General features: G+C 55.3%; 43 protein-coding genes and 3 tRNA genes (1 of these 46 running past the window's edge). 24 read left to right on the top strand and 22 right to left on the bottom strand.

All coding sequences use genetic code 11. The features are described 5' to 3' along the window. From JT718_RS16905 to JT718_RS16880, 6 genes are all read right to left on the bottom strand, one after another. A protein-coding gene (locus JT718_RS16905) for an aminotransferase class I/II-fold pyridoxal phosphate-dependent enzyme (protein WP_205503968.1) crosses the window boundary here: on the bottom strand, positions 1–340 show its start. It extends 824 nt beyond the left edge of the window; only the first 340 of its 1,164 coding nucleotides appear in the window; its start codon is at positions 338–340; its stop codon lies beyond the left edge, outside the window. A gap of 9 nt (positions 341–349) precedes the next feature. Then, on the bottom strand, positions 350–1,387 hold the full coding sequence (gene bioB / locus JT718_RS16900; protein WP_205503967.1) for a biotin synthase BioB: 1,038 nt from the start codon (positions 1,385–1,387) through the stop codon (positions 350–352). A gap of 567 nt (positions 1,388–1,954) precedes the next feature. Beyond that, the gene (locus JT718_RS16895) at positions 1,955–3,283 is read right to left on the bottom strand and encodes a toxin-antitoxin system YwqK family antitoxin (RefSeq protein WP_205503966.1); all 1,329 of its coding nucleotides are present in this window, start codon (positions 3,281–3,283) and stop codon (positions 1,955–1,957) included. A gap of 69 nt (positions 3,284–3,352) precedes the next feature. After that, positions 3,353–4,537: an acetyl-CoA C-acyltransferase gene (locus JT718_RS16890; RefSeq protein WP_205503965.1), complete on the bottom strand. Its 1,185-nt coding sequence runs from the start codon at positions 4,535–4,537 to the stop codon at positions 3,353–3,355. A gap of 118 nt (positions 4,538–4,655) precedes the next feature. After that, on the bottom strand, positions 4,656–5,573 hold the full coding sequence (locus tag JT718_RS16885) for a tetratricopeptide repeat protein (protein ID WP_205503964.1): 918 nt from the start codon (positions 5,571–5,573) through the stop codon (positions 4,656–4,658). Then, positions 5,570–6,538 (bottom strand): VWA domain-containing protein, encoded by a 969-nt coding sequence (locus JT718_RS16880; RefSeq protein ID WP_205503963.1) that lies wholly within the window; start codon positions 6,536–6,538, stop codon positions 5,570–5,572. The genes JT718_RS16885 and JT718_RS16880 overlap by 4 nt, the downstream gene beginning before the upstream one ends. Positions 6,539–6,820: 282 nt before the next feature. Here JT718_RS16880 and JT718_RS16875 point away from each other — a divergent pair. The 5 genes from JT718_RS16875 to JT718_RS16855 all read left to right on the top strand — a co-directional run bounded on the left by JT718_RS16875 (position 6,821) and on the right by JT718_RS16855 (position 10,305). Then, positions 6,821–6,908, top strand: a tRNA-Ser gene (locus JT718_RS16875). 114 nt (positions 6,909–7,022) lie between these two features. Beyond that, positions 7,023–7,096, top strand: a tRNA-Pro gene (locus JT718_RS16870). Between the two features lie 65 nt (positions 7,097–7,161). Continuing rightward, positions 7,162–7,235 (top strand) — tRNA-Arg (locus JT718_RS16865). Between the two features lie 452 nt (positions 7,236–7,687). Further along, the gene (locus JT718_RS16860; protein ID WP_205503962.1) at positions 7,688–8,260 is read left to right on the top strand and encodes a heme NO-binding domain-containing protein; all 573 of its coding nucleotides are present in this window, start codon (positions 7,688–7,690) and stop codon (positions 8,258–8,260) included. A 386-nt stretch (positions 8,261–8,646) separates the two neighbouring features. After that, positions 8,647–10,305 (top strand): M1 family metallopeptidase, encoded by a 1,659-nt coding sequence (locus tag JT718_RS16855; protein WP_205503961.1) that lies wholly within the window; start codon positions 8,647–8,649, stop codon positions 10,303–10,305. 193 nt (positions 10,306–10,498) lie between these two features. Here the strand turns inward: JT718_RS16855 and JT718_RS16850 are convergent, their stop codons facing one another. Together JT718_RS16850 and JT718_RS16845 are read right to left on the bottom strand one after the other, a co-directional pair. After that, positions 10,499–12,088 (bottom strand): M20/M25/M40 family metallo-hydrolase, encoded by a 1,590-nt coding sequence (locus tag JT718_RS16850; RefSeq protein ID WP_205503960.1) that lies wholly within the window; start codon positions 12,086–12,088, stop codon positions 10,499–10,501. 105 nt (positions 12,089–12,193) lie between these two features. Further along, positions 12,194–12,625 (bottom strand): acyl-CoA thioesterase, encoded by a 432-nt coding sequence (locus tag JT718_RS16845; protein WP_205503959.1) that lies wholly within the window; start codon positions 12,623–12,625, stop codon positions 12,194–12,196. 873 nt (positions 12,626–13,498) lie between these two features. Here JT718_RS16845 and JT718_RS16840 point away from each other — a divergent pair. Then, entirely contained in the window at positions 13,499–15,295 is a 1,797-nt protein-coding gene (locus JT718_RS16840; protein WP_205503958.1) for a glycosyltransferase, read from the top strand. 128 nt (positions 15,296–15,423) lie between these two features. On the opposite strand, the gene JT718_RS16835 is transcribed toward JT718_RS16840, so the two are convergent. Further along, a complete protein-coding gene (locus JT718_RS16835; protein WP_240337144.1) occupies positions 15,424–17,847 on the bottom strand; it encodes a glycoside hydrolase family 31 protein in 2,424 nt (807 codons plus the stop codon). Between the two features lie 227 nt (positions 17,848–18,074). Between JT718_RS16835 and JT718_RS16830 the strand changes: the two genes are divergently transcribed. After that, positions 18,075–19,424, top strand: coding sequence for a glycosyltransferase (locus JT718_RS16830; RefSeq protein WP_205503957.1), 1,350 nt, complete (start codon positions 18,075–18,077; stop codon positions 19,422–19,424). 318 nt (positions 19,425–19,742) lie between these two features. On the opposite strand, the gene JT718_RS16825 is transcribed toward JT718_RS16830, so the two are convergent. Beyond that, positions 19,743–21,764, bottom strand: coding sequence for an alpha amylase C-terminal domain-containing protein (locus tag JT718_RS16825; RefSeq protein WP_205503956.1), 2,022 nt, complete (start codon positions 21,762–21,764; stop codon positions 19,743–19,745). Between the two features lie 195 nt (positions 21,765–21,959). Between JT718_RS16825 and JT718_RS16820 the strand changes: the two genes are divergently transcribed. Then, complete coding sequence (locus JT718_RS16820; protein ID WP_205503955.1) at positions 21,960–24,776, top strand: alpha-amylase family glycosyl hydrolase; 2,817 nt, start codon at positions 21,960–21,962, stop codon at positions 24,774–24,776. 559 nt (positions 24,777–25,335) lie between these two features. Here JT718_RS16820 and JT718_RS16815 read toward each other — a convergent pair. Both JT718_RS16815 and JT718_RS16810 read right to left on the bottom strand, forming a co-directional pair. Then, complete coding sequence (locus JT718_RS16815; RefSeq protein WP_205503954.1) at positions 25,336–26,076, bottom strand: ThuA domain-containing protein; 741 nt, start codon at positions 26,074–26,076, stop codon at positions 25,336–25,338. Between the two features lie 235 nt (positions 26,077–26,311). Further along, a complete protein-coding gene (locus JT718_RS16810) occupies positions 26,312–27,184 on the bottom strand; it encodes an arylamine N-acetyltransferase family protein (RefSeq protein WP_205503953.1) in 873 nt (290 codons plus the stop codon). A 624-nt stretch (positions 27,185–27,808) separates the two neighbouring features. Here JT718_RS16810 and JT718_RS16805 point away from each other — a divergent pair. From JT718_RS16805 to JT718_RS16795, 3 genes are all read left to right on the top strand, one after another. Further along, positions 27,809–28,408 carry a porin family protein gene (locus tag JT718_RS16805; protein ID WP_205503952.1) on the top strand — a complete coding sequence of 200 codons (600 nt, stop codon included), beginning with the start codon at positions 27,809–27,811 and terminating at the stop codon, positions 28,406–28,408. Between the two features lie 459 nt (positions 28,409–28,867). Next, the gene (locus tag JT718_RS16800) at positions 28,868–29,947 is read left to right on the top strand and encodes a tetratricopeptide repeat protein (RefSeq protein ID WP_205503951.1); all 1,080 of its coding nucleotides are present in this window, start codon (positions 28,868–28,870) and stop codon (positions 29,945–29,947) included. 31 nt (positions 29,948–29,978) lie between these two features. Then, the gene (locus tag JT718_RS16795) at positions 29,979–32,075 is read left to right on the top strand and encodes an OmpA family protein (RefSeq protein WP_205503950.1); all 2,097 of its coding nucleotides are present in this window, start codon (positions 29,979–29,981) and stop codon (positions 32,073–32,075) included. 500 nt (positions 32,076–32,575) lie between these two features. Here the strand turns inward: JT718_RS16795 and JT718_RS16790 are convergent, their stop codons facing one another. From JT718_RS16790 to JT718_RS16780, 3 genes are read right to left on the bottom strand one after another with little or no spacing between them, the layout of a single operon-like run. Further along, positions 32,576–33,046 (bottom strand): VOC family protein, encoded by a 471-nt coding sequence (locus tag JT718_RS16790; protein WP_205503949.1) that lies wholly within the window; start codon positions 33,044–33,046, stop codon positions 32,576–32,578. 13 nt (positions 33,047–33,059) lie between these two features. Then, positions 33,060–33,608, bottom strand: coding sequence for an SRPBCC family protein (locus tag JT718_RS16785; protein ID WP_205503948.1), 549 nt, complete (start codon positions 33,606–33,608; stop codon positions 33,060–33,062). A 12-nt stretch (positions 33,609–33,620) separates the two neighbouring features. Next, on the bottom strand, positions 33,621–34,076 hold the full coding sequence (locus JT718_RS16780; RefSeq protein ID WP_205503947.1) for an SRPBCC family protein: 456 nt from the start codon (positions 34,074–34,076) through the stop codon (positions 33,621–33,623). Between the two features lie 216 nt (positions 34,077–34,292). Between JT718_RS16780 and JT718_RS16775 the strand changes: the two genes are divergently transcribed. From JT718_RS16775 to JT718_RS20755, 3 genes are all read left to right on the top strand, one after another. Then, complete coding sequence (locus tag JT718_RS16775; protein ID WP_205503946.1) at positions 34,293–35,282, top strand: GlxA family transcriptional regulator; 990 nt, start codon at positions 34,293–34,295, stop codon at positions 35,280–35,282. 185 nt (positions 35,283–35,467) lie between these two features. Next, positions 35,468–36,151, top strand: coding sequence for a response regulator transcription factor (locus tag JT718_RS16770; RefSeq protein ID WP_205503945.1), 684 nt, complete (start codon positions 35,468–35,470; stop codon positions 36,149–36,151). Next, complete coding sequence (locus JT718_RS20755) at positions 36,148–37,512, top strand: sensor histidine kinase (RefSeq protein WP_205503944.1); 1,365 nt, start codon at positions 36,148–36,150, stop codon at positions 37,510–37,512. Before JT718_RS16770 ends, JT718_RS20755 begins: the two co-directional genes overlap by 4 nt. A 207-nt stretch (positions 37,513–37,719) precedes the next feature. On the opposite strand, the gene JT718_RS16760 is transcribed toward JT718_RS20755, so the two are convergent. From JT718_RS16760 to JT718_RS16740, 5 genes are all read right to left on the bottom strand, one after another. After that, a complete protein-coding gene (locus tag JT718_RS16760; RefSeq protein ID WP_205503943.1) occupies positions 37,720–38,409 on the bottom strand; it encodes a hypothetical protein in 690 nt (229 codons plus the stop codon). Between the two features lie 237 nt (positions 38,410–38,646). Then, the gene (locus tag JT718_RS16755; protein ID WP_205503942.1) at positions 38,647–41,787 is read right to left on the bottom strand and encodes an efflux RND transporter permease subunit; all 3,141 of its coding nucleotides are present in this window, start codon (positions 41,785–41,787) and stop codon (positions 38,647–38,649) included. A gap of 109 nt (positions 41,788–41,896) precedes the next feature. Then, positions 41,897–43,006 carry an efflux RND transporter periplasmic adaptor subunit gene (locus JT718_RS16750; RefSeq protein ID WP_205503941.1) on the bottom strand — a complete coding sequence of 370 codons (1,110 nt, stop codon included), beginning with the start codon at positions 43,004–43,006 and terminating at the stop codon, positions 41,897–41,899. A 24-nt stretch (positions 43,007–43,030) separates the two neighbouring features. Next, positions 43,031–44,341 (bottom strand): TolC family protein, encoded by a 1,311-nt coding sequence (locus JT718_RS16745; RefSeq protein ID WP_205503940.1) that lies wholly within the window; start codon positions 44,339–44,341, stop codon positions 43,031–43,033. A 572-nt stretch (positions 44,342–44,913) separates the two neighbouring features. Beyond that, entirely contained in the window at positions 44,914–45,255 is a 342-nt protein-coding gene (locus JT718_RS16740) for a tetratricopeptide repeat protein (RefSeq protein ID WP_205503939.1), read from the bottom strand. Between the two features lie 62 nt (positions 45,256–45,317). Between JT718_RS16740 and JT718_RS16735 the strand changes: the two genes are divergently transcribed. The 4 genes from JT718_RS16735 (at position 45,318) to JT718_RS16720 (ending at position 49,049) form a co-directional block, all read left to right on the top strand. Further along, positions 45,318–46,055, top strand: a complete 738-nt coding sequence (locus JT718_RS16735) for an electron transfer flavoprotein subunit beta/FixA family protein (protein ID WP_205503938.1) — start codon at positions 45,318–45,320, stop codon at positions 46,053–46,055. Positions 46,056–46,057: 2 nt separating this feature from the next. Beyond that, on the top strand, positions 46,058–47,032 hold the full coding sequence (locus JT718_RS16730) for an electron transfer flavoprotein subunit alpha/FixB family protein (RefSeq protein WP_205503937.1): 975 nt from the start codon (positions 46,058–46,060) through the stop codon (positions 47,030–47,032). 10 nt (positions 47,033–47,042) lie between these two features. Next, positions 47,043–47,651 carry a bifunctional nuclease family protein gene (locus JT718_RS16725; RefSeq protein ID WP_205503936.1) on the top strand — a complete coding sequence of 203 codons (609 nt, stop codon included), beginning with the start codon at positions 47,043–47,045 and terminating at the stop codon, positions 47,649–47,651. 96 nt (positions 47,652–47,747) lie between these two features. Beyond that, entirely contained in the window at positions 47,748–49,049 is a 1,302-nt protein-coding gene (locus tag JT718_RS16720; protein WP_205503935.1) for a NupC/NupG family nucleoside CNT transporter, read from the top strand. Positions 49,050–49,642: 593 nt separating this feature from the next. Here the strand turns inward: JT718_RS16720 and JT718_RS16715 are convergent. Next, entirely contained in the window at positions 49,643–50,443 is an 801-nt protein-coding gene (locus JT718_RS16715; protein WP_205503934.1) for an ABC transporter ATP-binding protein, read from the bottom strand. A 33-nt stretch (positions 50,444–50,476) separates the two neighbouring features. Then, a complete protein-coding gene (locus tag JT718_RS16710; protein ID WP_205503933.1) occupies positions 50,477–51,205 on the bottom strand; it encodes an MlaE family ABC transporter permease in 729 nt (242 codons plus the stop codon). Between the two features lie 107 nt (positions 51,206–51,312). Here JT718_RS16710 and JT718_RS16705 point away from each other — a divergent pair, with 107 nt between their 5' ends. The 6 genes from JT718_RS16705 (at position 51,313) to JT718_RS16680 (ending at position 57,504) form a co-directional block, all read left to right on the top strand. Beyond that, positions 51,313–52,020, top strand: coding sequence for an SDR family NAD(P)-dependent oxidoreductase (locus JT718_RS16705; RefSeq protein ID WP_205503932.1), 708 nt, complete (start codon positions 51,313–51,315; stop codon positions 52,018–52,020). Positions 52,021–52,519: 499 nt separating this feature from the next. Next, the gene (locus tag JT718_RS16700; RefSeq protein ID WP_205503931.1) at positions 52,520–53,233 is read left to right on the top strand and encodes an SDR family oxidoreductase; all 714 of its coding nucleotides are present in this window, start codon (positions 52,520–52,522) and stop codon (positions 53,231–53,233) included. A gap of 9 nt (positions 53,234–53,242) precedes the next feature. Then, positions 53,243–54,163: a gliding motility-associated ABC transporter ATP-binding subunit GldA gene (gene gldA / locus JT718_RS16695; protein ID WP_205503930.1), complete on the top strand. Its 921-nt coding sequence runs from the start codon at positions 53,243–53,245 to the stop codon at positions 54,161–54,163. Positions 54,164–54,654: 491 nt separating this feature from the next. Beyond that, the gene (gldF, locus tag JT718_RS16690; RefSeq protein WP_205503929.1) at positions 54,655–55,383 is read left to right on the top strand and encodes a gliding motility-associated ABC transporter permease subunit GldF; all 729 of its coding nucleotides are present in this window, start codon (positions 54,655–54,657) and stop codon (positions 55,381–55,383) included. Beyond that, the gene (gene gldG, locus JT718_RS16685; RefSeq protein ID WP_205503928.1) at positions 55,377–57,086 is read left to right on the top strand and encodes a gliding motility-associated ABC transporter substrate-binding protein GldG; all 1,710 of its coding nucleotides are present in this window, start codon (positions 55,377–55,379) and stop codon (positions 57,084–57,086) included. Before gldF ends, gldG begins: the two co-directional genes overlap by 7 nt. After that, positions 57,076–57,504 (top strand): GNAT family N-acetyltransferase, encoded by a 429-nt coding sequence (locus JT718_RS16680; protein WP_205503927.1) that lies wholly within the window; start codon positions 57,076–57,078, stop codon positions 57,502–57,504. The genes gldG and JT718_RS16680 overlap by 11 nt, the downstream gene beginning before the upstream one ends. Positions 57,505–57,671: the final 167 nt, after the last annotated feature.

The following is a 57,671-nucleotide window of genomic DNA, read 5'->3' as shown; positions in this document are numbered from 1 at the left end:
CTCCGCGCTGCGGAACGGCGGAGAAAAATCCGCAGTTGGCCGCGTACCCGGAGTTGAACAGCAAAGCAGCCTCAGCATGGTGGAAACGCGCGAGTTCTTCTTCCAGGGCTTGGGCGTAAGCGGTGTTGCCGCTCAGCAGCCGGGAGCCGGTGGCCCCGTGGGCCGGTTGATTTCCTAGTTCTTCGGCTATGTTTTGGGCCAGAACCTCTGATGCCGCCAACCCCAGGTAATCATTGGAACTGAAGTCTACCAACCCCGCGGGCGGGGTGAGGAGACTCCGGAGGGTTCCTTTCTGAACTCTGGATTCCAGCTGGCGCAGCAGACGTTCCGGCACCTTCATGGCAATAGGTTATTCGGCCGCTACAACGGCCTCGGCCGGAGCATCTACGGTTCCGCCGCAGGCTGTTTCGGCTTTGAACGATTTACGTGGGGTTAAGCCCAGCAGCTCAAACATGACTTTGTCATCGGCGAAGCCCGGGTTTGGCGTGGTCAGGAGCTTGTCACCCGAGAAGATAGAGTTGGCACCGGCCAAAAAGCACAGGGCCTGTTCGCTCACCGGCATTTCCTGTCTACCCGCTGATAAACGCACCATGGTTTTCGGCATCAGGATGCGGGCGGTGGCAATCATACGCACCATTTCCCACACGCTCACGCGCGGCTGCTCGGCCAATGGCGTACCTTCCACGGGAACCAGTGCGTTCACCGGCACACTTTCTGGATGCTGTGGCAAATTGCTGAGCACGTGCAACATGGCGATACGGTCAGCGTCAGTTTCGCCCAGGCCAATGATTCCGCCGCTGCATACGGAGATACCCGCTTTGCGCACGTTCTCAATGGTATTCAGGCGATCGCCGTAGGTACGGGTGGTGATGATGTTGCTGTAGTTCTCCTCAGAGGTGTCCAGGTTATGGTTGTAGGCGTAGAGACCGGCTTCTTTCAGGCGCTCGGCCTGGTACTCGTTCACCATGCCCAGGGTGCAGCACACCTCCAGGCCCATCTCGTTCACGCCTTCCACCATTTCCAGCACGCGGTCAAAGTCGCGGTTGTCGCGCACTTCGCGCCAGGCGGCGCCCATGCAGAAACGGGTAGAGCCGTTTTCCTTGGCTTGGCGGGCGGCATTCAACACCACCTCGTTGCTCAGCAGTTTGTGGGCTTTTACATCGGTGTGGTAGCGGGCTGCCTGTGGACAGTACGCGCAGTCCTCAGGGCAACCCCCGGTTTTCACGCTCAGCAAGGTGCAAACCTGCACTTCGCCGGTGGCCTGGTATTGTTTGTGTACCTGCGATGCCTCTACTATGAGTTCCAGCACAGGTTTATAGTAGATGGCGCGAATTTCATCCATGGACCAATCGGTGCGGATTGGGGAGGTGTTCAAGGCGTCCGTCATAGTCTGTTAAGTATAGTTTAGACGGCTAAAGTACGGCGGAAAAAGCAATAGGAGAAATTTTTTCGCTGCCGATGATGCGGGAAATTGCGGCTGTTTTAGGCTTGTTTTCTGAAAATCAGCATGAAAACGGAGGTTAGTTGTTAGTTGTTAGGAGGGAAGGATACCAGCCAAAATACTAGCGCGAGTCTCCAGACTCGTGCTGCAAGGTGGGGCGAGTCTCCAGACTCACCGAAAACCACTTGTTCATAAGGCACGGAAGTAACTTCCGCGCCATAGTAAGAGTCTCCAGGCTCGCCGAAAACCTGATAAGGGTTATCTGAAAATCAGACCTAAAACAGAGGTAGCGGCGTTACACCGTAACGCCGTGCTGCTATGCAACGCAACCGTTTTGTCTGGGGGAAGCGGTTCTTTTTGAAGAAGATTTTTATGGTTCCTGTGGTAAAGATGGTTCTACTTATGGCCATCTGTTCTGCTGCGTGGAGCCACGGCGTTACATTGTAACGCCGCTACATCTGTTTTGGGGCTTATTTCCTGAAAGCGGGCCAAAAGCTACAACCAACTGCCAGACTACTTCTTATCTGCCACCACTACCTGACCGTTGCGGTACTCCACTTTCTTGAGAGGTTTGCCGTTCTCGTCAAAGTAGGTCCAGGTGCCGGTTTCGCGGTTGTTGCGGAAGGTGCCGGCCATTTCGGTTTTGCCGTTCTCGTAGAGCTGTTTGAAAGTGCCGTACCGCAGACCGTCTTTGTAGAAGGTCTCTGATTTCACTTTGCCCGAGGGGAAGTAGGTGACCAACGTGCTGATGATCTTGCCGTTCACGTAGTTGGCTTTGGAAGACAATTGGCCGTTGTCATGGTAGGTGAGGCGCTCGCCGTTGATTTTCCCGTTCTTGTAGGGCTCAGTGGTTTTCAGCTGTTTGTTCTCGTAGAATTCCTGCCAGGTGCCCACGGGCTTGTTCTCTTTGAATTCCTGCTGGGCCGCAATAGCACCGGAAGGGTAGTAGCTGGTGATCTTGCGGTCTTTCTCAGAATTGCTGTAACGGATTTCCTGCTGCAGTTTGCCGTTCTCGTCAAAGGTCTGGGCCACGCCCACGCGTAAGCCTTTGCTGTAGGTGAGGGTGGCTTTGCGCTGGCCGTTCTCGTAATATGCCACCGAGGGTCCTTCGGGTTTGCCGGCCAGCACGCTGCCCTCGGTCATCAGTTTGCCCGAGCGATAGTAGGTTTTGAACTTGGCTAGTTTGTTAGGTCCCTGGCTGATGGTCTCGGTTTCCAGCTGTCCGTTGTCGTAGTAAGTCCGGAAATCGCCCTCAATCATGCCGTTGCGGTACGTGGCTTCCGATGCTTTCTCGCCGTTGGGATGGAAGGTGCGGGTAAGGCCGCTCTGCGCTTTTTTGGCGTAGGTGATCTCAGACTTCAATTTGCCATCGGGGAAGTATTCTTTCACCAAACCCTCGGGGAAGCCGTCTGCAAAGCTGGTTTCCTGTTTCAGTTGGCCGTTCTCATAGTACGTTTTGAAGGAACCCGTCTGCAGATCATTGGCGTACTGGCCTTCCTGCATTTTCTTGCCGTTGGGGTACACGGCCGTAAAAGGCCCGTTCTTTTTTCCGTCTTTGTAGGGAACCGTCAGCTTGGGTTTCCCATCGGGAAAGAATTCGGTGTAGAGGCTGTCGCGTTTGCCTTCCACCACTTTCACCAGGGCCTGCAGCTCGCCGGTAGGGTAGTACTTGCGGTAGTACCCGTGGATCACCGTGTCTGGATTGGCCTTGATGAAGTAGACTTCCTTTATAGCCGATTGCAGCGAATCATAGTAGGTGACCACGCGCGTCTGAGCCTGGGTTTCCTGCTGGAAAAGCAGAACGCCAAACAAAACCGCAATAGAAGACAGAATCCTTTTCATGGATACAAAACAATAAAAAAAGCCTTACATGTAACGTAAGGCTTTTTACACTTAGTATAGTTCAATGACTTACACGCGCTCCAGCACAATGGCCGAGGCCCCGCCACCGCCGTTGCAGATGCCGGTTACGCCAATTTTGGCGTTCTTCTTTTGCAGCACGTTGATGAGCGTAGTCACGATTCTGGCACCGGAAGCCCCCAGCGGATGTCCCAACGATACCGCGCCGCCGTACACGTTCACGTTGCCGCCTTCCAGGCCCAGTTTCTTGTTGTTGGCCAGAGAAACCACCGAGAAAGCTTCGTTGATTTCATAGAAATCTACTTCTGAAGGATCTACCCCGGCTACTTTCAAGGCTTTCGGAATAGCCAGGGCAGGCGTGGTGGTAAACCATTTCGGCTCCTGCTCGGCATCGGCGAAGCCGCGGATTTTGGCAATCGGGGTAACGCCCAGTTCCTCGGCTTTCTCTCTGCTCATGAGCAGCAGGGCCGCAGCCCCGTCGTTGAGGGTAGAGGCGTTGGCGGCCGTCACCGTTCCTTCTTTGTCAAACACCGGGCGCAGACCCGGAATTTTCTCAAACACCACTTTGCTGTATTCCTCGTCCTCAGTTACCAGAATAGGGTCTTTGCCGCGTTGCGGAATCTCCACCGGAATGATCTCGTCTTTCAGGAAACCAGCTTTGGCTGCCTCGGCGGCTTTGCGGTACGAGTTGATGGCGTATTCATCCTGCATCTCGCGGGTGATGCCCAGTTCACGGGCGGTGTTCTCGGCGGCGCTGCCCATGTGGTAGTCATTATAGACATCCCACAGGCCGTCTTTGATGAGCCCATCTATCATCTGGCCGTGGCCCATCTTCGCACCGAATCTTGCTTTGTCCAAGTAATACGGCACGTTGGACATGCTTTCCATGCCGCCCGCTACAATGATGTCTTTGTGGCCCAACATGATGGCTTGTGAAGCGAACATGATGGCTTTTGAGCCCGAGGCGCATACTTTATTGATGGTGGTACATTCCACCTCATAGCCCAGGCCCGCGCCGATGGCGGCCTGCCGGGCGGGTGCCTGCCCCACGTTAGCCGACAGCACGTTGCCCATGATCACTTCCTGTACCAGGCTTTTATCGATTCCGGCTTTCTCCACCGCGCCTTTGATGGCAATGGCGCCCAACTGGGGGGCAGTTAAGCTGGACAAGGCTCCGCCGAAGCTTCCAATGGGCGTGCGTACCGCGGAGATAACGTATACTTCTTTGATCTGCATATCAGTAGGTGTAACTAGGTTGATGGCTTCAAGTTATTGGTAATTCTGATAAATGCCAAACGCTTGTTAGGTTCTGAGGTTGGGCGCCCGCAGCAAAAAAGTAAAATTCCGCGCCCCTTTACCAATCGGGCAGGTTGCGGTCTTGCTTTTTAGCCCGGGTACGGGGCAGTTGCTGCAGGTACTGGGCTTCTTCCTGGCGCATGGCATCCAGGAGCTGGCGGGCTTTCTCGGGGCTCAGCTGCAGTTTCCGCAGGCGCTCAAAGCGGGTTTGCAGCAAGGGGTCGTTTTCCTGGCCCGCCTGGTTGCTCCGCTGGTTGCCGCCGGTGGCGTTGCTCGTCTGTCCGCCTTGGTTGCTTAGCCCCTGTTGTGGACCGCTGGTGTTGCCGAATGGCTGTCGCTGGTCGGTTCCGGTTGGCCCGGCCTGCGGGTTGGCCGCCCCGCCCCCGGGGGCCTGATTGCCCAGGCCCGTGCCGGCCACCGCGTTGGGGTTTCCCTGGGCCGAGGCCCCGGCCGGATTGGGTTGCCGGGTACCGCCGCTCGCGCCGTGCTGGGCCGGTTGCCGCTTTTGGGGCGGGGGCGGACCCTGCCGTTTCTCGGGGTGCAGCAGCAGGTATTTCTGCAACAGCTCGTAGTTGAAGCGGGCCGCCTCGTTTGTTTCATCGGCGGTAATGGCCTGTCTGCTCAGGGCAATGGCTTTGGTAAAGTTGCCTTCCTCGGCCTCAATCACCGAGAGCTGGGTAGCCACCACCGAAAGCACCCGAAAGTCCTTGGTGTTGAGCAAGCCCCGGTACAGGGGAGAGGCCCGGCTGTACTCCCGCAGGTGAAAGTAGGAGTGGGCCAGGTTCAGGTAAACCGAGGGTGGGGGCGTGCCCCCTTCGGTCTGGCGCACCCGCTCATAGAGGAAGGCGGCCTGCTGGTAATGCTGCTGCTGGTAGGCTGCCTCTGCCTGCTGGGCGTACTGGTTTCGCAGCGCAATGCGCTGGAACCCCTCTGAGGGGACAATCGCCAATAAAAGTACCCACCACCAAAGCTTCATATCCTAAGCACTTGTAAGGTCCACAGCACGTCCAGGGCAATAAGCAGGAGTGCGGCTAACAGGGGGTAAAGATACTTGTTGGCGGCTACTTCCACCACTTTGGTCTGGCGCAATTCGCTTTTCACGGCGTTCACTGCGCTCAGCAGCCGGGGCATCTCGCTGGTGTTCTGGTTAATTTCGTAGTAGTCGCCCTCGGTGCGCTGGGCAATGGTCTTCAGGGCCGCCGGTTCCAGTTTGGTGAGAACGGTCTGCCCGGCCGGGTCTTTCTTATAGCTGCGCCCTTCCGGAATCTTGCCGCCCGGGTAAGTGCCCACGCCCACGCAGAATACCCGCACACCCTGGTTCTGCAACTGGGCTATGGACGTCTGCAGGTTCTCCCCGAAGGTCTCGCCGTCTGAGAAAATCACCAGGATCTTGGAGCGTTCCTCCTCGCGGCCCGTTCTGGAGTCGGTGAACTTCTGGTGGGCCAGTTCCAGGACCGGCTTTAGTTGGGCGGCCTCGGGCGGGGCCAGCCGGGTACTCAGCGACTGCACAAACAGCTCCAGGGCGCTCTGGTCATACGTGAGCGGACTCAGCACAAACGCCTCTGAGGAAAACCCGATCAAGCCCACCCGGTCGGCGTTGGTGTTTCTGATGAAATCCTGCAGTTCCAGTTTGACTTTCTCCAGCCGCGAGGGGGGCACGTCTACGGCTTTCATGGACGAAGACAGGTCCACGGCCAGGAACACATCTTTGCCGTTGGTTCTGATTTCTTTGGTCATGGCCCCGAACGAGGGCCCCAGCAGGGCTATCACCAGCAAACCCAGGTACACGGTCCGAATGATGGCCTTGACCCAGAGCGTATTGGCCGACTGCCCAAACTGGAAGGCCAGCCGTTTTATTCGGTACAGGTAGCCGCCGTAGAACACCACAAACAGGAGCAGGAAAAAGAACTCCATGGAAGTGAAAGGCAAGTACCAGGTCATAGGCAGAGAAAGATTGGCTGAAAAATTTCAGGCAAGGTACAAAGAAAGCGGCAAACGCCGTTTTGGGGCGGGCCGCCGCCGCTTGCCCCGCATGCTTGGGGGAACACCCATGAAACGACGAGGGCCCCAAAAAATTTGAAAAAAATATGAGCTTCTAAGCAGTTGGGAAAGAAGAGGATGCTGGTTTTTGCGTCCGCAGGCAGAGATTTTTTTACAGGTGCCTTTGGTATTGTCATTTTTGTTAGGCTATATTTGCACACTCTTTAACCGAAAGAGCTGCCCGGAGAGATGGGTGAGTGGCTGAAACCAGCAGTTTGCTAAACTGCCGTACCTCTAAAGGGTACCGGGGGTTCGAATCCCCCTCTCTCCGCGAAATTTTTCTGAAAAATAAATTTTGACAGTAAAATTTCTTCTTTTATCTTTGCACCGCAATTCACCGGAAAGGTTAGGTTTGGTTAAGTTGGTTACCGGTAATTGCAGGACTCGGGGTGTAGCGTAGCCCGGTATCGCGCCACATTTGGGATGTGGAGGTCGTAGGTTCGAATCCTGCCACCCCGACGAAAAAAGATGAGTAATGTTGGATGACTACAAAGACATTCTCCATTACTCATTTTTGTTTCGATGGTCTCGTAGCTCAGCTGGATAGAGCAACTGCCTTCTAAGCAGTAGGTCTTTGGTTCGAATCCAAACGGGATCACTAAAAAGGAGTTACAGAGTAATCTGTGGCTCCTTTTTTTGTTTTCGGGCTGTTTTTCCTGAAACATGGCAAAATCCTGAACGGATGGTGCAACAGATTAAGAGCCAGGCTTTGGTTTTCAGAGGCGGCGGAACTTACCAGGAGTACCTTTCCCCCAGCGTATTCCAACCCGCAGCCCGGTAGTGCCAGGGCTGGTTTCACCGGTTTCTTTCTAAAATAGAGCGAAAACCCGTACATTAGATTTATTACAAATTCAATACAAGTACCCTTGGCTTGCCCACAGGCGCTAAGCCAAATCCACGTGTTTATTTCCCCCGTAAATACTGGTCCTTTGCCGCAGGTGTGCCAACGTTGCCACCCAACGGGCAAAGAAAGCAGAGTAGGGCACCACCGGTGCGCCTCTGTCCTAGAAAGATATACTGTACAAATTAGCTATTGAATCACAGAAGTATATGGAAAAGCAGAGCAGTGCTCAGGACTTTATGCATGGTTCCATTTTTGTGCTGTTGCACCGTTTTGTGGAGCACACGTACGGGACGGGCATTTGGGAAAAAGTGCTGGCCGGGGCTGGGGTGGAGAACACGGGCTACCAATTGCACGAGATGTACCCCACCGACGATCTTTTTGCCCTGGCGCACCAGATTTCTGAGTTCTCCGGCGATTCTGTGTATGACTTAATGGAACAATACGGGGAGTTTATGGTGCCAGATCTGCTGCAGATGTACAAAAAGTACTTTCTGCCGGAGTGGCGCACCTATGAGATGCTACTCTACACTGAGGAAAAGATGCACAAGGCCGTGCGCATGGAAGACGGCCGTACGGCTCCCCCCCGGTTAACTGTTACCAAACAGGACAAAAACCGGCTTGTCATTGACTATTACTCCAAGCGCCGCCTCTCAGGCGTGGCGGTGGGCATCATCAGGGGAATTGCCAGGTACTACCACGAAGAAGATAAAGTCACCGTAACCCGCCTTTCTAAACCAGAAGCCGAGCAGGTGCAGATTCTGGTAGATTTCAATTGGTAAGCCACTGCCTGCCTACAGACCTATTCAGCGGACGGAGGAAGCATTGCACACTCAGGTTTTCCTACCTCACCGCTGGGCACCTTTCTTGCTGACCTTCCTGAATTTGAACTTTTAAGCTTCCTCTTTCGCCTGAGATGGGCGTTTTTGGCCTGTTTTTCAGGAAATAAGCCTAAATGATTTTCTAAATACCAAGCTGGCTGGCTTTTCACGGAAGAAGGCGCTTGGGTCATTGGGGGTGATTTACCTAACAGGCCTCCCCCTGCTCTTTCTGATGGTGCTGTCCTCTTCCCAGTACACCAGGACTTATTTTCTCTTAGGAGAGGGCAGAGGTATCAAAGTTGTGCCGCTGGGCTTTATCTTTAGCCTGTTCACCTTTGAACCATTTTATGAATTACCGCAATTTTTGGAAAAAGGGCTGGTCAGGCTTGCTTTTCCTGCTCCTGGGGGCTGTCGCTGCGCAGGCCCAGCCGTCCCAAACCTTTACCCGGCAAGATACGCTGCGGGGCTCCATCACGCCCGAACGCGCCTGGTGGGACCTGGTGCACTATGACCTGCGCCTGCAGGTAATCCCTCAGGACAGCACCATGCGCGGGGTAAACCTGATCCGGTACAAAGTATTGGAGCCCAAACAGGTCATGCAGCTTGATCTGCAGGCACCTATGCGGGTGGAGCAGGTGGTGCAGAACGGCCAGAAGCTAAAGGTACGGCAAGACGGCAACGCCTGGCTGGTGGAGTTGGTGGAGCGGCAAACGCCGGGCTCGCTGCAAACCGTGGAGGTGCACTACGGCGGCAAGCCGAAGGTGAGCACAAACCCGCCCTGGAGCGGGGGCGTCACCTGGCAGAAAGACGCCAGGGGCAATCCCTTCATTGCCACTTCCTGCCAGGGCGACGGGGCCAGCCTGTGGTGGCCCTGCAAAGACCACATGTACGACGAGCCCGACAGCATGATGATCAGGGTGCGGGTGCCCGGAAATCTGACCAACGTGTCCAACGGGCGCCTGCGGCAGGTAGAGCCGCACGCAGACGGTACCAAAACCTTCCACTGGGCCGTCACCAACCCCATCAACAACTACGGAGTCAACGTGAACATTGGTGACTACGTGCACTTCTCAGAAACGTATGCGGGCGAGAAGGGCTCCCTGGACTGCTCTTACTACGTCCTGCGCGATAACCTGGAGAAAGCCCGGCAGCAGTTCAAGGAGGTGCCCCGCATGCTAAAGGCCTTTGAGCACTGGTTCGGGCCGTATCCGTTCTATGAAGACGGCTTTAAACTGGTGGAGGTGCCGTACCTGGGCATGGAGCACCAGAGTTCGGTCACGTACGGCAACCGGTACCAGAACGGCTACCTGGGCCGCGACCTGAGCGGCACCGGCTGGGGCCTCAAGTTCGACTTTATCATTGTGCACGAGAGCGGGCATGAGTGGTTCGCCAACAACATCACCTACAAAGACATTGCCGACATGTGGATCCACGAGAGCTTTACCGCTTACTCAGAGAACTTGTTCGTGGAGTACTACTTCGGCAAGCAGGCTGGCGCCGAGTACGTGCGGGGCACCCGGCAAAACATCCGGAACGACCGCCCCATCATTGGTCCGTACCACGTGAATGCCAGCGGCTCCGGTGACATGTACTACAAAGGCGCTAACATGCTGCACACCCTCCGGCAGGTGGTAAACGATGACGCCAGGTGGCGAAAACTGCTCCGGGGCCTAAACCAGGAATTCTACCACCAGACCGTGACTACCCAGCAGGTGGAAAAGTACATCAGCGCCCAAACCGGCCTGAAACTGACGCCGTTTTTTGACCAGTACCTCCGCACCGTGCAGATCCCGGAACTGGAGTACAAACTGGAGGGCAGGCAGGTGCTATACCGCTGGCGGAACTGCGTGCCCGGCTTCGACCTGTCGGTGAAGGTGACCATAGGCGGCAAAGAACAATGGCTGAAGCCCGTGGCCACCACCTGGAAGAAAGCGGCCCTTCCCGCAGGAGCCTCAGACGTGAAGGTTGACCCAAATTTTTACGTGACCGCCCGGCGCGTGCAGTAAGGAGTTAGATACTGCAATCAAACTGGGCTTTGCCCCTAAAACAGGACTGCCTGCCTCAGAGACATTACCGTCTGGAGGCAGGCAGTTTTTTGTTGGGTGATTTCCCAACCACCTGGTCTGTTTTGGGCCTTTTTTCACGAAACAGGCCCAAAATGGGTAGCGGAAGAGGCGATCAACCTAGAGGGCGCGAACCTTAGTCCAGGCCGCCCTGGCGGGTTGGGCTTCTAAGGGCCGGCCAGGTGGTAGGCTCACCCGTTCTGGGGTTCACGGGCAGCACAATGCGCTCGCGTGAGGTTTTGGCCGGGTCTTCGCTGGCCATGTACGCCAGGATCGCCGTCAGGATGGCGTTGTTGCGCACATCGTCAAACACAATCTTGTCATAGGTGTCACGGTTGGTGTGCCAGGTGTAGGTGCCGTACGACCAGCTCAGCGAGCTCAGCGAGAAGGCCGGTGCGCCCGCCGCCACGAAGGAAGCGAAGTCAGAGCCGCCCGCGCCCGGAGTGCCCGGGAAGTTGGTCTCAATGTGCTGCCGTATCTCCTGCGGCACCTGCGACAACCAGCGGTTGATGTAGTCATAGGAATGCAGGAAGCCCTGGCCAGAGATGTTCACCACCCGGCCGGTGCCGTTGTCCTGGTTGAACAGGGCCTGCAGGTTCTTCACAATCTCGGGGTGATCCTCCACAAAGGCGCGGGAGCCGTTCAGGCCTTGTTCCTCGCTGCCCCAGTGGCCCACCAGGATGGTACGCTTAGGGTTGGGGTAGAGCTTTTTAAGAATGCGCATGGCCTCCATCATCACCAGGGTGCCGGTTCCGTTGTCGGTGGCGCCGGTGCCCCCGTTCCAGGAGTCAAAGTGAGCCGACAGGATCACGTATTCGTCGGGTTTCTGGGTGCCTTTGATCTCCGCGATGGTGTTAAAGGTGGGTACCTTGCCTTTTTCCTGCGATTCGGCCCGCACGGTGATCTTCGGCTTCTGGCCAGACTCGCTCAGGCGGTACAGCAGGCCGTAATCTTCCAGCGACACATCTACGGTAGGGATTTTTTTGGTATAGGCGCTGAAGATCTTGTTCACGCCAAAGCCCGAAGACCAGTTAGACATGACCACCCCGGCCGCGCCGGCTTTCTCCAGGGCCACGGGCAGGGTGCGCGCGGTGTGCCCGGTTTTGCGCAGGCGCTCGCGCCAGGCCTCGGTGAGGGCGGTGCGCTCCTGCTTCATCTTCTCAAACGATTTCTTGGTGGCAAATTCCTGCCAGTTGTAGTCGGGCCGGCCGGTGGGCTGAGGCATGGAGATGAGCACAAACTTGCCTTTCACGGCGGGCAGCCACTTCTGGAAAGCAAGGGAATCGGTCACATCGGGCAGGAGGATGGTTTCGGCGGTCACGCCTTTGGCCTTGGTGCTGGGGCTCCAGGCCAGTTGCATGCCCTCCAGGGTTTTCACCCAGGGGTGTACCATGTCAATGTGGGTGACGCCGCGCTGCCAGCCGCGCCACTCGCCCCACTTCTCGTTGCGGGCGCTGATGCCCCAGCCTTTGTACTTGGCCACGGCCCAGTCATGGGCTTGCTGCATCTGGGGCGAGCCCACCAACCGCGGACCAATCACATCCATGAGTTCGTGCGCCAGGGGCTCCAGCTGGGAGTTCTCGTTGGCTTCTTTGACGATGCCTTGCACCACGGGGTCTTTGGACTGGGCGAAGCCCACCTGCGTGGCCACCAGCAAACTGAAGAAAAAGAGCTTGGGGGTACTGGGTTTGTACCGGGTGAGGGAAGTACGTACTAGGTTTTTCATGCCCCTAAATTATAAACGCCAGCCACATTAAAAAAAAGCCCGCGCTGTAAAGAGCCGGCTTTCTTTGGGCTTGTTTTGGTAAAAAGGGCTCCGAAACGGCAAGGGCTACTCCAGTACGAAGTCCTCGGTGCGGGGCAGCTCCATGAACTTTTGGGCCAGCTCCGGGGGCAGGGCACCTAGTTTGCGCCGGGCCAGGTCTATCCAGGCGCCGTCTACCTGGATCACGGCCGCCTTCACGCCATCGCCCCGGTGAAGTTCGTGGCGGATGGACCAGCGCGAACCATCGGGCCGAGCCTTGGTGAGCCAGGAATGGATCTGGATGGTGTTATTGAGGCCTACCTCGCGCAGGTACTGCAGCTCTTCCCGGAACAGGATGGGGCCCAGCTGCAGCTTCTGGAAAACCCTGAAATCAAGGCCCAGCCCCTCCAGCATGGAGATACGGGCCTGGGCGGCAAAATCGGCATAGGCAGAGTGGCGCAGGTGCATGTTGGCGTCTACTTGCGCCCAGATCACGTGTCCTTCATAAACAATGCTCATATAGAACTAGGTTTGGTTTAACTACTCTTAGTATAAAGGCACTTTCTTTTAGCTGGCTGCTGATTTGTGCCTTTTTGCAAAAGGTAAGGCAAAAACCCAGTTAAGTGGGTAAGAAATCAGCAGTAAACATGCTTATACTTCCGTTTGCCTACTTTTTGTTTCTGCGCTTTAGACCCCGGGTATTTTGTCTAACCTTAAAGAACTGAATTTGTGGCCCTAACCCGGTATGCTAAATCTGTAAGTTTAAGAGGATGAAAGAGCGAATTTGATTAAAAAACCAAACTTTCTTTAGAATTCTTACCGGTAACGTCTTATATTACGGCTGAAAAATACTATTTGTCAATTAGCTGAAGTGCACGTTATGAGAACACGGCTGAGAGATGGGCAAGTTATTTTGGTTATGCTGGGCCTGTTGTTGGCGGGTTTTGCTGCCGGCAGATTTTTAAGCCAGGACCCGGTATTAGGGGGCATCCTTACAGGATTACCATTGCTTTTCGCCATAACCATCATCCTCAAGAACAGATACCGAAGCAGAGGCTCCAGAGTTTGAAGCTGCTCAGGGAGCAACGGGTATATCTACGAGGCGCTGGCAGAAGTCTCCTCTGCGAATAGCTTCGCTTACCCGGTGTACTGGCATGAATGGTTTAGGAGTGAAACCTTGATTTCAGTCTGAAAACAGGGAGTGCTGCTGGTTTACTTCTGCTCAGGCAGGAGCAACGTACGTTATAAAAGTTGGTTTGTGCTTGAGTAATAGCTGATTAGAGAGGAGAGTGACAGGAGGGAGAAGATGGAAAAGGAAAAAGTTTAAATAAATAGCTTTTTCTATATCCGTTTTAGGCGAATTTGAGTAAAATAGCTGAAAAATGACCTCCCATGCAACAAACTACTTCTGCTTCTCCGCATCTTCTGGAAATAGCCTGGGAAGCGTGTAACCAAGTAGGTGGAATCTACACGGTAATCCGCTCCAAAGTGCCGGCCATGATTGAGTACTGGGGAGACCAATACTGCCTCATTGGTCCTTACTTCCCGCAGCAGGCGGCCAACGAGTTTGAGCCCTCCGAGGATTACTCAGACGCCTACGGGCAGGCCGTGCTGGAACTGCGGGCGCAAGGGGTAGAGTGTTATTACGGTACCTGGTTGGTGACGGGCAGGCCCCGCATCGTGCTCATAAACCCGTACAGCGCGTACAACCTGCTGGGCGAGATCAAGTACTTTCTGTGGGAGAACCACCAGATTCCTACCTCCAACGAGGAATTGCTGAACCAGGTGCTGGCCTTTGGGCAGCAGGTAAAGCGCTACGTCACCTTGCTGTCGCAGAAGACGCAGGTGGTGGCGCACTTCCACGAGTGGATGGTCGGGTCGCCCATTCCGGACTTGCGCCGCGAGCAGGTGCCCGTGAAGATCGTGTTCACCACGCACGCCACCCTGCTGGGCCGCTACCTGGCCATGAACGATCCCAACTTCTACGACCAGCTTACCTCGGTAGACTGGCAGCACGAGGCGCAGCATTTCAACATTGAGCCGGCGGTGTCCATTGAGCGGGCCGCGGCCCACGGGGCCCACGTGTTCACCACCGTGAGCGAGGTCACCGTGCGGGAGTGCATCTACCTGCTGGACCGGATTCCGGATACGGTGCTGCCCAACGGCTTGAACATCCGGCGGTTCACCGCCATGCACGAGTTTCAGAACCTGCACCTTACCTACAAGAAACGCATCCACCGGTTTGTGATGGGGCACTTCTTCCAGAGTTTCCCCTTTGACCTGGAGAAGACCGTGTACTTCTTCACCTCGGGTAGGTTTGAGTACCGCAACAAGGGCTTCGACCTTACCCTGGAGGCCCTGGCCCGCCTGAACCACCGCATGAAGCAGGCCAAGAGCGACATGACCGTGGTGATGTTCTTCGTGACCAAGCAGCCGTTCTACTCCATCAACCCCGGGGTACTGCACTCCAAAGCCCTGATGGAGGAGATTCAGGAAACCTGCGAGGCTATCAAAGACCAGGTAGGGGAGCGCCTGTTCTACGAGGCCGCCACCAGCAGCGAGCACAAGTTGCCGCAGCTCAACGACTTTGTAGAGGACTACTGGAAACTGCGCTACCGCCGTACCATCCAGTCGTGGAAGACGCACCAGTTGCCGCCGGTGGTTACCCACAACCTGGTCAACGACCAGTCTGACGAGATTCTGCATTTCCTGCGCAGCTCCAACCTGGTGAACAACGCCGATGACCGCGTGAAAGTAGTCTACCACCCCGATTTTATCTCGCCTACCAACCCGCTGTTCGGGATGGAGTACGGGCAGTTTGTGCGCGGCTGCCATTTGGGCGTGTTCCCCAGCTACTATGAGCCGTGGGGCTACACCCCGCTGGAGTGCGTGGCTAGCGGAATTCCGGCCGTGACCAGTGACCTTTCGGGTTTCGGGGACTACGTGAAGAAGAACATCAAGAAGCACACCGACAAGGGTATCTACGTAATTGACCGGCACGAGCGCAGCTTTGACTCCTCGGCTGAGCAACTGGCCCGCCACATGATGGACTACGTGGAGATGAGCCGCCGCGAGCGCATTACCCAGCGCAACAAAGTAGAGGGCTTGTCTGAAATGTTTGACTGGAAAAAACTGCTGGTGCACTATGAACGCGCCTACCAGTTGGCCCTGAGCGCCAACCCTGACTAAGCTTGCTGCCTGGGCAAAAGCGCGTGATTTAATCTAAAAAGTCGGGGCCTGTTTTAGGGGCGTTTTACAGAAAACGCCCCCAAAACAGGCCCCGACTTTTACAGTTCGGCCTTTCGCTTGGAGGAGGCCTATTTTGCGGAGATTACCTGTAGTTGGGCAAACCCGGCGGGCACGGTAAGCAAGAGTTGGTGGGTATCTGCCTTAACCTCAAAACTGATCTCAGCGCCATCCACCAAAATTTTCTGGGCGTTGGTTGGAACGCCGTGCAGCACCAGGTCATAGGTGGTATAAGCATCCTGGCCCGCGCCTTCGCGTTCCTGCGTCACCGTGAAGATTCCCTCTGGGTTGCTGGTCTGGAAGGTCTTGTGCAGGAAGTTGCCTTCGGCGTAGCCGTAGCCCTCGCCGCCGTCTTCATAGAGTTTGCTGGTGCAGGTTTCGGTGCCGTGGTACACATGCAGAGTAACGGGTGGGGTTGCCAGCTCGCCCACGTACTGCTGCACGGGGTAAAACGGAACCACCGCTCCGGCCTGCACAAACATCGGGATCTTGTCCAGCGGCGCCTCGGCCCAGACTTCCCGCTTGCCCTGTACCAGCTCATCGGTCCAGAAGTTGTACCACTGGCCCTGCGGCAGGTACAGGATGCGGCCTTTCACCCCTTGTTGCGTGATGGGGCACACCAACAGATGGTCGCCCACCGAGAACTCGGCCATGCGGTGGTAGCACTCGGGGTCCGTTTGGTCCAGGAACGCCAGGGGCCGCAGCATGGGTGTGCCCTGGTCTACGTACTGCCAGAAGGTGGTGTACAGGTAGGGCAGGAGTTGGTAGCGCAGCTCAATGAATTTACGGGCCAGGCCGGTGTACGGCTCCCCGAATGACCAGGGCTCCTGATCGCCGTGGTCGCCGGAGGAGTGGGTGCGGCAGAACGGGTGGAAAATGCCCAACTGCAGCCAACGCACGTACAGCTCGCCGTCTGGCGTTTCAATAAACCCGCCTATGTCTGACCCCACGAACGAAAGCCCCGAGATGCTGAGGCGCTGGCACTGGATGTTGGCCAGCCACAGGTGGTCCCAGGAGGCGATGTTGTCGCCGGTCCAGGCGGAGGCGTAGCGCTGCACGCCTGCGTAGCCCGAGCGGGTGATGGTGAAGGGCCTGTCTGGGTAAGAGAACTGCTTCACGCCCTCATAGGTGGCGCGAGCCATCTGCATGCCGTAGATGTTGTGGGCCTTGCGGTGGCTACCGGGCTCGCCGTCAAAGTGGTGGCGCACGTCGTTGGGGAAGGTGCCAATCTCAAACACGGCCGGTTCGTTCATGTCGTTCCAGACGCCTTTTACGCCTGTTTCTTCTATAAGTCCCTTAAACAGGCCAGACCACCAGGTGCGCACGTCTTCGCGGGTGAAATCCGGGAAATGGCAGAGGCCCGGCCATACCGTTCCCTTGTAGAGGGGACCATCGGCGCGGCGGCAGAAGTAATCGTTTTTGATACTTTCCTGGTACACCCAGTAGTCGCGGTCTACCTTAATGCCCGGGTCAATGATCACTACGGTCTTGAAACCGTCTTCCTTGAGTTCCTGCACCATGCGCTTGGGCTCGGGGAAGTAGTCTTTGCTCCAGGTGAAGCACCGGAAGCCTTCCATGTAGTCAATGTCCAGGTACAGGGCATCGCAGGGGATTTTGCGGTCGCGGAAGCCTTGGGCCAGGTCTTTCACCACCGCCTCTGGGTAGTAGCTCCACTTGCACTGGTGGTAGCCCAGGGCCCACAGGGGCGGCAGTTCGGGCGGGCCGGTGAGTTGGGTGTACCGCTCCACCACCTGGGTGAGGGAAGGGCCGTAGATGAAGTAATAGTCCATGGTGCCGCCCTGCGCCCAGAAGCTGGTCACCTCCTTGCGCTCGCTGCCGAAGTCAAAGAACGTGCGGAACGTGTTGTCAAAAAACACACCATACGCTTGGCGGTGGTGCAGCCCCATGTAGAAGTTGATGTTCTTGTACAAGGGGTCGGTGCCTTTCTTGTAGCCGTAGGTGTCTGAGCCCCAGTTCTCAAAGCGCTGGCCCCGCAGGTTCATGTTGGCGGCCTTGTCGCCCAGGCCGTAGTAGAACTCGTCTTTCTGCACGGCCTTGCTCATCTTCACAATCTCGCCGCCGTACTCTTTGTGGTCTTCCCAGTGGAAGCCTTTTTCGTCCTCGTTCAGCACGGTGCCAGATTTATCCAGAATTCGTGTAACCAAACCTACTTTGGAAACCGTACAGATCAACTCTTTGGTGGTAATCCGGATATGATCAGCGAGCGTTTTTACCTTGAGGCGGGTGTTGGCCCTGGGCCGCCCCGGCGCCAGGGCATAGGAAAACTCCCGGGCGAAGGTGCCGTCGGTGGTGAACTTAAAGCGCAGGATGTGGTTGGAGAGGGCCTCTACCCTCAGGCCTGCCTGGTTATCACACCAAAGGGTAACGGTATGGTCTAGGTGATCAACGTGGGTAAGGGTGCCGGCGAAGAACTCCTCGCGTTTTGCGCCCAGATCGTTGATCATGTAATTAGTGTCTTGAATAGAACTATCCATGAAAAAGTAAGAGCAGGAAAAGAAAATAGGGATTTGTACTTATCAAAAAAAGGTTTGTACTCAGTATTTATGCGTAAACCAAACCGCATAATTACGGAATGTTTTCGATAAAACGCCGAAAAGCGGCTCCTTATTGAAAAAAAATGCCGGTGGTGCCTTGTAGGAGAACAATGCTTCTCTATCTTTACATGATACCACTCCCCGCGTCTTTGAAGAATTGAGTAATAATGAGAAAATTGCGAGTACTAATGCTAGGCTGGGAAGATCAGCCTATTTTAAATGGAGGAGTAGGCAAAGCCTGTTTTCACCTAGCCGAGGCCCTGGCCAAACAAGTTGAACTTACCATGATTGTACCGCAGGCAGACCAGCTTGCCCTTGACCATCATGCCGAAGTTGTGGGCCTGAACAAGCTAGACCTGGAAGAAATCAAACAGGCGCCCGTTGCCCAAACCTTTGAGCGATTTGCCATCACCCACCGAGTTCCTGCCAATCTTTTCCCGTATGAAGGTTCTGCCGTACCCGCCGGAGGCACTCCGCCGGAGGAATCCGTGGAATCTGAGACCCAGGAAGTACAGGTGCCCGACACCGTAAAGACCACTCATTCAAGCTATAATGGCAAGCCCCAGATCAATGTGGCCAACGGGGCAAAGGGAACGCTCAACTTTGAGGTGATCCAGTTTGCGCGGTACGCCGCCCGGCTGGCTTCGCACAAGGAGATTGACGTGGTATACGCCCATGACTGGATGACCTTTCTGGCGGGCATGGAAATTAAAACCCAACGCAAGGTTCCGCTGGTAGTGCACGTGCACAGCCTGTCGTTCGACCGCCAGGTGGGCGAGCCCCTGGGCTGGGTGTATGAGCTGGAATCCAAAGCCATGCACGAGGCAGACCTGATCCTGGCCGTGAGCGACCGGACCGCCCGCATGATAACCAAGCGCTACGGCATACCGGCCAAGAAAGTGCAGGTGGTGTACAACGGGGTAGACAGGGTAGCCCCCTCTCCGGTGGCGCCGGTGAAACGCAAGCAGGTAACATTTTTGGGCCGTTTGGTGGCGCAGAAAGGTCCTCTGCAGTTCCTGAAAGTAGCCAAACAAGTCCTGAAGAAAGACCCTGAGGTAAACTTTGTGGTGGCCGGACACGGCCCGCAGTTTGAAGAGGCCCAGAACATGGTAAAACGACTGGGCATAGAGGAGGCCGTTACCTTTACCGGTTTCCTGCCGCCCGCCAAGGCTGATACCCTCCTGAAGAACTCCAGCGTGTTCTGCCTGCCGGCCCTGTCAGAGCCCTTCGGCCTGGCGGCCCTGGAGGCCACCCAGGCCGGACTGCCCGTGGTGATCACCCACCAGACAGGCGCCGCCGAGGTGCTGCCCGAGGCCAGCGTGGCCGACTGCAACGACACCGATGGCCTGGCAAGACACATCCTGCAACTGCTGGAAGACGAGGAGCTCCGCGCCAAGCAGGTGCAGGCCAACCAGGCGGCCCTGAAACAGCTCACCTGGGGCACCACCGCCGACCAGGTGCTGGAAAGCCTGCACTCCGCCCTGCAACTGCAAGGGCAGGAGCAACCCCTTGGCTAAAAAACTCGGCAGTTTTGCCCAGATTACGATAAAACACCCCATAAACAGCCTTTCTGTGAAACAGGAGGCAGGTTGCTACACAAACGGAAGGCCGCCGCAGTACTCTGCGGCGGCCTTCCGTTTTTTGATTTTCACACCAAAGCATCCCATTAGATGAAGAGTGCCGGCCCTCACCTCTGTACTTGCTGCCTACCATACTGAATCGGGCCTGTTTTCCAGAAAACAGGCCCGATTCAGTTTTGGCACTAATTAAAAGCATAAAACAATCCCCCATTTGAGCGGACGCTTTAAGCAGCAGGTCAGGGCTTTGGGCAAGCCTTATTCCTCCTTTTTCAGCACCAGGGCCGTGCGGTTGGGCAGGTAGATGCTTAGCCTTGGGCCGTACTGGGTGGGCTGAGTGAAGTATTTCACGGTGGGGTCTACGCGGTCATGGCCTCCGGTTTCGGGGGTGTCTGAGGACAGCACCATGGTGTAGGTGCCGGGCTCGGGCACGGGAAACAGATAGTCTGGGACAGAATGGTGCGTGTGGAAGTTGAACAGGAAGATCAGCCCCGCCCTTTCAAAGATGATGACCTGGTTATGGTTGTCCTGGTGCAGTTTGTGCGCCGGGCCGTGCTCCAGCACCTCAAACTCCTGGGCCAGGGCCAGCATGTCTTTCTCAAACTGCCACAGGTGGCGGTACCGCAGGTCGGGGTTGTCTACCAGGGACCATTGGCGGCGGGCGTATTGGTAACTCCAGTTGTTGCCCTGCCGGGGGAAATCTACCCACTCGGGGTGGCCGAACTCGTTGCCCATGAACGTGAGGTAGGCCTCGCCGCCCAACGACAGGGTCAGTAGCCTAATCAGCTTGTGCAGCGCCACACCCCGGTCAATGACCGGATGTTGGTCAATGACCCGCATGTGGAAGTACATTTCCTTGTCCATGAGCCAGAAGGCCAGGGTTTTATCGCCCACCAAGGATTGGTCATGGGACTCGGCGTACGCCACGGTTTTCTCGCCCACGCGCCGGTTGGTGAGCTCCCACCAGATGGCATCCAGGTTCCAGTCTTCGTCTTTGGTGTGCTTGAGCGTCTTGATCCAGTAGTCGGGGATGCCCATGGCCAGGCGGTAGTCAAACCCTATGCCCCCGTCCGGGATGGGGCGGCACAGGCCCGGCATGCCGCTCATGTCTTCGGCAATCAGGACCGCGCCCGGTTTAAAGGTGTGGCTCAACTCGGCGGCCAGTTGCAGGTACAGGATGGCGTCTTCGTCCACGCCCCGGTCAAAGTAGCGGTCATAATGGCCAAACGCCACGCCCTCGCCGTGGTGGTGGTACAGCATGGAGGTCACGCCATCGAACCGGAAACCGTCAAGGTGGAACTCCTCCAGCCAGTACCGCACATTAGACAGCAGGAACCGCCTCACCTCCGGAATGCCGTAGTTGAAAAGCTTGGAGTCCCAGCCGGGATGGTGCCCGCGCGGGCCCTGGTGGAAGTACTGGCCCCCGGAGCCGTCAAAATCGGCTAAGCCCTCGGCCATGTTCTTCACCGCGTGCGCATGGATCAGGTCCATGATCACGGCAATGCCCCGCCGGTGGGCCTCATTGATCAGGTACTTGAGGTCCTCGGGGGTACCGAACCGCGAAGTAGGGGCAAAGAAGTTGGAGACGTGGTAGCCAAACGAGCCGTAGTAGGGGTGCTCCATCAGGGCCATCAGCTGCAGGCAGTTGTACCCCGTTTCCGCAATGCGCGGCAAGATTAGGTCGGCAAACTCCCGGTAGGTGCCTACCCCGTGCTTTTCCTGGGCCATGCCCACGTGGCACTCATAGATGAGCGGCTGGGTAAGCTGGCTTACGTTGAAATCTTCATCGGTCCAGGTGAACTCTGTTTCCGGAGCCCAGTACTGGCCCGAGAAATCATACGTGTCCGGGTCCTGGATGGCCCGCAAGGTAAAGGGCGAGATGCGGTCGCGGCCTTCGCCGGTGGCGCCTACCACGTGCACCTTGTAGCGGTGCCCGTGCAGGACCTGTACCTGGTCTTCGGGCAGAAACACTTCCCAGATGCCGCCCTCCAGCCTTTTGAGCGGATGGGCACTACGGTCCCAGAAGTTGAAATCACCAATGAGCGAGAGCGCCTGCGCGGCGGGGGCCCATTCGCGGTAGCGCCACCCCTTGTTCTGGGGTTCATGGTGCAGCCCCATGCGGTGGTGCCAGGTTGCGTAGTGGGCAAGGGAGCCGCAGGCCTGGTCAATGTCTTGCTGGGTTTGTTCATAGCGCGCCAACCGTCTCTTCAGGTGCGGTGTGTAGGGGGCAAGCCAACTGTCTGATTGAATCAACGGGAGAATAGGGGTTACCTGGGGCATAGGAGCAGTTTTGGAGTTGGTTAAGTTACACTTCGCCGGGATAAGGTGCAACATTGAAACACCATTAGACAAGCAGCGTTGAAAGTTGGTAAATAGGGTATATGATTATAGGTTAATTTTGATAAATTCGCAAGGAAATCGATTTCGCTTGAGATTGGTTCGCTATCTCTCACTAAACTAATTATTGCCTATCGCATGAAAACTACGTTTCGTTTGCTTGGCTTGTTGCTGGTCTTGCTGCTGGCACAGGCAGTTCAGGCGCAGGTGGTGACCTGGTCGCCGGCTTTTCCTGTCCATGATGAACCGGTGACCATCACCTTTGACGCCACCAAGGGAACCGGCGGACTGGCCAACGTTGGGCCGCCGGTGTACGCCCACACCGGCGTGCTGACCAACCTGAGTACCTCAGATTCTGACTGGAAGTACGTGAAAGCGCCCTGGGGCAGCACCGCGCCCGAGATCCTGATGCAGTCTTTGGGGAACAACCGGTACCAGATCACCCTCACGCCCCGCACCTTCTACAACGTGCCCGCCGGTGAGGAGATCAAGGCGCTGATGTTTGTGTTCCGCAACGCCAACGGGAGCCGCGAAGGCAAAGATACCGGGGGCAAAGACATTAGGGTGAACATCTACTCAGCGGGTTCCGTGAACGTGTCGTTCGCGCAGCCCGTGGTAGGCATGAACGGCCTTTTCGTGGACCAGAACCAGACCATCCAGGTAAGGGGCAACGCCTCGGCCACGGCCAAACTCTCTTTGCTGGTGAACGGGGTGAAGGTGAAGGAAGAAGCCGCGGCCACCACCCTGGAGGCGCAGGTAACCGCCACTACTCCCGGGCCCAACAAGGTGAAACTGATGGCCGAAACGGGCACCGCCACCGCCGTGGACTCATTTATTTTTGTAGTGCGGTCGGCTACCCAGGTGCAGGCGCTGCCGGCCAACGCCAAAGACGGGGTTACCTACCTGAGCGCCACCAGCGTGCTGCTCAACCTGTACGCGCCCCACAAGCAGAACGTGTATGTGGTAGGTGATTTCAACAACTGGTCGGTGGGCGCCACGCCCATGAAGCGCACCCCAGACGGAACCCGCTACTGGGTGCAGCTAGACAACCTGACCCCGGGCCAGGAATACGCCTACCAGTACCTGGTGGACGAGACCCTGAGGGTGGGGGACCCTTACACCCAGAAAACCCTTGACCCCAACGAGGACCGCTTCATTGCCGCCGAGACCTACCCCAACCTGAAGCCATACCCCACCGGCAAGGCCACCGGCATGGTGTCTGTGCTGCAGACCAACCAGACGCCTTACCATTGGAAGGTGCCTAACTTCACCAAACCCAAGAAAACCGACCTGGTGATCTATGAGCTGCTGGTGCGCGACTTCCTGGAAAAACATGACTACAAAACCCTCACCGACACGCTGAATTACCTGAGCCGCCTGGGCGTGAACGCCATTCAGCTGATGCCCATCCATGAGTTTGAGGGCAACCTGAGCTGGGGCTATAATTCAGTGTACTACTTTGCGCCCGACAAGTACTACGGCACCAAGGAGATGCTGAAGCAGTTCATAGACGAGGCACACGCCCGCGGCATGGCCGTGATCCTGGACATCGCCCTGAACCACTCTTTCGGGCAGTCGCCCATGGTGCAGCTGTACTACAACGGCGCCACCGGCAAGACCACGCCGGAGAGTCCCTGGTTCAACCCAGACCCCAAACATGACTTCAACGTGGGGCATGACTTCAACCACGAAAGCGCGGCCACCAAGTATTTTGTGGACAGGGTGACGGAGTTCTGGCTGCAGGAATACAACGTAGACGGCTACCGGTTCGACCTTTCCAAGGGCTTCACCCAGAAACAGACGCTAGGCAACACCGGCGCCTGGGGCCAGTTTGACCAAAGCCGCATTGACCTGCTCAAGCGCATGGCCGACCACGTGTGGTCGGTGGAAAACGATGCCTACGTGATTCTGGAGCATTTTGCCGATAACAGCGAGGAAACGGTGCTGGCCAACTACGGCATGATGCTATGGGGCAACCTGCACTTCCAGTACAAGCAGGCTGCCATGGGCTACACCGCCAACTCTAACTTCAACTGGGTGTCCCACAAACAGCGCAACTGGAACAGCCCGCACGTGGTGGGCTACATGGAAAGCCATGACGAGGAGCGCCAGATGGTGGAACTGCTCAACCACGGCAACAGCGCGGGTACGTACAGCACCAAAAACCTGACTACTGCCCTGCAGCGCATGCAGCTGGCGGCCGCTTTCTTCTTCACCATCCCGGGGCCTAAGATGATCTGGCAGTTCGGGGAGCTGGGCTATGACATTCCTATTAACCAGAACGGCCGCACCGGCAACAAGCCTATCCTGTGGAATTACTACAATGAGCCGGAGCGCCGCAAACTGTACAACGTGTACGCTGCCCTCATCAAGCTGAAGGTCAACCAGCCGGCCTTTGAGACCAACAACTTCACCCTGAACCTGGACGGCGCTCTGAAAACCATCCACCTCCAGGACCCGGACATGAACGTGGCCGTGCTGGGGAACTTCGGGGTAACTGCCGGCACCATTGATCCTAAGTTCCAGCACGTGGGTACCTGGTACGACTACGTTACCGGCGAAGCCTACACCGTGACCAACGTCAACCAGGCCATCACGCTACAACCCGGTGAGTACCGCGTATACACCACCAAGCGCCTGTCTACCTCCAGCATCCTGCTTAAATCCAAGGACGAGGCAGACCTGGCCAAGAACGTGGTGGCGTACCCTAACCCCACCAGAACCGGCCAGGTAACCGTTCAGTACCAGCTGGCCGCCGCCGCCGACGTTTCCCTGCAGGTGTACGACCAGGTGGGCCGATTGCTCATCAGCAAGTCGTTGGGTAGACAAGCCGCCGGTAACCACACTGTCACCCAACCCCTGAAGACCAACGGTGGCCGTCTGGCACCGGGCATTTACCACTGCAAGCTTATCACGGGTACTACCAGCAAAGCCCTGCAAGTGGTAGTGCAGTAACAGATAAGCCGTGATGGAAGAGGCGCCTCCGCCGCTTCCCTTAAATAAAAGCCCCCGTCGTTTTAGCGCTGTTTCTGTAAAAACAACGCTAAAACGACGGGGGCTTTTTTTGGTTATAGCGCTTGTGAGAAATAGCTGCCATTGGTAGCTGTGGTGTTTTCCTTTGTGCCTAATGCAACAGGCTCTTTTCATGAAGGAAAATTAAGGAGGCGGTTTACCCCGGCGAGCAGCAATTGCAGTGCTTTTAGTAGAAGATTTAACTGCTGATTTCTTCAGACCGAAAGACTAATTGGGAATGGACCAGCAGATGTAAACACTCCTCTGCGCTCCCCTCAAGGGGAGAGTCACTTTTCAGTCATCTGCTGGTAGTTTCACTAATGTTCGGCTATAATTTCCTATGATTGAACCTGCAGAAGTAGCGCAAACGGAAAGGTAATGGCCAAAAAGAAAGCCGATGCTTTTGGCAATCGGCATAGGGTTGGGAACGAGTGCGGTTGGTAAGAACAAGCAAATACGGGAGTCTCTCCAGAGTTTCGGGCGGAAGTAGCTAGCACGGAGCTTACTCCCTTTGGAGGACATAGTTGATGCCACCCAGCAGGTGCTGGAGGAATAAAGGCTCTGCATAGCTTTCCTTGGTGTGTCCGCCGGCGGTGTAGAAGGCTCGTCCGCCGTCAAAAGTGTGGTACCAGGCAATGGGGTGGTTCGTGCCGTTCTTGCCGCCTTGGTAGGTAGCCTCGTCTAGCGTAGCCAGTACTTTCACGCTCGGGTTGATGCTTTTGAAGTTGTACCACTCGTCGGTGCGTTGCCAGTGGGTGGGCAGCATGCTGGTGGCGGGGTGGGCTTTGTCCACTACCTGGATGGTGGCTTGCTGCACCTCGGGGTGGCTCTCAAAGTAAGCGCCTACCAACTGGTTGTACCAGGGCCAGTCGTACTCGGTGTCGGTGGCAGAGTGGATGCCCACAAAGCCGCCGCCACCTTGTATGTACCGCTCAAAGACTTTTTGCTGTGCCGGGTTCAGCACATCCTGGGTGGTGCTCAGGAACACTACCGCCTGGTACTTCGCCAGCGAATCTGGGGTAAAGTGGGCCGCATTCCTGGTGGTGTCTACGGTAAAGTTGTTCTCTTTGCCAAGTCTTTGCAAGGCTGCCAACCCGGTGGGGATGGAGGTATGGTAATACCCGGCGGTTTTATAGAAGACCAGCAGGGCTGGGGTGGTTTTTTTACCGGCCAACCGGGCATTGGGAACGCAGCCGCTGTACAGGCAGAGCACCAGCAGCAGAGCTGAAAGGAATGGTTTCATACAGGCGAGGACACGTGGCGGGCAGCATGCGGCAAGGCCCGGTTTCTGTTCTAAGTCTAAGGGTTTTAGTGCGGTTTTACAAAAAAGAGGGCAAAAACAAGGCGTTCTTATGGGTTGCCCGTTTGGCATGCAGCGGTGCGCCAAGGCTTTTACAGAAGCTACCATTAGGCAATAGCTCACCTGTTGCCCCTTGTGGGTCAAGTTCCAGAAATTGAGAGGCGGTAAGAAGCGCTGGCTAATTCAGGGGCTGCAGAATGAAGCGCAGGGCCTGGTCCAGTTCTGGCGTGTAAGAAACCGGCAGGTCAAACCCTTCTTTCAGGATGGTGTATAGCTGGCCCGGCGTGGTGATGAACTGGCGTTTCGATTTGCCGTGCACGTAATGTACGCTGAGCTCATTGTTGCGCAGGCAGTAACGGGCCTCCGGAGTAACTTTGGCTACCAGCAGACCCGTCACAAAAGGTGATCTGGGATGGGTGGAGGTGAACCAGTTCGACACTTCGTAGTCGGCGGTGAATTGCTCTTGCAGCCCGAAGCGGTACAAAGGTTTCCAGGTGTCCTGGATTCTGGCCTGCAGCACGTACTCGTCTTCCAGCGGCACCAGGCGGAACGTCTCATGCGTGGTTCGCTGCTCGCTCAGGTCGTGCAGGCGCAGCGGGGCCGTGAGACTGAGGCCGCCAAACCCCACGTCGGCCAGGTATTCTTCACCTTCCACCTCCACCAGCAGCAGCATGTGGGCGCGGGCAGTGGTCACGCCCCCCGGTACGTTCCACAGCACCCTGGCCGCCAGGCCTTTCACCTTGTAGCCCAGGGCCTGCAAGGCATGGCTGAAAAGCTGATTCTGTTCAAAGCAGTAGCCGCCCCGCGCGTCTTCCACCATTTTGCGCTGCAGGGTTTCAATGTCAAGGGGCACCGGTTTCTTAAGGAAAGGGTTCAGGTTCTCAAACGGGAAGGTGAGGGCGTGCAGGTAGTGCAGTTGCCGGAGGGTTTCCAGGGTGGGCGCGGTGTCTCCGGTGTAACCAATGCGCGCCAGGTAGCGGCTTATGTTTAACCCCTCTTTGTTGATTTTGAAGAATGTCTTTACGGGCGCAACGGGAGCAATGGTGGTCATAACGTTCTGTAATAAAGGGTAGTAGGATTGATTAAGCTTTTCTTTTTAGGTATATAAGTTTCTTTTTACTGCTATAAACTTGATAGTATCTGGCTTTGTACCTCCATTTATGACTCAGAGCTACAGGAAGTCCACGGGGCGGTGCTACGCGTCGCCTAGTGGCTTTGTATAGTGTAAGTTTGGGGGTACTGTAAAGGATTGTAAGCGAAGCCAGTAGGGGTGCTTGGCCTTATAAAGGTCTAATATATACTTATTATTTTTATAAAACATAATGAGTGTGCATTATTTTTGGTTTAAATAGGCTTTAACCCTTTTGGTAGTGCTAAATGCCGGTTAAATGAACAGGCACGTTTGGATAAAAATGTAGTAAGCAGGCTTCGGTGAAATGACGTATCAGCGGGAATGGAGGAGGTTCCTTTGCCAACCACGTGTCTTAGCCAGCTTGTCTAAAAGAGGGCTCCAAGAGGGCTCCGGGAACCGGCAAGCACCGTAAAACCCGGTTTTAAATCCTGGGAGTAATCTCATATATCCAGAGAACGAGGTGGCGGGCAGGCGAAAGTTTGGATATGACCGGGACTTGTATTTCCTTAGCGTTGCTACAGAGTGCCTAACCAATCATCAACTATGAAAAAATGCTTTCTTTTAACGGCTGTACTGCTTTTTACCGGCGTTATGGCCCATGCCCAGCTCTTTACCTTAGGGTTGAAGGCGGGGATCAGTTCTTCCAACGTAGACCTGAAAAATGCCAATGCCAACTTCTCGCAATTAAAAGAGGAGGGAAGCATCACCGGGTTCCATGCCGGGGTGTTTACCCGCTTTAACGTAGCGGGCTTCCTGCTGCAACCAGAGGCGGTGCTTTCTTCTTCGGGCGGCAAATTTGAAGTGCCCGATGACATGGGCAACACCACCGTGCAGGAAATGGGATTCACCAACGTAGACGTTCCCCTCTTGGTAGGCTATAAACTCCTGTTTGCCCGCGCGTACGCCGGACCCGTTGCCTCATTCCTGATTGACAGCGAGTTTGGAACTATGGACATGAAGAAAGCCATGGATTCGGCGGACTGGGGCTACCAGATTGGGGCCGGCGTGGACATCTCCCGGCTGACCGCCGATGTGCGGTACGAACGCCTTAAGCGCTCCTACACAGATGCCAGCACCGGCAGCGTGGACTTCAGAAACCAACAGGTAATCTTCAGCCTGGGCTATAAACTCATTGGCAAGTAAGCGGTAACCGCCGTTTTGGTCTGAATGAATCAATTCCCCCGGTTTCGGGGCTGTTTTTACTGAAACAGCCCCGAAACCGGGGGATTTTTTGTCACCTTGCCATCAGAATGAGCCGGCGCTCGTGGGCACAATTCCCATAAACTATCCAATCACCCCACAAAACCACTACTTAAAAGTAGGTAAAATTGGCGTTGCCGGCTTTGGTATAAGCAAAATACCAACATTTCGTGAATTTTATACCTAATTTTGGGAAACTGTACAGATGGTGTTCGCCAAATGATTGGGCCCAGCGTAGCAATCCCCCGGCTAGCTGAGCAAGGCACCGCTTTTTGCCTGCTGTTCCCTGTTTTGGGGCCAAAGGCAGAGATTCAGGCCCGAAACGCACCTGCCCCCAAGGGAGTGGCCGTGCCAGGCAACCTGGTTTGTAACCGTATCTTTTATCTATAAAATGTAATGAGTATGAAGAAAGCTCTACTTTTCTCACTCTTCGGCTCTGTTTTCTGTTTGGGGGTGCACGCGCAGGAGGTACAGGATTCTGTGGCGGTAAAAGACACCGTAGCGGTAGCGGCCCTGGACCCAAATGCCATGGCCGACCGCTTGTACAAAAACGGGCTCCTGCTGATCAGCCAGAAGGAATACAAGCAGGCGCTGGTGAGCCTCGACTCGGCCATCACGCTGCGGCCCGACATGGACCAGGCCTGGTTTAGCCGGGGCAACGTGTACTATGAACTCAAAGACGTGAAAAACGCCATTGATGACTATAACCGCGCCCTGGCGCTGAACAGTGCCAATCCGCAGGCCTTCTTCAGCCGGGGCCGCGCCCGCCAGACCGAGGGCGACAAAGCCGGTGCCCTGGCCGATTACAACAAAGCCGCCGAACTGGACGCCAACCATCCCATGGTGTGGTACCTGCGCGCCGGCCTCCACTTTGAGAACCAGAACTTCAAGGAGGCCGTGGAAGACTATTCGGTGGCGCTCAAGTTCACCCCGCGCAACGCCAACATCTACCATGACCGGGGCAGCGCCAAGCGGCAACTGAAAGAACTGGACGGGGCCCTGACCGATTTCCGGAAGGCGGTGGAACTAGACCCCGACCTGGCCGTGGCCTACCACAACCTGGGCAGCATCAAGCAGGCCAAGGGCGACCTGAACGGGGCCATTGACGAGTTCAGCAAGGCCGTGGAGCGCAAAAAAGACTACCACCTGGCGTACAACAGCCGGGGCAAGGCCCGGTTTGAGGCCGGTGACTACGCCGGGGCCCTGGCCGATTTCACCAAGTGCATCCAGCTGAACCCGCAGTACGCCTTCGCCTATAACAACCGGGCGGCGGCTAAATTCAAGCTCAAAGACTACAAAGGGGCGCTGGAAGACTGCAACTTCGCCCTGCAGATCAATGACCAATACGGGTCTGCGTACCTCAACCGCGGCATCGCCAAGGAGATGCTGCGCGATGATTCTGCCTGCCAGGACTGGGCCAAAGCGCTCTCGCTGAACATTGCGGCCGCTAAAGCTTACCTCACCCATTGCAACGAGAAGTAACCTGTTCTCTTTTGCCTTTAATTCCAAGAACATGAAAAGACATTTACTTACAGTTGCCTGTTTGCTGGTGTTGGGCCAGGCCTACGCCCAGCAGAACGTAGAGTTTGAGAAAGACAACTTCAAGCAAAACAAAGACGGGTTCAGAGACGCCAAGAAGAAGTTGGACGACGGCGACGAGATCTTCCTCTCCAAGAAGGTAGACGAGGAGTACCGCCGCGTTCACTACAGAAACGCCATTGCCCCGTACAAAGCGGCCCATGCGTTCAACCCCCACAGCACCACCCTCAACTACAGGCTGGGGGTGTGTTACCTGTTCTCAGATGAAAAAGCCCAGGCCGCGCAGTACCTGGAGGCCGCCCGTAAACTTAACCCCGCGGTGCACCCAGACCTGGGCTTCTACCTGGGCCGCGCCTACCAGGTGAACCTGGACTGGAAAAAGGCCACCGCCGAGTACAAGAAGTACCTGGCCACCCTGCCCACCGACAAAAACAAGGAAAAGATTCAAGTGGTGAACCAGCACATCAGGGAGTGCTTGTCGGGCGAGCAATTACAGCAAAAGCCGATTTTGGTGCATTTTGACAAATTGGGCCCCGAAATAAACACCGACGCCCCCGAGTACAGCCCCGTAATCTCCGCCGACGAGACGGTGATGGTGTTCACTTCCCGCAGGGCCCCGGAAGCCACAGAAAACGACAAAAAGAAAAAAGAGGAAGAGAAAACCGAGAAAGCACCCGCCCTGCACGAAGACCTGTTCCTCAGCACCAAGGTAAACGGGCAGTGGACTCCGGCCAAAAACATGGGTCAGAACGTCAACTCAGACAAGTTTGAGTCGGCGGTGAGCCTTTCGCCGGACGGGCAGCGCCTGATCCTGTACCGCGAGGACGACAACGGCGACCTGTTCGAGAGCCGGCTCAAGGGCGGCGAGTGGTCCAAGCCCGAGGCCCTGAAGAACCTCAACTCCAACGCCCACGAAGGCTCGGCCGCCTATTCCTATGACGGCAAAACTGTGTACTTCGTGAGCAACCGGCCCAACGGCATCGGCAAGCACGATATCTACTACTCCGTGATGGACAGCAAGGGCGAGTGGGGAAAACCCGTGAACGCCGGCCCCGACCTGAACACGCCCTATGACGAAGGCTTCGTCTTCCTCCTGCCCGACGGCAAGACCCTGTACTTCAGCTCAGAGGGGCATTCTTCCATGGGCGGCTATGACATCTTCAAAAGCGTGTACGAGAACGGCAAGTGGTCCAAACCAGAGAACGTGGGCTACCCCGTGAACTCCCCCGATGATGACTATTTTCTGGCCGTGGGGGCCAGTGGCCGGTACGGGTACCTGGCCTCTAACCGGCTGGAAAAAGGGCAGAAGTCCACAGATATCTTCCGGGTAACGTTCCTGGGGCCCGAGAAGCCCATGGTCCTGAACGCCGAGGATGATCTGCTGGCCAGCATGGCCCTTCGAGTGCCGCAACCGGTGCAAGTACCGGTGCAGGACCTCAAGACGCCGCAGAGCCTGCTGCTGTACGGCACCATCAAAGACGCCAAAACCAACGGCCCCACCGAGGCCAAAATTGAGCTGATTGACAACCTGAAGAACGAGGTCATCGCCACGTACTCCTCCAACAGCCAAACCGGCAAGTACCTCCTTTCCTTGCCGGCCGGCAAGAACTACGGCGTGGCCATCAAGAAGGAAGGCAACCTGCTGCACTCAGAGAACTTTGACCTTACGGCCGCCCACGCATTCAGAAAGGTGCAGAAAGACATCCAGCTGAAGGCGGTGGCTACCGGCAGCGCCGTGGCCCTGCGCAACATCTTCTTTGAGCCCGAGCAGGCCAAGATCAAGCCCGAGTCCATGCCCGAACTGAACCAGCTGGTGGAGTTCCTGAAGGATGAGCGCAGCCAGAAAGTAGAGATCAGTGGCTTTACCGACAACAAAGGCGAGGCTGCCCAAAACCTGAAGCTTTCTGAAAGCCGGGCCAAAGCCGTGGTGGAATACCTGATCTCCAAAGGCGTGAACGCCAAGCGCCTGCAAGCCAAAGGATTTGGCGCCGACCAACCCGTGGCCAGCAACGACACCGAGGAAGGCCGTACCCAGAACCAGCGCATTGAGGTGAAACTGCTAGGCAAATAGGCCGGCTGGCACCTGGCAATTGCCAGAAAAGCCACTCCGCACTCTAAACTGCTCCGCATCAGCGCACCTCAAGTTAAAAGCCCCCTGTTTCAGGCCCTTTTTCACAAAAAAAGGCCGGAAACAGGGGGCTTCAGCTTTGTAAGAAATCCGCTTCAAGTCTGAACCTTAGTCTGAACCCTAAGGTGAGACATAACCCCAGTGAACGCAGCCGAGGAATTGCCCAGGGCTGCTTATACTTTACGTTTGGGCTTGTCAGGAAAAGGCGCAAACGGCGCTGGAAATAGGGCGAAAGCTTTAGTTCGCCCAGCGCGGCGAGAAGCGAAGGATTAGTTTTCTGCCGTCATCTTGGGCTGCAGGTTTTTGGTGCTCCGCGCCCGGATAGTTTGCGAGAGAAGAGAACTGGAGAAGAGAACTGGCTAAAAGGAAGAGAAGCCATGTTTCGGGCCTGATTTCTCTAAAACAGACCCAAAACATGGCAGGAGACAAGCAGGGGGCAGCCCTTACGCGGAAGCCTCCGCCGCCTTCTCGGGTTGGGCTTGGGGTTGCGCCTGCGGCATGGGGTAGCTGACCATCCATTGCACCCCAAATTTATCCGTCAGCATGCCGAAATAGTCTCCCCAGTTCATTTCCTGCATGGGAAGCGACACGGTTCCGCCCGGGGCCAGGCCCTGGAAAAGCTGATCGGCCTCTTCGCGCGTTTCGGTGGTAAGGCTCAGGTGGAAGTTGTTGCCCTGCGTGAGCCGGTGCCCCATAGATTCCAGGGCATCGGTGGCCATCAGCAACATGCCGTGGTCCGTGCGCAGGGCCATGTGCATGATCTTGTCCTGTTCGTGGGCCGCAACACGGCCGGCCTCGGGGGTGTCACCAAAACGGATCAATTCCAGGAACTCGCCCCCAAAAACAGATTGGTAAAAGGTAAGGGCCTCCTGGGTGGTGCCCGGGAAATTGAGGTAAACTTGCATGGTTGCCATAGGTGATAGTGGGTTAGTTGTGGGTGAAATGCGGTTTCTCAAGAATGGTCTTTAAGGTAGTAAGGCTGGTTTCCAGGTCCTGGCCCAGCATGTCGTCTACAAACAGGTGCATGAGGTTGAAAGGGTAGGGGTTGGCGCCCCTCATGCCCCAGGTTACTTTGGTTTGGGTAGGGCTTAGGGCTTCGGTGGTCATGGGCGTCTGGGCGGTACTCCTGAACGGCCGAATGAACCTGACCTCCACGTCTAGCCGCTGTCCCTCGGTGAGGTGGGTGATCTCCTGCTCGCCCTGGCCCGCCTGGTCGTTTCCGTCCCAGGCATAGACAAAGCCCACCGTGCCGTCGGTGCCCCGGTAGCTCTTTTTCATGGCGGGGTCGGTCATGATCCAGGTGCTGTAGTGGTCCTGGTTTTTGAGGTGCCGGATGTAGCCGAACACCTCGGCCTTGGGTTTGTTGATGATGATCTGGCGCTGCACCGTGTATTCCTTCTGCACGAACAGCGCTGCCACCAGCAGGAGCGCCACCAGGGTGCCGGCTCCTACCAAGATCCGTTTCATAAGCTTCATGGCTGGCCGGGTTTAGTTCTGGGATGGGGCTTCAGCCATTGCCTTAATCTTCGCCAGGGCCGCGTCCCAAGCAGTAGACATCATCTCAAAATACTCCGGGGTCATGTCGGTGGAAATGGACAGGTGCGTGTGGCCGGCTTTTTCCTGGAGCTGGTAGGTTTCGCGGCCGCCCTGCACCGCCCGGGCCTCTTCGCTGGTGGTGTCTTCCTGCCCGTTGGAGACCAGGCCCGCATACTCCACGTCCAGTAGCTCCAGCGGCCTGTTGGCCACCACCCGGGCTACCATTCCGTTGTTGGAGGGGTCTTTGAACAGGACCTTGCTGCCTTCCTGCCAGTCGGTCTCGGCGTAGGCACCCTCACTGAAGGAGGCGTACCACTGCCTTACGTAGTGGTCCTGGGTGAGCACCTCCCAGACCCTCTGGCGGGAAGCGTTGATGGCAATGTCTTTTTTGATCTGTACAGTTTCCATGGTGGTAGAGGTTAGCTAGACAAATGGGTTAACTCCTTGAGTACATGGCAAACATACAGGCAATTTCTGAATAAAGAAGGGGGTGTTCACGCCATTCTTGGGGTTGATTACGACAATCTGTTTGGGTAGCTTTGGGTACTGCCGCGGGAGAGGCAACCCAAGGGCCAAGCAGCCGGCGGGGCTCCCTTGCGGCACCACCTAGCACCTGTACCCACCATGAAACACATCACGCTATTAGTACCCAAAGGGGCCATTCTGGGCAGTGTGGAAGGCCCGCGCCAAGTGTTCACTGAGGTGAACAAACTCCTGAAAAGCGGGGGCAAACCCGCCCTGTTCCGGGTGCAGCTGGCCGGGCTTACCCCCGAGGTGCCCGTGGCCGGCGGCATTTACACCGTGTACCCCGATGTGCTGGCGAAGGACATTGCCGAGACCGATCTGATCATCATTCCGGCCCTGGACGGGGACATGCGCGCAGCCCTGGAGATGAACCAAGACTTTATGCCCTGGATTGTAGCGCAGCACCAGCGCGGGGCCGAGGTAGCCAGCCTTTGCGTGGGCGCTTTTCTGCTGGCCTCCACTGGCTTGGTGAACGGGCGCAAATGTGCCACGCACTGGATGGCCGCCCCAGATTTCCGGCGCATGTTCCCGCAGGTGGAGCTGGTGGAAGACCGCATCATCACCGATGAGCAGGGCATTTATTCCAGCGGCGGCGCCTTCTCTTACCTCAACCTGGTGCTGTACCTCATAGAAAAGTACGCGGGGCGTGAGATTGCCGTGCTCATGTCCAAGGCCTTCCAGATTGACATGGATCGCCGCAGCCAGTCGCCGTTTGTAATTTTCAACGGCCAGAAAGACCACGAAGACAGCCTGATCAGACAGGCCCAGGAGTTTATTGAGGCCAACTTCCAGGAGAAGATCACGGTAGATGAACTGGCATCCCGATTTTACCTGGGCCGCCGCAACCTGGAGCGCCGGTTCAAGAAGGCCACCAGCAACACCGTGATGGAGTACATTCAGCGGGTGAAGGTAGAGGCCGCCAAGACCCGCCTGGAGACTTCGCGCGAAAACGTGAACGAGGTCATGTACGCCGTGGGCTACTCAGACACCAAGGCGTTTCGGGCTACTTTTAAGAAAATCACTGGTATTTCCCCCCTGGAGTACCGCAACAAGTTCCACAAAGAAGCCGCGCGGGTAGCCGTTTCCTGATGCCGCAGTCGCGTATTGGGGAAAGAGGAACCGGCGTGGTTTCCGGCGGATACCCGGCTGAGGAGCAGTTCCCAGGGAGGCCGGTTGCATCATCAGTAGAATCTCCCTGCCCCGTTCGGTTTTTATTTAGGCCCCCAATCCTGTACCTTTAAACCTGGGCAGGTTTTTAGAATTTCTATTGGCAGATGAAAGTACTGGTGATTGAGGATGAACCCAACGTGGCGGCGTTTATTAAAAGAGGGCTCCAGGAGCAGACGTTTGAGGTAGAGGTGGCCTATGACGGCCTCACCGGCAAGAAGCTAGCCCTGCAGAACGAGTACCAGGTCATTGTGGTGGACATTATCATGCCCCACCTGAGCGGGCTGGACCTGTGCCGCCAGTTGCGGCAGGAGAAGATCAAGACGCCCCTGCTACTACTCACCGCCCTGGGTGCCACCGATGACATTGTGGACGGGCTGGAAGCCGGTGCCGATGATTACCTCACCAAGCCGTTCAAGTTCAAGGAACTGGTGGCGCGGGTAAGGGCTCTGGCTCGCCGGGCCGAACCGGCAAACAGCAGCCCGATTCTGCAGGTTGGGAATCTGCAACTCAACCTGGACACCAAGGAAGTAGTACGGGCCGGCAAGGAAATCAGCCTGACCGCCCGGGAATTCGCCCTGCTGGAGTTCTTCATGAAAAAGCAGGGCAAGGTGTTGTCCAGGGTAGACTTGCTGGAGAATGTGTGGGACCTGAACTTTGATTTAGGCTCCAATGTGGTAGACGTGTACGTGAACTACCTGCGCAACAAGATTGACAAAGACTTTCCGGCCAAAATGATTCACACGGTGGTGGGTATGGGCTACATCCTTAAGAAACCGGAGGACGCGTGAATTTCCGGAGCCAGCTCACCCTTACCTTTACCGGGCTCACCACCGGGGTGCTTATCATCATGGGCCTCATCATCTACTTCTTTGCCGAGCAGTACACCCGGCGCCAGTTCTTTCAGCGCCTCATGGACCGGGGCGTTATCTCGGCGCAGATGTACCTGGAGCGGGACGAGCTCAGTGCGCACAGTCTGCAGAAAATACAGCGTAAGTACCTACAGAGCCTGGCCCAGGAAACCCTTACCATCTATGATAAAACGCGCGTCCCCAAAGTGGCCCCCGATTCCGGTAAAATCTCTGTTCCGGCCAGAGTTTTCAATGATATAGACCGCAACAAACAGGCTGAGTTCTGGCAGGGCGACAAACAAGGGGTTGGGCTTTGGTACGAGGACAACCAGGGAAACTTCTATGTCATTGTCTCGGCGGTAGACGTGACCGGAACCGGCAAACTCCGCAATCTGCAGGAAGTGCTGCTTTTCAGTGTGTTGATCGGGATACTGATTATGCTGGTGGCCGGCCATTTCTTCGCCCGCAAAGTACTGCAACCCATCGTGTCCATTGTGCAGGAAGTGAATAAGATACGGGCCGCTAACCTGCACCTGCGGGTTCAGGAGCGGGAGAGCCGCGACGAGATCGGGAACCTGATTTCCACGTTCAACCAGATGCTGGAGCGCCTGGAGACCTCCTTTTACATGCAGAAAAGCTTTATCTCCAATGCCTCCCATGAGCTCCGTAATCCGCTTACCGCCATCAGAGGGGAGTTGGAGGTGACGCTGCTGAAAGATCGGTCCCCGGAGGAGTACCGGGCATCATTGGAAACCCTGCAGAAAGAGACCGGGCGACTGGAAAAGCTCACCTCAGATTTGATTCTGCTGGCCCAGACCGGGTTTGATGAGCAAGCCGTGCGGCAAGAGGAAGTACGCATTGACGAAGTGCTGCTGGAGGTAAAAGCGAATCTGGATCACCAACTGCCGCAGAATAAGAACCGGCTGGATCTATCGGGCTTGCCCGCTGATCCTGACCTGATTACGGTGCGCGGTAACCGAAACCTCCTGCAGATTGCCATCAAGAACGTGCTGGAAAACGCCTCAAAGTTCTCAGATCATCAGGAGGTAGTGGTGGGCTTTACCTGTCAGGAGCAGCAGGTATTGGTGCAGGTCCGGGACCAGGGGATAGGCATTCCGGAACAAGAGGTGAACCGGGTGCTGGAGCCGTTCTACCGGGCCCAGAACGCCCGATCGCGCACCGGCACCGGCATCGGGCTGGCCATGACCGAGAAGATCATGCGCCTGCATGGTGGCTCCATCCAAATTGAATCAACTCTGCAGAATGGAACTACGGTCACCCTGACTTTTCCTGCAGTTTAAACAAGACTTGTTTTAGGGCCATTTTTTAAAAAAGAGGCTGTAAACAGGATTGAAGGTATAAGTCGAAAAGCAACAAAGCCGTTGAGCAAAGGCCTACGTGTAGAACTCACGTTTTTCCCTGCAGCACCACCTCGTTACAGGGTAACGAGGCTACATTATTCTGTAGCGACGTTACCCTGTAACGTCGTACGCATTCCAGATCATGTTCTATGAACCTGATCCATCAGAAACCATATCTTTCTGGCTGTTGATGATCCTGTATTGATCATAATACTCGCCCTGGTTATGGAAGGCCTTCTTTAAGATCTCCCCAATCATAAAAGATAAGGTGAGCTCCACTTTTTTGTCGAAGCCTTTCAAATCTTCCAGAAGGTCGTAGCTCTCAAACTCGCATTGTCTTATTAGGAGTTTGATCTTACTCACCTCAAGATCTGACCGGGAAATCTCGTAGAAACCCATCTGGTGATCAGGTTCCGACAGATTGCTTCTGAAAGGTGTGCCGTGGGCGCCCAGTTTGTGACAAAGTTCAATGATCTCGGAGCTATTCAACACAGAGGAAATCTTTTCTTTCTCATCAATCCGGTAAAGCTCCAGCAGACTTTCCATAGCCTGCTTTTGCCCGTAGACAGCACTTAGCAGCCCGAAAAGTCTGAGGTAGCGCCCACCTACCTCGGGGTGCCCGGATGGTCCCGCCAGTCCGAATTGCAGGAAGTTCTTTTTAGCGAGTTCCCCCATCTCCAACACGTAAATGGAATGATGCAGCCTGTTCCAGTTGACCTCTTTTCCTAAGCAAGTGAGGAGATTGATGAAAGAGTCTGCTGCTGCCTTCCTTTGATCAGTAAGATCGCTGATGATTAGTTTCTGAAGGCTATTGTACTTCTCAATGCTAGTTTCCATACAGTTTCAGTGGAGCAAAGTTTCTAAAAATTTTCAGCCTACCATTTAGGTAAACTTGATGGGGTGAAGCAGCTCAAGCTTCTTTAAAGGCCAGTCTACCCAGGTGCGTGTTTTAAGCCTGTTTTTCTGAAAACACCTCTAAAACACGGTTGACAAAATAACCGGGGTAGCGCAAGGCCACCCCGGTTCACTCAAGCCCGAACCGTAACACAAACAGTTAAACCTATCAAAACTAAACTATGCAGGCACGGCCTCTGCTTTCCGAGGGACGCGGCCTTTGGTTCGTTTCTTGAGTGTTCTCTTGTACACGCTGTCAAAGAGCAGCGGGAAAATGAGCAGGGTTAAAACGGTAGCACTGATAAGGCCGCCAATCACCACAATGGCCAGCGGTTTCTGCGTCTCGGACCCGATGCCGGTAGAAAGCGCAGCGGGTAACAATCCAATGGCAGCCATCATGGCGGTCATCACCACGGGGCGGGTACGTTCTTTCACGCCTTCCTTGATGGCTTTGCCCAGCGGCATGTCCTCCAACAGGTTATTCTTGAACACCGAGATCAGGATCACCCCGTTTTGCACACAAATCCCAAAAAGAGCAATAAAACCCACGCCCGCCGAAATACTGAAGTTGGTATGGGTTATCAGCAGGGCCAGAATACCACCGATCAAAGCGAACGGCACATTCAGGATCACCAAAGCGGCATCACGGCCGTTCCCGAACAAGGCAAACAGAACCAGGAAGATTAAGACGATACTAACTGGCACTACTTCCATGAGGCGATCGGTGGCGCGAATCTGGTTTTCAAATTCGCCCTTCCACTCCAGGTGCATGCCTTTGTCCAGTTTTACGGCTTGTTCTACTTTCTCCTGCGCCTCTTTGATGGTGCTGCCCAGGTCACGACCGCGTACCGAGAATTTCACGGCAATGAAGCGGGCGTTGTCTTCTCGGTACACAAAGGCGGGTCCCGTCACACTGCTGATTTTGGCAATTTCCTTCAGCGAAATGTTTCCGCCGTGACTAGTAGGTACCCGCAGGTTGCCTAGTTGCTCCTCGTTGTTCCGGAACTCTTGTTGGTAGCGAATTCTGATGTCAAACTTGCGCTCGCCTTCGTAGAGGCTGCTGGCGCCTTTCCCGCCAATGGCCATCTCAATCACTGCCTGGGCATCGGCAGTGGAGACGCCATAGGAGGCCATGCGCTGCTGGTCCAGTTCAATCTGCATCTCGGGCTGCCCGATGAGGTTGATCACCCCCAGGTCGTCAATCCCCTCAATCTTGTTGAGCACGTTGTACACCTTTTCGCCCACTACCTCCAGTTGCTGCAGATTATCCCCGAACACCTTCACGGCCATGGAGCCTTTCACCCCGGAGACGGCTTCTTCCACGTTGTCCATGATGGGCTGGGAGAAGTTAAAGCTGATGCCCTGGTACGCCGCCAATTTGGTCTGCATCTCCTGGATGAGTTCTTCTTTGCTGATTTTCCGTTGCCAGTCATCTTTGGGCTTCAGGTCTACGTGCATCTCGATGTTGAAGAAACCGGTGGGATCGGTACCATCGTTGGGCCGGCCCGTCTGCGACATCACCTGTTTCACCTCATCAAAGGACCGGATGGTGCGTCTGATCTTCTCGGTCATTTCCACCGACTGTTTTAGGGACGTGCTCATTGGCATGCTGGCCCGCACGTACACCGCCCCCTCGTTCAGTTGGGGCAGGAACTCGGAGCCCAAGAACTTGAAGGTGAACAGGCCCGCCGCCACGATTACCAAGGCTACTACCAGACTTGCCCGCTTGTATTTGTAAGTGAAGCTGAAGCCTTTGTAGACGTACTTGTTCAGGAAATTCACAAACGGATTGTTCTTCTCCCGCACGTTTTTGTTCAAGAGCATGCTGGAAAGCACCGGCACCAGGGTGAGCGTGAAGAACAAAGCGCCCAGCAAGGCAAAGCCCAGGGTATAGGCCAGTGGCGAGAACATTTTCCCTTCCACCTTCTGGAAGGCGAAAATGGGCAGCAGGGCCGTGATGATGATCAGCTTGGAGAAGAAGATGGATTTCCCCAGATCGATGGCTGTTTTCTTGATGATGCCGCGTTTGGAAAGCAGGTTGTAGCGGGCCATGCCTACCTCGTGCGCCTTCTTGTCCAGCACCACAAACAAGCCCTCCACCATCACCACGGCCCCATCAATGATAATCCCGAAATCAATCGCGCCCATGGACAGCAGGTTCGCCGACATGCCTTTGAGGCGCATACATACGAACGCAAAGAGCAAGGCCAACGGAATGATGATAGCTACCGTGATGGTGGTGCGCCAATCGGCCATGAAGAGGAACACGATGGCGGTCACCAGCACAATGCCTTCCAACAGGTTATGCGATACGGTTTTGGTCGTAAAGCCAATCAGGTCAGAACGGTCGTAGAAGGGTTTAATCTGCACGTCTCCCGGAAGCACCTGCTCGTTCAGCTCGGTGATCTTGTTTTTGAGCGATTCCAGCACTTCGCTGGGGTTCTCGTTCTTGCGCATCACCACAATGCCTTCCACCAGGTTGGTTTTCTCGTCCCGGCCCACGAAGCCCAGGTTAGGCAAATGCGACTCCGTCACCGAAGCCACGTTGCGGATAAGCACCGGCACGCCGTTGCGCTCCGTGACCATCACGTTCTCAATCTCTGCAATGTTGTTGAGCTGCCCAATGCCGCGCACCACGTACGCCTGCCCGTTTTTCTCAATCACATCGCCGCCCACGTTGAGGTTACTCTTAGCAATGGCCTCGTAGACATCGGGCGCGGTGATGTTGTATTTCCCAATCAGGCTGGGGTCAACGCTCACTTCGTAGGTCTTCACTTCTCCCCCAAAGCTCACTACGTCGGCGATCCCAGGCACGCCTTTAAGTTTGCGGTCGATCACCCAGTCCTGAATGGTTTTTAGTTCGCGTACATCCTTGGACTTGCTTTCCAGGGTGTAGCGGAAAATCTCGCCGGTGGGCCCCGCGGAGGGCTGCATCTCGGCATCAATGCCCTCGGGCAAGTTCACGGTGGCCAATTGGTTCGCTACGAGCTGACGGGCATGAAAATCGTCCACCTCGTCCTCAAAGATCATGGTAACCACTGATAGCCCGAAGAGCGAGATGGACCGAAGGCTAGTCTTCTTAGGCACCACGTTCATTTCCACCTCAATGGGAATGGTCACGAACTTCTCCACCTCCTCTGCGCTGCGGCCGGGCCACTGCGTTATGATCTGCACCCGCGTGTTGGTCACGTCGGGGAACGCCTCAATAGGCGTGTGCAGGAAGCTGAAGATACCGGCCACCACAATGCCGGCGGTAATGAAAAAAACCAGGAATCGGTTCTTGAGCGAGAACCCGATGATATTTTTAATGAATGAATTCATAGGGAAAAAAATAACTAAGCCGTTGACGAACCGGAGCCTGACACAGAGTGCCAGCCAGTTTCTGGAATCAACCGCATTTGATGAAAACAGGCTAGAAACGCTAAGCAGCTTATTTTGCCTTGGAGGCATTGTAGACCAGGAGCGGGTACTTGCTGATCACACTTTCTCCTTCTTGGAGCCCACTCTGGAGGTAAGCCGTTTGGCCCACGGTTTGGTAAACCTGTACCTCCCGTAGTTCCACATCGCAGCGTTTGCGGTACACCATCACGTAGTTCTTGCTTTGGTCAAACACGATGGATTGCGCCGGTATCGCCAGCAATTGCTTGCCATCTAGGTACTGTAACCGGATGTTGGCGAACATTTCCGGCTTGAGCGAAAAATCAGGATTGTCCAGACGTACCCGAACTTTCATGGTGCGGGTCTCGGGGTCCAGCACGTTGAAGATGCGGTCTATCTTGCCTTTGAACACTTTGTCTGGGTAGCTGAGCGTGGTCACCTCAGCCTCGTAGCCTTCCTTGATTTTGGAGATGTCCGACTCAAACACGTTAGCCATGACCCAGATTTCGTTCATGCTGGAGATGGTGAAGATGTTGGTGCTATTGTCTGAGCGGATCTGCATGTCGGCGTTAATGTTCTTTTCCACCACAAATCCCGTCGAAGGGGCTTTCACCACGTACTCAGAACCTTTGCCAATGCTGTAGATGCCGTAGATTTGCTTCAGGCGCTGTACTTCCGCATCGGCGTTCTTTTTCTGCTGCTGCGCCGCCAGCAGTTCTTTCTGGGAGATTAATCCAGCCGCCAGCATATCCTTGGCCACATCCAGGTTCTTCTGCGCCACCTGTTGGGCAGATTGCGCGGCAATGCGCTGCTGTTCAAACTCAGCAATCTCGCCACTCCGGATCACCGCCAAAGTCTGACCTTTTTGCACGTAGTCGCCCAGCTCCACCTTTACGGTTTGCACGTGTCCGCCTACCAGCGGAAATACTTTGAACACCTTTTTCTCATCCAGCGAAATTTTTCCCACCAGTTGTAATTGATTGGTCACTTGCTGCAGTCGCGCGGTGTCCATCCGTACCATGTTGGATAGCGTATCGGTGAGGCATAGTTCATGCGGGGCCAGGGGAGAGGAAGCTATCGGTTTCTGTTCGTCTGAGCAGGAAGTAAGAAATGCTACTCCGGTTAAGTAGACCAGGAAAGGGGCAAAGGCTATTTTTTTCATATAAATACAAGCTGAGCGAGATGATTAATAGGTAATGAACGGCTTGCCCACGGCAAAATTGATTTCCTCCAGGGTGCGTAGGCGGTTGGTGCTGAGTTCCAGCAATTGGGTGATGCTATCGGTGTAGGTTTCGTAGTAATCCAGAAACTCAATGAGGCTGATGTTGCGGCGCACAAAACTGGTGGTGACGCCTTCCAGCAAGCGGTCAAAGTCTTGCCGGAAATTGGGATCAAAAGAGGCGTAGAACTTCTGGGCTTCCTGCGCTTTCTGGTAGGCCTGCATCACTTCGTTCTCCACCACCAACTGCTGCTGAGACAAGAGTTGCTGACTGCGGTCTACCTCATGCCGGGCCATCTTGATGTTGCCCTGGTTGCGGTTCCAGAGCGGCAGCGGTACAGACACGTTCAGGCCCACATAATCCCGGATGAAATTGCTTTGGCGGTCATAGTTGGCTCCAACCGTAAGGTCCGGCACAGCTAAGGCTTTCTGTAGCTTCAGATTCGCTTGCTGTAACTGGACGTCGGTTTCCGCGGCTTTCAGGTCGTAGCGGTTTTCCTGGGCGGTTTCCAGCAGGTGGGCGTAAGAGAGTTGGTCTCCCTTGATGTTGGTGAGGGTTTGCTCGTTTACCACCGGCACCAGCGTTGTAGTGGCTGGGGTGCTAGTGAGCAGCCTTAACTCTGCTTGTTCTTCCTGGATCTCGTTGAGCAAACTCAACTGCTGGTTGCCCAACTGAAACAGCAAAGCTTTGAGCCGGGTGATCTCTTTTAGAGGGAAATTTCCCTTTTTGTATTGCCCGTCCAGGGCGGTGACGAGTTGCTGCACCGCTTTGGTTCTTTCCTGCAGCACGTTGTAGCCTTGCATTTTGTAGTGCAGTTCAATGAAACTGGTGCGCAGGGCAAAGCGCAGCGTGCGAAGCAGATCAAAGTAGGCCTGCTCGGTGAGTTGGGTATTCAGTTGCTCTACCTGCACCCGCTTATTCCGTTTTCCGGCCAGGTAGAAGAGCTGGTCCAGTTGCACGTAGGTCTGGCCTTGCTTGGTCACATCAAAATAGCGGCCGATGGTTGGGTTGTAGATGCCTTGGTCTACGCTCAGGACGGGGTTTTCAAACAACTTTGCCTGAATGATGGCAGCGCGGGAAGCCTCAATAGCCGTTTTCTGGGCCAGCAAGGGAAGGTTGCGTTCCTGAAAGAACTGCTCGGCTTCTGAAATGGTGAGCCGAAGCGAATCCGTTGGAGCGGTTACCGGAAGGGCAGTAGGGACGGAAGATTGCGCAAATAGTGGTTGGAAGAAAAAGGCCAGCAGAACCTGCAACAAGAGCAATTTGGGTGTAAACATGGGCACTCTGTTTTAAGAATGTCCAAAACTAGAGTGCCCGTATTAGAGGCTGATTAGAGCCAGATTAGAAAGTGATGAGAGAGGGAAGACGGGCTGTGTGACGCCCTAAAATATCAGCATTTCTTCAAAAGAAGCGGTGTTTTTCAGGAATTTTGAGGAAGGACGGCAAAAACCGGTAGTACTTCAGTACTACACTTCGGGAGCAGTCGCATTGGTAATCTAGATATGAAGTTTCCTTTCAGATAATGACCCAAAGCCACATATTTTACCAACTGATATCGGCCAATAAAATGGATGTTGTAGCAGTTCTAGAATGTAAAGCTTCCAAGCAGGAGTGGACATCAGCGGCCTTTCTTCGAAGCTAAGACCGGTAGAAGAAAAAGCTTAAACTTAAAATTTAAGTTGGAGCCAAGTTTTTGTGCTAAGCTGTTTTCCGGCTGATTTCTGAAAAGAAGGCGCAAAACGGCTTCCGGTTCCCTGGGAGTTTAAAACCACAGAATCCCGAAGCCGTTTTGGGCCTGAAAAGATTGGATTGTTAAGAAAATTGTAAAAATAGTATGCATGCAAACTATTTATTCATCATCTTCGTAATCTAAACCCATCATCTTGTTGTAGGCTTGCTGCAACTCTGAGAACGCGTGAAGCTGCCCCAGTTGGCGACTCACCTGCATGCCTTTCTGGTAAGCCTGCTTCGCAAGTTCCGGCTCCTCTAACTGCAGGTAGAGGCTGGCGGCGTGGTAGTACGTGCCTACATACTCTGGATGTTCGGTCAACAGTTTTTCATAGAACCAGCGGGCCTTTTCTGGGTCTGTGGGGCGGTATTCCGTGGCCAGGGCGTACAGCGTGAAGGGATCGTTGGGGTCCTCTTCATAGAAGGCCAGGAGTTGCGTCAATCTGCTGTTGGTCGTTTCCATTTGATGATTTATTCTTTTAAATTGCCCACAAAATTAACTTAAATCCGCTAACCCTAAGTTAAATGAAGATCTTAGTTTGCATTAGCAACGTTCCTGATACCACCACCAAAATAACCTTTACCCCAGACGGCAAAGCGTTTAATACGGCCGGGGTTCAGTTTGTGATCAACCCCTACGATGAGTATGCCTTAACCCGGGCCATAGAGCTGAAAGAAGCCTTGGGCGGAACCGTGACGGTATTGAACGTAGGCGAGGCTGACACCGAACCAAACATACGGAAAGCCTTGGCCATTGGGGCCGATGACGCCATACGAGTTAATTTGAAGCCCACCGATGCTTTTCTGGTGGCCCAGCAGATTGCCCACTACGCCAAAGAAGGCGCCTACGACCTAATCCTGATGGGTCGCGAGTCTATTGACTATAACGGTTTCCAGGTACACGGCATGGTAGGCGAGCTGTTAGGCATCCCCACCATCGCGCCAGCCATTAAACTGGACGTAAACGGCACCACCGCCACCGTGGAGCGCGAGATTGAAGGCGGCAAAGAGGTGATTGAGGCAGCATTGCCCCTGGTGGTAACCGCGCAGCAGCCCATGTCTGAGCCTCGCATCCCCAACATGCGCGGCATCATGACCGCCCGCACCAAGCCCCTGAAAGTGGTGGAGCCGGTAGGCCAGGACGCCAAGACCAGCGTGCAACACTATGAGTTGCCGCCCGCTAAGTCCGGGGTGAAGATGATCCCTGCCGAGAATGCCGGTGATCTGATTAAATTATTGCGTAACGAAGCTAAAGTTCTATAAGCATGTCAGTATTAGTAGTGATAGAATGCGCGAACGGCGAAGTGAAAAAGTCTTCTCTGGAAGCAGCTTCGTACGGGAGCAAAGTAGCGGCCGCGTTGGGTACCACGGCAACTGCCGTGGCCATTGGTGATGTGCAGGCCGATGCCCTCAGTGGCTTAGGTGCCCAGGGCGTAACCAAGGTTTTACTGGACAATGACAGCCGCCTGCACAATTTTGTGCCCGGCGCCTACGTGAAAGTGATCGCCAAAGCTGCCGAGCAGGAAAACTCCACCGTGATTGTGCTGTCTAACTCCAACATAGGGGCCGCCATTGGGTCGCGCCTGGCCGTACGGTTAGGAGCCAGCCTGGCCACCAACGTGGTAGCCCTGCCGCAGATCAACGGCTCCACCTTCACCGTGCGCCGCGGGGTGTTCTCCGGCAAAGCCTTCTCAGACGTTGAATTAACGTCAGACAAAAAAATAATTGCGGTGAAGAAAAACGCCCTGGAGGTGGAAACTACCGCCGGCGCCACCGCCACCGTGGAGAACTTCTCCGCCGATCTTTCAGACGCAGACTTTGCCACCGCACCTAAAGAAACGGTTAAACAATCCGGGGATATCTTGTTGACAGAGGCCGAGGTAGTCGTTTCTGGCGGCAGAGGCCTCAAAGGCCCCGAAAACTGGCACCTGATTGAAAACCTGGCCAGCGCCCTGGGGGCCGCCACCGCCTGCTCCAAGCCCGTGGCCGACGTGGGCTGGAGACCGCACCATGAGCACGTGGGCCAAACCGGTATCACTGTTAGCCCTAATTTGTATATTGCCGTCGGAATTTCTGGGGCTATACAACACTTGGCGGGGGTTAACTCTTCTAAAGTAATTGTCGTTATCAATAAAGACCCAGAGGCGCCCTTCTTCAAAGCCGCAGATTACGGGATTGTGGGAGATGCTACCGAGGTTGTACCAAAATTGATAGAAGCCGCAAAAGCTTTAGACAAATAGAAGAGAAACTGTGAAGAAAATTGAGCTAGAGATTCTTGGTTTGTCCTCAAGCCAGTCGCAATCTGGATCATTTGCCCTGGTGTTGGGCGAGAAGGAAGGGAGCCGCCGCCTGCCTATCATCATAGGCATGTTTGAGGCCCAGTCCATTGCCATCCAGATTGAGAAAATAAACCCCACCCGCCCACTTACCCATGACTTATTCAAGTCGTTTGCCCAGCAGATGGACGTGAGCGTACGGGAGATTATGATTTCAGATTTAAAGGAAGGGGTGTTCTTCTCCAAGATTGTCTGCACCGACGGCGAGAAGGAGTTTGAACTGGATGCCCGCCCCTCAGACGCCATCGCCATTGGCCTCAGGTTTGGGGTTCCCATTTACACCGTGGAGTCTGTCTTGTCTGAGGCCGGTATCATCCTTAGTGATATGGAGGAAGACGAAGACGAGGAAACCGACGAGATTCCCACCACTTCCTCGGCCAGCACCGGTACGCCGGCCGGTGGCAAGAGCAACATCTCTGATGTGTCGGTGGAGGAGTTGAACACCATGCTAAACGAGGCCCTGGAGAAAGAGGATTACGAGCGGGCCGCCAAAATCCGCGACGAGTTGAACAAACGGAATTAAGCTTTTCTAGCATAGACACAGAAAGTCTTGGGGCTGCCCCCAAGACTTTTTCTTTATCCCAGAATTTTGGATTAATTTTGTCCATATTTCACCTCTATGTCATCTGTCTTTCAGGGCCTCATCGGCTACTTTATCTTAATTGGGATTGCCATTCTTTTCTCTACCAACCGCAAGGCCATCAGCTGGAAACTAGTGGGGGTAGGGGTGCTGCTCCAGATCATCTTCGGGGTTCTGGTAACGGAAGTTGCCTTTGTAAAAGCCGGTTTTGAGACGGTCAGCGAAGGGTTTGTGAAGCTCCTGAGCTTTGCCGATGCCGGGGCCGAGTTCCTGTTCGGTGAGCTGGCCAAGCCCAACTCACCTGCCGGTACCGGGTACATCTTCGCCTTTAAAGTGCTTCCCACCATTATTTTCTTTTCTACCGTAACGGCCGGTTTGTACTACCTGGGCGTGCTGCAGAAAATTGTGTACGGCATTGCCTGGGTCATGTCAAAAGGCATGCGCCTCTCCGGGGCCGAGAGCCTTTCGGCGGCCGGGAACATCTTCCTGGGGCAGACTGAGGCGCCTTTGCTGGTGAGGCCGTTCATCCAGAACATGACCCGCTCAGAGCTCATGTGCCTCATGACGGGGGGCATGGCTACCCTGGCAGGCGGCGTGCTGGCGGCCTACGTGGCGTTCCTGGGCGGCGATGACCCGGCGCAGCAGGCCATCTTTGCGGCGCACCTGCTCACCGCCTCCATCATGAACGCCCCGGCAGGTATTGTGATGGCCAAGATCCTGGTACCCGAAACCGAGGACGACAAGATCAACACCAAACTGCAGGTAAACAAAGAATCACTGGGCGTGAACGTGATTGACGCCATGTCAACCGGCGCCGCCGATGGCCTGAAGCTGGCCCTGAACGTGGGCGGTATGCTGCTGGCCTTTATCGCGGTGATTGCCCTCCTGAACTCCATCTTGTTATGGGCCGGCGGCGTGTCTGGCCTCAACGAAGTGATTGTGAGCAACACGGGTGGCCGTTTCCAGGGCCTGAACTTCCAGTACATTCTGGGCCAGATTTTCAGGGTGTTTGCGTTTTTGATGGGAAGTCCCTGGCAGGATACCCTGCAGGTAGGTAGCCTTTTAGGCCAGAAAACCGCCGTGAATGAGTTTGTGGCCTACATGGACCTGGCCAACATGAAAAACCAGGGCACTCTGTCGCCCAAGTCGGTGATTCTGGCCACGTATGCGCTGTGTGGTTTCTCCAATTTCAGTTCCATTGCCATCCAGATTGGCGGTATTGGCGGCATGGCCCCATCGCAGCAAGGGAACCTCTCTAAACTAGGCCTCCGCGCCCTGCTGGGAGCTTCCATAGCCTGTATGATGACTGCCACCATCGCGGGTGTCCTGTTTGAGTTATAATCTTCAGGTACCTTCCAGTTCTCCCCGTTTCAGGGCCGTTTTTCAAAAAGCGACCCTGAAACGGGGAGAACTGTTTTATGGGGTTAGTACAGGTTTATTGTACGTTGAGGCAGAAGGGAGCAGGCGCATAGGTTCAATCTGAGAATTCTTCTACCTGTTATTATCAGGCTATACCGCTTCCTACTCGCAAAAACCGTTTTGGAGTGATTATGGAGAAAATGCCCTAGAACCGTTCATGCATGTGATTAGGCCATGATTTCAGTTGTTGTACTCCGCGTACCCATGTAGGTGATTTTTGCCTCTGTGCCCGTTGTTGTTGCTGTTGTTAGTATTTTTCCCGTTGTTGGTGTTATCACCAACAATCCATTACCGGCTCTTTCTTCAAGGCTAATCTCAAGTTGGACTGGTAAGAAGTTGTTGGTGATAACACCAACAACGGCACGAAAAGTCTTATTGAGGCAATGTAGCGTGTTAGGCCAAGATAGAATAGTTGGCAGCCTCAGAGCTTTACCCTACCAAACACAAGAACCGTTTTAGGGCCCTTTTCTGCAAAATCGCCCCGAAACGGTTATTACTTGCCAAGGAAGCAGTAGTTACTTCTGGTCCTCGCGGTTTTGTTCCTCTTCCAGCTGCTCCTCAATCTGCTCCACTTTCTTGGCGTCGCGCATGAGGCGGTTGGAGAAGATAAAGTCGTTGAGTTCTTTCACGTGCGTGTCCATGATCTCGGTGCTGTGGCCTTCCCAGAGTTTCTTGCCTTTGTAGAGAAACATGACGTTATCGCCGTATTCCAGCACCGAGTTCATGTCGTGGGTAACCACCAGGGTGGTGATGTTGTATTCCTGGGTAATTTCCTTGATCAGCTCGTCGATGGTGATGGCGGTGAGAGGGTCCAGGCCCGAGTTGGGCTCGTCGCAGAACAGGTAGGTACAGTGCGGGGCAATGGCGCGGGCAATGCCCACGCGTTTCTTCATCCCGCCGCTCAGCTCAGAGGGCATCTTCTTGCCGGCGTTCTCCAGGCCTACGCGCTTGAGACAGAACTCCACCCGCTCGCGACGCTCTTCCCGGCTCATGTCGGTGAGCATGCGCAGGGGAAATTCCACGTTCTCGCTCACATTCATGGAGTCAAACAGGGCGCTGCCCTGGAAGAGCATGCCAATCTTGCGCCTGATCTCCTGCTTGATGTCCAGTTTGTTATTGGCGAAGATGCGGCCATCATAGGTGATGCTGCCCAGGTCGGGCTTTACCAGCCCCACAATGCACTTGAGCAGGACGCTTTTGCCGGTGCCGCTGGCGCCCAGGAGCATGTTCATTTTGCCAGACTCAAACACGCCGCTGATGCCGTCCAGCACCTTGACCCCGTTAAAGCTTTTATGGATGTTATGGATTTCAATCATGGTGGTTGAAGCTAATGTCTACCGCAAGCAGGCTTACAGCAAAATCTCGGCGCATACGTAGTCCGCAATCAGGATGGCAATCACGCTGTTGGTAACGGCCTTGGTACTGGCCCGCCCCACCTCTAAGGCACCGCCCGAGGTAAAGTACCCCTGGTAAGAGGAAATGGACGCCACCAGAAAGGCAAAAACCACCGACTTGATGAGCGCGAACGTGATGTTGTACGGGATAAACGACGAGCGCAAGCCCGTGATGTATTCCTGCCCCGAGAGCGCCCCCGACAAACTGCCCGCCAGGTATCCGCCCAGGATGGAAAGGAACATGGCAATGATCACCAGCATGGGAAACACCAGCAGGGCCGCCAGGATTTTGGGCATGACCAGGTAAGAGGAAGGGTTAATGCCCATTACCTCCAGGGCGTCTACCTGCTCGGTGATGCGCATGGTGCCCAGCCCCCCGGCAATGTTAGAGCCCACCTTGCCCGCCAGCACAATAGAGGTAATGGTGGGGGCCAGTTCCAGAATGGTCATCTCGCGCACCATAAAGCCAATGGTAGACTTTGGGATGAGCGCGTTGGTGAGGTTATAGGAAATCTGCACGCAGGTTACCGCCCCAATAAAGCTGGACACCACCGCCACAATAAAGATAGAGTCAATGCCTATTAAGATGGCTTCGTCAATGGTTCTTTGAAACAGGATTCTGGGAGACTCACCTCTTTTAACAAGGCTAGACAAAAAGAGTAAAAATGCACCAAAGGTTTTCATGCAGAAGGTAAAAGAAGGTCATTGCCGAAAGGCTGTCCCCGGCAGGGTGGGCCAATCTTAGTTTCAAATGCCTATATTACGTTGAAAAAAGAAAAAACATCATTTCCATGCAAAAATATATAGTGGTGACAGGCGGCACCAAAGGCATTGGCCGGGCTATTATTGACCGGTTTGCCGCCGAAGGATTCCACATTATTACCTGTGCCCGCCATGAGCAAGACCTGCAGAAATTAAAGCTGGACATTGAGCAGCAGTATACCTTTTCCAAGGTGTTTTACCTGCCCGCCGACGTGAGCCACGAAGGCGAGGTAAAGCGGTTCCTGGAGTACATCAAAACCCTCAACGTGAAGGTAGACGTGCTGGTCAACAACGCCGGTTTCTTCATCCCCGGCATGATCCACCAGGAGAGCGAGACCGTGCTGCGCGAGATGATCAACACCAACCTGTACAGCGCCTATGACCTCACCAAGGGCCTGGTGGGCGACATGATCAAACGCCGCGAGGGCCACATTTTCACCATCTGCTCCACGGCCAGCATCACGGCCTACACCAACGGCGGCTCGTACTGCATTGCCAAGCACGCCCTCTACGGCATGACCCGCGTGCTACGCGAGGAGCTCAAGGAGCACAACATCCGCGTGACGGCCGTGCTGCCCGGGGCCACCTACACCGCCAGTTGGGAAGGCGTGGACCTGCCCAAAGAGCGCTTCATGAAACCCGAAGACGTAGCCCACGCCATCTGGGGCGCACACTGTGTGTCAAAACAAACCGTTATAGAGGAACTGCTGCTCAGGCCCCAGCTAGGTGATATTTAGGAGTATTAGTACGTTACTTGCTCTCCTAAGAGCTTCAAAATACGATTGATCGGGGCTTCTATTTTTTAGTTCTGGCGCAGCCGGTGAATAAAGAAATTCTCTGTTTTGGTGCTGTTTCCTTAAAAGTAGCCCTAAAACATTTAAGCTGATTTTAGTAGCAGCGGTGCCCCTGGTAAAAGGCTCTTTTTTCAGCAACCGATTTCCCTTTGGTTGCCTTCATTTGGGGTGAATTTCAGGGATTATGAAAAGAAACTATTTTAGAGAAATCGGGCTGAAAATAGACTTGATGCAGGTGTGGGAATGAAGCTTTCCGGAGTCTGCATGATGCGTACTTAAAATTAACCGAATACCCGCCGTTGCGGTATAAAGACCTTTGTGTGATATTGTTAAAAGGAGGGGCATTGGTTGTGGGTAAAACAAAGCAGCTTTGCCCTGAACTTACCCCGCTGGCTTTATCATAATCGGGGGCTTTTGATTAAATTTGAGCAAATTCTATACTATGGAACTAGAAGGAAAAGTAGTAGTGATCACGGGGGGCAGCAGCGGCATTGGATTGGCCACCGCCCGCATGTTGTTAGAGAAAGGCGCTACCGTGGTAAGCTGGAGTCGCTCTCGCCCTAAAATTTCCCACCCAGATTTTTACTTCTTTGAATGCGACGTTCGGCATGAGCACTCCGTGTGGGCCGCCTATGAGCAGACCGAGGAGCGGTTGCGCCAGAATATCTCGGTGCTCATCAACAACGCCGGCCTGGGCATCCAGGGCGCTCTGGACACCATGAGCCCCAAAGACTGGCTCACCATGATGGACACCAACGTGAACGGCATCTTTTACTGTACCCGGCTGGTGCTGCCCGGCATGAAACGCATGCGCGAAGGCCACATCATCAACGTTTCCTCCATTGCCGGCATCATGGGCAGCGAAAACCTCACGGGGTACTGCGCCTCAAAATTCGCGGTGCGGGGCTTGTCTGAGGCGCTGTACAAAGAGGTGAGGGACTACGGGGTGAAGGTTACCTGCCTCTACCCGGGCTCCACCGATACCGGCTTCTTTGACAACTTTGAGGGCGTTACCTCGCGGGAGAACATGATGCAGCCCCAGGACATTGCCGCTACCATAGTGCACGCCCTGCAGTCACCGCCCAATTTCCACCACGTCAACATTGAGGTTCGCCCCTTGATGCCCAAAGGACCCAAGTCCCCTAAAAAAGCTTAAACTCCCCGCATGGGAATAGTAATAAAAGACCTTACCAAACTGTACGGCCCGCAGGCCGCCGTTGACCACGTTTCGTTCACGGTGGGTACCGGCGAAATTGTAGGCTTCCTGGGGCCCAACGGGGCCGGCAAGTCCACCACCATGAAAATTGCCACCTGCTACCTGCCGCCCAGCAGCGGCACCGTGCTGGTGAACGGGCACGATGTGCTGGAGGAACCCCGGGAAGTCCGCCGCCAGGTGGGCTACCTGCCCGAGCACAATCCGCTTTACCTGGACATGTACGTGCGCGAGTACCTGCATTTTGTGGGCAAACTGCACGGCCTGAGCGGCAGCCAGGTCAGCGCCAGAACCGAGGAGATGATTGCCCTCTGCGGCCTTACCCGCGAAAAGCACAAAAAGATTGGCGCCCTTTCCAAGGGCTACCGGCAGCGGGTGGGCTTGGCCCAGGCGCTCATCCATGACCCGCAGGTACTCATCCTGGACGAGCCCACCACGGGGCTGGACCCCAACCAAATTGTGGAGATCAGGCAGCTGATCAAAGAGGTGGGCCAGCAGAAAACAGTGCTTTTCTCCACGCACATCATGCAGGAGGTAAGCGCCCTCTGCGACCGGGTGCTCATCATCAACCAGGGCAAACTGGTAGCCGATAGTCCCGTGACTGAGCTTAAAACCATGGGCCGTCAGGAAACCCGCATCCTGGCCGAGTTTGAGGCCGAGGTAGACCCTGAGCCACTGCTGGCCTTGCCGGGCGTGGAGCGGGTGGAGCCCGCCGGGCCGCTCAGGTACCGGGTCATCGCCGCCTCCAAGGCAGATCTGCGCTCGGCCATATTCCGGTTGGCAGGGGAGAGGGGCTGGCCCTTGGTGGGGCTTCAGCAGGAGGAAAACTCCCTGGAGAAACTGTTTCAGGACCTCACCAAAACACCCCGGTAACCCTTCTGTTTAGGGCTTCTTTTTCCGGAAATAGCCCTTAAACAGGATGAGTCGCCGCAGCTGATATTGCCAGCAACCGGCGCAGGAGCCAGGTGGTACTTTTGCGCTACCTTACGCACGGCGGCTGGCGCCCCGCGGGGGAGGCGACCGCTAAAATCAGCTCCCGTTGAACCATCCGCTTCGGGGCTGTTTTCCAGAAAACAAGCCTTAAACAGGAATCAATCACCAAACAAAAATTGTGATACTGGTGTCCTGGTACTTTCCAGCCCTTGTTGGTGTTCTCACCTACATGCAGCTACCGGCTCCATTAGGTAATACCCAGGATAATGCTTGGGGCAAACTGGCTAAAGGCGAAGGGTGGGCCGGTATTAAAAATTAAAACACCTTTGTGCTTGTCGGTGAGAACATCAACAAGGGCTGGGGATAAAACATAATAAAATATAACCTAAAAAAGCGTGATACGGGTATCTTGATCCTTGTGTCCAATTTATATGTTCGCAATCCTTTCCAAAGAATTCAATTCCTACCTCAACTCGCTCATTGGCTACATTGTCATTGGCGTGTTTTTGGTGGCCACGGGCCTGTTCATGTGGGTTTTCCCAGACAGCAGCGTGCTGGACTACGGCTACGCAGATCTGCAGAGCGTGTTTGCGCTGGCCCCCTGGCTGTTCCTGTTCCTGATTCCGGCCATTACCATGCGCACGTTCGCCGAGGAGCGCAAGGGCGGCACCATGGAGCTCCTGCTCACCAAACCGCTTTCAGACACCCAATTGCTCCTGGGTAAGTACTTTGCCTGTCTGCTGCTGGCCTTGTTCGCGCTGGTGCCTTCGCTGCTGTACTACGTAAGCGTGTACCAGCTGGGCGACCCGGTGGGCAACATTGACTCGGCGGCGGTGGCGGGCTCTTACCTGGGCATGGCGTTTCTGGCGGCGGTATTCGTGGCCATGGGCATCTTTGCTTCGTCCTTAACCGAGAACCAGATTGTGGCCTTCATTTTGGCGGTGTTTCTGTGCTACCTGGTGTATACCGGCTTTGACCTGCTGGCCTCCGTTGACGCCTGGGGCACCGCCTCGTACTACATCGCGCAGCTGGGCATCTCTTACCATTACAGCTCCATCAGCAAGGGCCTCATAGACTCCCGCGATGTGCTGTATTTCCTGAGCGTGATCACCCTTATGTTGTTGGCCACTAAACTTGTATTGGAGAGCAGAAAATGGTAGAGCAAACCCCCCAACCCTCGCCAGCCCCGGTGGTGGAAAGCCGCCGCCGGCAAGACTGGACCTTCTTTCTGGTGGCCGTGGGCCTGCTCCTGCTCCTGAACTTTGTGGCCAGCCGCTACTTCTTCCGCATAGACCTCACCGAGGACAAGCGATACACCATCTCAGACCAGACCAAGGCGCTGCTGGGCAACCTCAGGGAGCCGGTGCAGGTGACCGTGTACCTGGAAGGCGAGTTCCCGGCTGGCTTCCGCCGCCTGCAGAACAGCATCCGCGAAACTCTGGAAGAGTTCCGCCTGTACTCAGACGGCCGGGTGCAGTACCAGTTCGTGGACCCCAATGCCAACACCAATGAGCAGGCGCGCAACCAGTTTTACACCCAATTGGCCCAGAAAGGGCTGCAACCCACCAATCTGTTCGCGCAGGAAGGCGACAAGAAGGTAGAGAAGATCGTGTTCCCCGGAGCCCTCATCTCTGCTGGCACCAAGGAAACCGCGGCCACCTTGCTCAAGGGAAGCCAGGCCGCTGCCCCCGAGGAACGCCTGAACCAGTCCATTGAGGGCCTGGAATATGAACTGGCCTCGGCCATCCGGAAGGTAGCCTCGGCCAGCGCCGGCCGTATTGGCGTGGTGCAGGGTCATGGCGAACTGTGGCTGCCGCAGGCCGCCGATTTCCTGGGCACACTTTCTGAGTACTACACCGTGAACCGCGTGGAGCTGGCGCAGGTGCCGGACCTGAACAACTTCAACCTGGTGGTGCTCATGAAACCCACCCAGCCTTTCTCTGAGCTGGACAAGTACAAGATGGATCAGTTCCTGATGCGGGGCGGCAAGCTGCTGTTCCTGTTGGACGGCGTGCGCGCCTCCCTGGACAGCATCAGTGAGCAGGGCGCCCTGGCGTTTCCGTACGACCTGAACCTGCAGGACATGCTGTTCCGGTACGGCGTGCGCGTGAACCCAGACCTGGTGCAGGACCTGAACTCCAGCTTTATCCCTATGGTGACGGGGTACATGGGCAATCAGCCGCAGACGCAGTTGGTGCCCTGGCGCTACTACCCGCTCATCACCAATTTCAGCAACTTGCCGCTCACCCGTAACCTGGATGCCGTGCAGACCAAGTTTGTGAGTTCCCTGGACACGGTGAAGGCCGTGGGCATCAAAAAATCGCCGCTGCTCTGGACCTCACAGTACTCCCGCAAGCGCGAGTCGCCGGTTTCTATTTCGCTGAACGACCCGCGCGTAGACCGTGACCCGCGCTTGTTCAAGGAGAACGCCATTCCCGTGGGCTATCTGCTGGAGGGCAAGTTCCAGTCGGTGTTCCGGAACCGGCCGGTACCCGAAGGGGCCACCATTCCGTTCCAGGCCCAGGGCAAGGCTTCGCAGGTGGTGGTCTTCTCAGACGGCGACCTGGCCGCCAACGACGTGGACCCGCGCTCGGGCAGACCCCTGGAACTGGGCTTTGACCGCTATACCCGAGCCCGCTTCGCCAACAAAGAACTGCTCAAAAACGTGGCCGATTACCTCTTGGACGAGAAAGGCCTGATTGAGCTGCGCGGAAAGGAGATTAAGCTGCGGCCCTTAGACAAAGCCAAACTGCGCGAGGAGCGCACCAAGTGGCAGGCCATCAACCTGGGGCTTCCGTTGGTGCTGTTGCTTTCCTTTGGGGTGGTGAAGTTCTGGCTGCGCAAGCGCAAGTATGCCCGCTAGTCTCCAAATCAAAGAGATTGCTGCATCACAGACCTGGCCATTGCGGCACCAGGTCATGTGGCCGGATAAGCCGGTCACTTTTGTGCAGCTGCCCGAAGATGCGGAGGGCGTACACTTCGGGGCTTTTTTGGGTCAGGAATTGGTTGCAGTAGTTTCCTTGTTTAGGCAGGGCGAACAGGAGGCGCAGTTCCGGAAATTCGCCACATTGCAGCGGTACCAGGGGCAGGGGATAGGCCGCCAGCTTTTAGGGCATGTTTTTGCGCACGCTTCTTCCCGGCAATTGACACTGGTATGGTGCCACGCCCGGTCTTCGGCCGCCGCGTTCTACCAGAAGCTGGGGATGCAGGTGGCAGGAGCGCCTTTTGTGAAGAATGGAGGGGAATATGTGAGAATGGAGAGATGGCTCACCCGGGCGTAAAGCTTTATATGCTGGTGAGGATTTCACCTGAGGGAATAATCAGGGGCAATTTCTCTGCAACTGCTGTTATAGAAGAACAAACAGCTCACATAGGAGCAACCACATAAACCCAAGAGGTCCGCTTTAGGGCTGATTTCCAGAAATCAGCCCTAAAGCGGACCTCTTGG

This window comes from Rufibacter psychrotolerans (assembly GCF_016924645.1).
GTDB lineage: Bacteria > Bacteroidota > Bacteroidia > Cytophagales > Hymenobacteraceae > Nibribacter > Nibribacter psychrotolerans.
The sequence above is the reverse complement of the archived record's forward strand: the minus strand, read 5'-3'. Positions and strand labels throughout refer to the sequence as shown.

What these genes read in the sequence shown, in the direction of transcription:
- bioB (WP_205503967.1), bottom strand. Translation starts at nt 1,387, where the DNA reads ATGACGGACGCCTTGAACACCTCCCCAATCCGCACCGATTGGTCCATG.
- JT718_RS16895 (WP_205503966.1), bottom strand. Translation starts at nt 3,283, where the DNA reads ATGAAAAGGATTCTGTCTTCTATTGCGGTTTTGTTTGGCGTTCTGCTT.
- JT718_RS16890 (WP_205503965.1), bottom strand. Translation starts at nt 4,537, where the DNA reads ATGCAGATCAAAGAAGTATACGTTATCTCCGCGGTACGCACGCCCATT.
- JT718_RS16885 (WP_205503964.1), bottom strand. Translation starts at nt 5,573, where the DNA reads ATGAAGCTTTGGTGGTGGGTACTTTTATTGGCGATTGTCCCCTCAGAG.
- JT718_RS16880 (WP_205503963.1), bottom strand. Translation starts at nt 6,538, where the DNA reads ATGACCTGGTACTTGCCTTTCACTTCCATGGAGTTCTTTTTCCTGCTC.
- JT718_RS16860 (WP_205503962.1), top strand. Translation starts at nt 7,688, where the DNA reads ATGGAAAAGCAGAGCAGTGCTCAGGACTTTATGCATGGTTCCATTTTT.
- JT718_RS16855 (WP_205503961.1), top strand. Translation starts at nt 8,647, where the DNA reads ATGAATTACCGCAATTTTTGGAAAAAGGGCTGGTCAGGCTTGCTTTTC.
- JT718_RS16850 (WP_205503960.1), bottom strand. Translation starts at nt 12,088, where the DNA reads ATGAAAAACCTAGTACGTACTTCCCTCACCCGGTACAAACCCAGTACC.
- JT718_RS16845 (WP_205503959.1), bottom strand. Translation starts at nt 12,625, where the DNA reads ATGAGCATTGTTTATGAAGGACACGTGATCTGGGCGCAAGTAGACGCC.
- JT718_RS16840 (WP_205503958.1), top strand. Translation starts at nt 13,499, where the DNA reads ATGCAACAAACTACTTCTGCTTCTCCGCATCTTCTGGAAATAGCCTGG.
- JT718_RS16835 (WP_240337144.1), bottom strand. Translation starts at nt 17,847, where the DNA reads ATGGATAGTTCTATTCAAGACACTAATTACATGATCAACGATCTGGGC.
- JT718_RS16830 (WP_205503957.1), top strand. Translation starts at nt 18,075, where the DNA reads ATGAGAAAATTGCGAGTACTAATGCTAGGCTGGGAAGATCAGCCTATT.
- JT718_RS16825 (WP_205503956.1), bottom strand. Translation starts at nt 21,764, where the DNA reads ATGCCCCAGGTAACCCCTATTCTCCCGTTGATTCAATCAGACAGTTGG.
- JT718_RS16820 (WP_205503955.1), top strand. Translation starts at nt 21,960, where the DNA reads ATGAAAACTACGTTTCGTTTGCTTGGCTTGTTGCTGGTCTTGCTGCTG.
- JT718_RS16815 (WP_205503954.1), bottom strand. Translation starts at nt 26,076, where the DNA reads ATGAAACCATTCCTTTCAGCTCTGCTGCTGGTGCTCTGCCTGTACAGC.
- JT718_RS16810 (WP_205503953.1), bottom strand. Translation starts at nt 27,184, where the DNA reads ATGACCACCATTGCTCCCGTTGCGCCCGTAAAGACATTCTTCAAAATC.
- JT718_RS16805 (WP_205503952.1), top strand. Translation starts at nt 27,809, where the DNA reads ATGAAAAAATGCTTTCTTTTAACGGCTGTACTGCTTTTTACCGGCGTT.
- JT718_RS16800 (WP_205503951.1), top strand. Translation starts at nt 28,868, where the DNA reads ATGAAGAAAGCTCTACTTTTCTCACTCTTCGGCTCTGTTTTCTGTTTG.
- JT718_RS16795 (WP_205503950.1), top strand. Translation starts at nt 29,979, where the DNA reads ATGAAAAGACATTTACTTACAGTTGCCTGTTTGCTGGTGTTGGGCCAG.
- JT718_RS16790 (WP_205503949.1), bottom strand. Translation starts at nt 33,046, where the DNA reads ATGGCAACCATGCAAGTTTACCTCAATTTCCCGGGCACCACCCAGGAG.
- JT718_RS16785 (WP_205503948.1), bottom strand. Translation starts at nt 33,608, where the DNA reads ATGAAGCTTATGAAACGGATCTTGGTAGGAGCCGGCACCCTGGTGGCG.
- JT718_RS16780 (WP_205503947.1), bottom strand. Translation starts at nt 34,076, where the DNA reads ATGGAAACTGTACAGATCAAAAAAGACATTGCCATCAACGCTTCCCGC.
- JT718_RS16775 (WP_205503946.1), top strand. Translation starts at nt 34,293, where the DNA reads ATGAAACACATCACGCTATTAGTACCCAAAGGGGCCATTCTGGGCAGT.
- JT718_RS16770 (WP_205503945.1), top strand. Translation starts at nt 35,468, where the DNA reads ATGAAAGTACTGGTGATTGAGGATGAACCCAACGTGGCGGCGTTTATT.
- JT718_RS16760 (WP_205503943.1), bottom strand. Translation starts at nt 38,409, where the DNA reads ATGGAAACTAGCATTGAGAAGTACAATAGCCTTCAGAAACTAATCATC.
- JT718_RS16755 (WP_205503942.1), bottom strand. Translation starts at nt 41,787, where the DNA reads ATGAATTCATTCATTAAAAATATCATCGGGTTCTCGCTCAAGAACCGA.
- JT718_RS16750 (WP_205503941.1), bottom strand. Translation starts at nt 43,006, where the DNA reads ATGAAAAAAATAGCCTTTGCCCCTTTCCTGGTCTACTTAACCGGAGTA.
- JT718_RS16745 (WP_205503940.1), bottom strand. Translation starts at nt 44,341, where the DNA reads ATGTTTACACCCAAATTGCTCTTGTTGCAGGTTCTGCTGGCCTTTTTC.
- JT718_RS16740 (WP_205503939.1), bottom strand. Translation starts at nt 45,255, where the DNA reads ATGGAAACGACCAACAGCAGATTGACGCAACTCCTGGCCTTCTATGAA.
- JT718_RS16735 (WP_205503938.1), top strand. Translation starts at nt 45,318, where the DNA reads ATGAAGATCTTAGTTTGCATTAGCAACGTTCCTGATACCACCACCAAA.
- JT718_RS16730 (WP_205503937.1), top strand. Translation starts at nt 46,058, where the DNA reads ATGTCAGTATTAGTAGTGATAGAATGCGCGAACGGCGAAGTGAAAAAG.
- JT718_RS16720 (WP_205503935.1), top strand. Translation starts at nt 47,748, where the DNA reads ATGTCATCTGTCTTTCAGGGCCTCATCGGCTACTTTATCTTAATTGGG.
- JT718_RS16715 (WP_205503934.1), bottom strand. Translation starts at nt 50,443, where the DNA reads ATGATTGAAATCCATAACATCCATAAAAGCTTTAACGGGGTCAAGGTG.
- JT718_RS16710 (WP_205503933.1), bottom strand. Translation starts at nt 51,205, where the DNA reads ATGAAAACCTTTGGTGCATTTTTACTCTTTTTGTCTAGCCTTGTTAAA.
- JT718_RS16705 (WP_205503932.1), top strand. Translation starts at nt 51,313, where the DNA reads ATGCAAAAATATATAGTGGTGACAGGCGGCACCAAAGGCATTGGCCGG.
- JT718_RS16700 (WP_205503931.1), top strand. Translation starts at nt 52,520, where the DNA reads ATGGAACTAGAAGGAAAAGTAGTAGTGATCACGGGGGGCAGCAGCGGC.
- gldA (WP_205503930.1), top strand. Translation starts at nt 53,243, where the DNA reads ATGGGAATAGTAATAAAAGACCTTACCAAACTGTACGGCCCGCAGGCC.
- gldF (WP_205503929.1), top strand. Translation starts at nt 54,655, where the DNA reads ATGTTCGCAATCCTTTCCAAAGAATTCAATTCCTACCTCAACTCGCTC.
- gldG (WP_205503928.1), top strand. Translation starts at nt 55,377, where the DNA reads ATGGTAGAGCAAACCCCCCAACCCTCGCCAGCCCCGGTGGTGGAAAGC.
- JT718_RS16680 (WP_205503927.1), top strand. Translation starts at nt 57,076, where the DNA reads ATGCCCGCTAGTCTCCAAATCAAAGAGATTGCTGCATCACAGACCTGG.